Consider the following 56,931-nt stretch of genomic DNA (forward strand, 5'->3'; position numbering starts at 1 on the left):
GCAACGGCCGCTTTCTCAATCAAGACCGCCTTGGTGCGGTTCTGGGCGCGAAGGCTCAGAATCGTTTGTCGCGCAAGGAATAGAAAGATGAGTGCCAGTGCGATGCCGCCCGAAGCGGTGCCAACGCGGACATAGCGGGTGATCCGATCCTCAATGATTGATACGTAGGGCTGAAAGGCTTCGCTGTCTTCAATGATTACCTCTGCAGCATCAGCAAACCTGAGCCCCAAAGCAAAGGCGGAATCCGGTCCGACAGCGCTAATCGTTTCCGGGGCAATAATCTGATCAATCAGCGCTTGGGCAGCGGCCACATGTAAGATGTTGTCATCACAGATTTGCAGTGCGGGACCTGCACCAAGCCATGCGAACAGCCGCTTCTCAAAGGGAGAGAGCGTGTCCCGGCACCACACGGCCTCAGCCTGCGCAGTTTGCAGCAGGCTTTCCAGTTCCGCTGCCTGGCTGCTGCGCATGATCGGGTTTTTCCTCGCAACGTCGAGGATGTTTTGCGAGGCAACCAGATGGTTGAAGTTGCGTTCACGAAATTCGCTTGCCACATTCAAGTATCTGTAACCAATAAAGGAAATCGCCGTCGATACTGTCAGCATCAATGCAAATGCCATCAGTACCCATGGTATACGTGTAGATGTCAATGCACGGCCTCTCTTCCTTGGTTCAGAAGATGTAACACTGAAAGAGTTTAGATGTAGTTAGGCTCTGGGCTTGGGAAATTGAGGGAAGCCGGGCAAGCCAGTACCCAAAGTGCTCTCATCCACGAGACTGATGGGTTTGGGTCTGCCCTACTGCAGTGACGTTCAGACAGGAACTGTCCTTGGCACCGGGGCAAGACATTCAGCGCAGGGTTAGTGCGATTTCAGTGCGTCCATTTGCTGATGATGGCCTGCATGCGGCTCGACTTACACGGCTTATCTGCAAGGCCGCGGGGAGCCTGTCCGGCTGATCGACGGCACAGAGGTCGCCAACATCGTCGATTACCTGTTTGATGCGGGTAACCTATAGGGCGAAGATGACAGGTCTCTGGAGGCCACGCCCGGCATCGCTTTATGGTTCAAAACGGCAATCTGGCAGGGAAGGATAATGCGCGGTCACTGGCCCAAGGTCACAATCTGGTTTGCTTTCAAAGGCATCCAGGCGGTCTGCGTCCGGTCGGGCCAGATCATGCGCAACTCAGCTGCCGCAGCCTGCCCAAGGCCGAAATGCTCAAGCCCCGCGTGACCGCCCGCGTGGCCGCCGCCGCGCGTGATCTCGCGTGTTTGCACCCGGCCGTCCACGCGCAATTCCATAAAGCCGCCAATAGCATGCCTGTTCGACCCCGCCCTTTGCACATCAACGAGCAGCCAGTTTCCGCCATTTGTGATATTCTCGAAAACCTCCATCGGTCCGCGACGGTTGACAACCGCCAGATCAAGCCGCCCGTCATTGTTGAAATCAACCAGCGCCGCGCCGCGCGACCGGGCCATTGACGCGATCCCGGCCGCAACAGAACTTTCGACAAACCGGCCATCCGCCTGCTGCATCAAAAGCGTGTTGGGGTCCTGCATCGCCGCATCGGGCATCTGTTCGACATTACCCTTGGACACAAAAATATCATCCAGTCCGTCGGCATTCACGTCACCAAAGGCCGCATGCCAGCCGGTTGACGGGCGACCGTCGCCACCCGCATGGGGCCTGTGTGCGGTCGTGCCCCGATCATAGGTCGCATCCTGCCACGTGGGGCCACCCGGGCCGGGATCAAAAATCTGGAATTTCTGATCACCCATTGATGTCAGATAGACATCTGAAAACCCGTCCCCCGTGACATCGCGAGAGGCAATCCCCATGCCCCATAGCGCATAGGGTTTCCATCCTTCTTCGGCGGTGTAAAGCCGGGGCGTGGCCTCCATCGCCCACATCTGTTCCTGCCCGCCGCGCACATAATAGTGCCTGTCGTTGGACACGCGCAAATCGGCGCGGCCGGTGCGCGCCCAGTCCGAAAACAGCATCGACAGGGCGCAATAGCCGGGGCGCAGCGCGTCCGGTGGGCCATAGCGCCCGCCCTCGGGCCGATACAGCAGCGTGGCGTCACATGCCTCGAACGGGCCATCGGGGTTTGCGCGGTCAACGTATGTGCCAAATGCCAGCGTGGGCAGGGCATTGCCTGCCTCCCAAGTGGCGGAAAAGGCGGTGCTCCAGTGGTCGCCCGTCATAAAGCCGAAATCTGCGCCAAAAGGCTGAAAATTGCAGTCGCCCTGCCCTTGCAACAGGACATCGACGCCAACCCGAAGCACGGCAAGGTCCAAATGACCGTCGCTATCAATATCAAGCGGATATGCCCCCACGACGCCCCGCAGGGCAAGCACTTCGGGCGTTTGCGCGTCAAAAACAACGCCGTCCTTTGAACGGTTGCGAAAAAGCGTTGCGGGGTTCGCACCACCCGCCGCGAAAAGCTCGGGCAGTTGGTCCCCATCGCAGTCAAACGCCGCCACGCCGCCCCCCACGAAATGCTCCCACCCGCCGTCATAGACGTGCGGTGTGATATCCACGCGGGCAAAGACAGGTTGCGCAGGCTCCGCCTGTGCCGTGCAGGCAAGCGCTGACACCGCCAGCGTCAAGGCACCAATCCTATGCGGCATCGACAGCCCCCCGTTCACGGACTTTCAGGATCGACAGCATCTCGATCCCGTGCGCAGCCGCCCCCTTGGCCCACATGCTTTTGTCAAGATTGCGCACAGTCAAACCGGGCAGCGGCGCGTCCACCTGCACGGTGTTCCGGCGCAGCGCATCAAGCATGATATCGGGATACGGCGGGTCCAGTTCAGGGCGCGAGCGGGCCAGAACGATATGTTCGGGATCAAACAGATTGACCAGATTTGCCAGCGCGACGCCCAAAATCTCCGACGCCCGCTCCAGCACCTGATGAGCCAAGGCGTCGCCCGCCCGCGCCATGGCCAAAATCTCGGCGATTGACGTTGGTGCGTCTGTCTGGCGGCCAGTAGATGCGTCGCGCACCATGGCGTAATCACCGACATAGGCTTCCAGACAACCACGCTGCCCGCATTGGCACACGGCCCCGTCGATGTGCACCTTGGAATGACCTAATTCCGCGCCGCAACCGCGCTCACCGCGATAAAGCTTGCCATCCAGCACAATCCCCATGCCCACGCCATGCTCGACCGTGACGACAAGAAAGTTGCGCAGCCCGCGCCCGGCACCAAACAGATGCTCTGCCTTGGCCACCAGATTGGCATCGTTGTCAAGGAATGTGGGGCACGGCAGATGCACTTGAAACAAGGGGACAAAATCCACATTGCGCTCAATGACTGAGGACGACCAATGCATGAACCCCGTCTGTCCGTTGATAAAACCCGGCATCCCCAGCGCGATCCCGGCGATCTGTGCCACGTCGACACCAAGATGATCACAGGCGGCGTCCAGCGCGGTGCGGACCCTGCGCACCAATGCATCAGCTTGCATGCGCGATTCGGCCAGCGGCAGGGCATAGGTGCCGATCTCATCACCCTTGAAGTCAACGATCACGACCAGAAACGCGTGCCGCGCAATCTTGATTCCTGCCAGCAAAAAAGCCGCGCCATTGATTTGCAGCATGACGCGCGGTCGGCCACGTTGGACAGCACCGGACGGGGCGCGTTCCACCTCGCGGATAAGGCCCGCTTCCAGCAACGCACCACAGGCGGACGTCACCGTGGCCGGGCTGCTATCCAGCGCCTGCGCGATATCGGTGCGGGAAATTTCTTCCTGCGAACGGATGCATTGCAGCACGCGCAGACGCGTCGCATCACGTGCGTCCAACCCGCTCAAAGCCGCCAAATCCATCAACATGACGCGCTGATTCCTCCCTGATCTTGCGGAGTTCTAACATTTTTTTCAGCGACCGAAAAATATTATTTTGCTCAGTGAAATAAATATGCAAGATAAAGGGGTCAGCGCCGATTCGAGTGAAAATCCGTGGCGCCGAGACAAAAGATATAACGGGAGGTCTCTAATGAAACTATTCGCTACAACTGCGCTTGCCATGGTGCTTGGCACCGGCGCCTTTGCGCAAACTGTCGGCGTAAGCTGGTCCAATTTTCAGGAAGAGCGCTGGAAGACAGATGAAGCCGCGATCGTTGCTGCCATCGAAGCTGCGGGCGGGGAGTACATCTCTTCGGACGCGCAGTCATCATCGTCCAAGCAGCTTGCCGATGTCGAAAGCCTCGTGGCACAGGGCGCTGATGTGCTCGTGATCCTTGCACAGGACACACAGGCGATCATTCCGGCCGTGGACGCTGCCGCAAACGAGGGTATCGCTGTCATTGCCTATGACCGTCTGATCGAAGACGCACGTGCGTTCTACCTGACATTCGACAACGTCGAAGTCGGCCGGATGCAGGCCCGCGCCGTGCTTGCGGCTCAGCCATCGGGCAACTACGTCATGATCAAGGGCTCACCTACTGATCCGAACGCGGACTTCCTGCGTGGCGGCCAGCAGGAAGTGCTGCAAGCAGCCATTGACGCAGGCGATATCACCATCGTTGACGAAGCCTACACCGACGGCTGGTTGCCTGCGAACGCACAGCGCAACATGGAACAGATTCTGACTGCCAACGACAATAACGTCGATGCGGTTGTGGCCTCCAACGACGGCACCGCCGGTGGTGTTGTGGCCGCGCTGACAGCACAGGGCATGGATGGCATCCCTGTCTCTGGTCAGGATGGCGACCATGCCGCACTTAATCGCGTGGCCCGCGGCACCCAGACTGTTTCCGTCTGGAAAGATGCGCGTGACTTGGGCAAAGCGGCTGGTGAAATCGCCGTCGCACTTGCTGGCGGCACGGCAATGTCCGACATTGAAGGTGCACAGGAATGGACATCGCCGGCTGGCACGACCATGACAGCGCGTTTCCTTGAGCCGATCCCTGTGACAGCCGACAACCTGACAGTCGTCGTTGACGCTGGCTGGATCGAACAGGACGCGCTGTGCCAAGGTGTCACCGACGGCCCTGCCCCCTGTAACTGATCCAACCTCCCGGATCGTCGCGATCTCCGCCCGGCTTGGCGGAGATCGCTCCTTATCCTCCAGACACAGAGGTCATCATGGCAAACGCCAACGAGACTGGCCCGTCGGGCGCACGTAAGAACATTTTCAAGACTCTGGAATTTGACACGCGCCTTCTTGGCATGATCGGCGCGTTCGTTCTGGTCTGCATCGTGTTCAACGTGCTGACTGATGGCCGCTTCCTAACCCCGCGCAACATCTTCAATCTGACGATTCAAACCGTCAGTGTGGCCATCATGGCGACCGGCATGGTCTTTGTGATCGTGACCCGCCATATCGACTTGAGCGTCGGTGCGCTGCTTGCCACCTGTTCAGCCGTGATGGCGATGACCCAAACACAGATTTTGCCTTCACTCGGGCTGGACTACGGCAGCGCCCTTATGGCGCCGGTCGCGATCCTTGTGGGGCTTCTGACCGGCGGCCTGATCGGCGCATTTCACGGCTGGCTCGTCGGTTATCTGACGATCCCTGCCTTTATCGTCACGCTTGGCGGCTTTCTCGTCTGGCGTAACGTGGCATGGTATCTGACCAGCGGACAGACGATTGGCCCGCTTGATGACAACTTCCAGATGCTTGGCGGCATTGGCGGCACCATGGGCGAAACAGCCAGCTGGATCGTCGGGCTGCTGGCCGTCGCAGCCACCTGTCTTGCCATCATTCAGGCCCGCCGCGCCCGCATCGCACATGAGTTCCCGGTCAAACCGGTCTGGGCCGAGGGTATGCTGATGGCGATTGCCGGCGTGCTAATCCTTGGTTTCGTCGCGACGCTCAACGCCTATCAGGTCCCGACCCGCGTGCTTGCCCGCTCATTCGAAGAGCGTGGCGAAGTCATGCCTGAAGGCTTTACCCAAGGCTACGGTATTCCCTTGTCGGTCTTGCTGCTGATTGCAGTCGCTGTCGTGATGACACTGGTTGCGCAACGCACCCGGCTTGGCCGATATATCTTTGCCACCGGCGGCAACCCGGACGCGGCTGAACTTTCAGGCATCAATACACGGCTTTTGACCGTCAAGGTATTTACCATCATGGGTGTTCTTTGCGCACTGGCCGCACTGGTTGCTTCTGCGCGCCTGTCGTTTCACTCCAATGATATCGGCACGCTGGACGAACTGCGCGTGATCGCGGCGGCGGTGATTGGCGGCACGGCACTCGCGGGCGGCCTTGGCACAATATACGGCGCCATTCTTGGCGCGCTGATCATGCAGTCACTGCAATCAGGTATGGCGATGGTCGGTGTTGATGCACCATTCCAGAACATCGTCGTGGGCAGCGTCCTTGTGCTCGCTGTGTTGATCGACATCCTCTACCGTAGAAGAACAGGAGACACGTGATGGTTGACAGAACGGGAACACCACTTGTCGAGATGCGCGATGTCTCTGTCTCGTTCGGCGGGATCAAGGCGGTCGATCATGTCACCGTGGATCTTTACCCCGGTGAGGTCGTCGGCCTGCTTGGCCACAACGGCGCAGGCAAATCGACGCTGATCAAATGCCTGTCGGGGGCCTATTCGATGGACTCGGGCGAAATCCTTATCGACGGAAAACCCGTCGATATTCAAAACCCGCGGGACGCGCGCAAATATAACATCGAAACGATCTACCAGACGCTGGCGCTGGCCGATAATCTGGATTCCGCATCAAATCTGTTTTTGGGGCGCGAATTGGTCACACCGATGGGGTTCGTCGATGATGCCCAGATGGAGGCCGAGACCCGCAAGATCATGGGACGGCTTAACCCCAACTTCCGCAAGTTCGCGGACCCGGTAAAAGCACTCTCTGGTGGCCAGCGGCAATCTGTGGCCATTGCGCGAGCGGTCTATTTCAACGCACGCATCCTGATCATGGACGAACCAACAGCCGCACTTGGACCGCAAGAAACCCGCATGGTTGCCGAGTTGATTCAACAACTCAAAGCGCAGGGCATCGGCATTTTCCTCATCGAACATGACGTCCACAGCGTCATGGACCTGTGTGACAGGGCATCGGTCATGAAGAACGGTCAACTCGTGGGCACAGTCAACGTGGATGAGGTCACAGACGAGGACATCTTGTCGATGATCATTCTGGGCAAAAACCCCGCGCCCGCGACCGCCTGACCGGCGCGCCAAGGACCAAGACAATGAGCACAGGTTTTTTCGACGGTATCCCCGACATTGCCTATGAAGGGGCAGACAGCACGAACCCGCTGGCTTTCCACCATTACAACCCCGACGAAATGGTCATGGGTAAGCGGATGGAAGACCATCTGCGCTTTGCCGTTGCCTACTGGCATTCCTTTGCGTGGGAAGGGGGCGACCCCTTTGGCGGTCAGACGTTTATCCGCCCGTGGCACCCTCAGGATGACATGGGCCGCGCCAAGCTGAAGGCAGATGTGGCGTTCGAGATGTTTGATATCCTGAACGCCCCGTTCTTTTGCTGGCATGATGCCGATATCCGCCCCGAACAGGGCAGTTTCGCGGGTAACCTCGCAACACTGAATGAGATGACCGATTATATCGGCGAAAAGATGGAAAGCTCCGGAACCAAGCTGCTTTGGGGCACCGCCAACATGTTCAGTCACCGTCGCTGGATGTCCGGCGCGTCAACCAACCCTGACCCTGATGTCTTTGCCTTTGCCGCGGCAACGGTGAAATCCTGCATGGATGCCACCCACAAACTGGGCGGCGCAAACTACGTACTGTGGGGCGGGCGCGAAGGCTACGAAACCCTGCTCAACACCGATCTGACGCAGGAACTGGACCATATGGGCCGCTTTCTGAATATGGTGGTCGAATACAAACACAAGATCGGCTTCAAAGGGCAAATTCTGGTCGAGCCAAAACCGCAAGAGCCATCGAAGCACCAGTATGATTTCGACGTAGCCACCTGCATCGGGTTCCTGCGCAAGTATGGACTCGAGGATGAGGTGAAGCTCAACATCGAACAAGGCCACGCGATTCTTGCCGGGCATTCGTTCGAACATGAACTGGCATTGGCCGCGTCCGAAGGTATGCTGGGGTCGATCGACATGAACCGCAACGATTACCAGTCGGGCTGGGATACCGACCAGTTCCCCAACAACACGCCCGAGGTTGCACTGGCATACTACCATGTGCTCAAGTCCGGTGGATTCACGCAGGGCGGCACCAACTTTGACGCCAAGCTGCGCCGCCAATCGCTCGCCGCAGAAGACCTGATCGCTGCCCACATCGGCGGTATGGATATTTGCGCGCGCGGCCTGAAAGCCGCCGCCGCCATGATCGAAGATGGCGGACTGGAAACGGCCCTGACCAAGCGCTACGCCGGTTGGGACACGCCAGCAGCGCGGGCCATGCTGACCAGCAGCCTTGACGCTATCACCCAACGGGTCCTCGACGAAGGGATCAACCCAGAGCCGCGTTCAGGGCGTCAGGAAATTCTCGAAAACTACGTTAATCGCTTCGTCTGACCGACGCAGGAAGGGGCGGGCCATGTACTTCGCTCAGGCCAACAGCAGCCGTATCGCAGGGGTCCTGCTCTTTCTCGCGCTCGGCACGCCCGGCGCGGCGCAAGACCTCGGCCCACGCCCGGTCTATCCCGAGCCAGACATGGCGCGCGTCGAACTGGGCCAGCTTTTGTTCTACGACCCGATCCTGTCGGGCAATAAATCTGTCAGTTGCGCGACCTGTCACCATCCCGATTTCGGCACAAGTGATGGCGTTTCACTGGCCATCGGCGACGGCGGACTGGGCCTTGGCCCGGACCGTAGGATTGATCCCGACAACGCGCCCGAAGCGCGGATTCCGCGCAACGCGCCGGGCTTGTGGAATCTCGGTGCGACGGAATTTACCCGCTTTTTTCATGACGGCAGGCTAGAGCTTGACCCATCTGAACCAAACGGCATCCGCACCCCGCTTGGTGCGGATATGACAACGGGTTTTGACTCCCCGCTTGCCGCACAGGCGATGTTTCCCGTCCTTTCAGGCGACGAAATGGCCGGGCACTATTCCGAAAATGATATCAGCCGCGCCGTGCGTCAGGGCCTGCTGGCCCAACCCGGCGGGGCGTGGGAAAAGATCGCCGGGCGGGTGGCGTCAATACCGGAATATGAACAGCGGTTCGCAGCAGCACTGCCGGGCGACGACATCACTTTTGCGGCTATCGCCAACGTCATCGCAGATTTCATCGCCTTCGAGTGGCGTGCTGACAACGCGCTTTTTGACCGGGCCATGGCGGGAACCGCCAGCCTGCCACAGCAGGCAGCGCAGGGCATGGACCTGTTCTACGGCAGGGCGGGATGCGCGGACTGCCATGCGGGCTGGCTGCAAACCGACCACGGTTTTCACGCCATTGCCCTGCCGCAGTTTGGCCCCGGCAAAGCCGCGCGGTTTGAAAGCCATGCGCGGGATGAAGGCCGCCTGCGCGTCACCGGCGACCCGGCAGACGCCTTCGCCTTTCGCACGCCGTCCCTGCGCAACGTGACCCTCACCGCGCCCTACGGACACAACGGGGCATACCCCACGTTGGAGGGCATCGTGCGACATCACCTTGACCCGGTTGCGGCGCTGCGGGCCTATGATGTGCAACAGGCTATTCTGCCCGCCCTTCCCCATGTTAATGACACACGCATCCTCACTGATCCCGGCGAAATGAACGCCATCGCAGCCGCCAGCGACCTTGGCCCGCAATCCCTGCGCGATACGGAAATTGCGGCGCTGATTGCCTTCCTGCAAACACTCGAAGACCCGGCAGAGCAGCTCGGCATCCCCAAAACCGTGCCCAGCGGCCTGCCTGTCGTAGGACGCTGAACCAACAAAAGCGGGCCCACAAAAGGCTGAATAACAGCCGCGCATCTGGGTGCCCATTCGGACATCTCCAGCGGTGTGAGATCGACCTGAGCGGTGCCATTGGCGTATTCAATGACGAAAAACGCCCAGCGATTATGCAATTACCCAATGTCACGCAACGTCCTGTTCAGTATTGACTGAACAAACTTGATGTTTCCGCAACAGTCGCCATATCGGCAGCAGACGATAACAGGACTCTCCAATGACAGACGGTGCCCCTGTCAGCGACACGCGCGCAGAATTCATCGAGAAAATCGGCCTGATCACGCAGGCCGAAGGGATGCCGCGCATCGCCGGGCGGGTCTTTGGCATGCTGATCTTTGACGGGGAAGCTGCGTCATTCGGTGATCTGGCGACCCGGTTGCAGGTTAGTCGTGGCAGCATCAGTAGCAGTATCAGATTGTTGGAGGAACGCGGTCTGGTCAAGCGCATTGCCAAACCCGGAGATCGGCAGGACTATTTCCAATTGGCACCGAATCCCTACGTCTCCATGCTGGAGGGTGTACAAAAACGCGCGCGCTCCACACGGGATGAAATCACGCATACCATCAATGCGCTTCCCGCAGGAAGCGATGCCATCAACCGTTTGCAGGAATATGCGAACTTCTACGCAAAGACGGCCGCCGCCATTGGCACGGTGATCAATGCACTCCACACGTCAAAGGCGTGCGACACGGGGCAGGCCCCCGCAGCCCCGAAGGATGACGACCATGAAAACTGAAAACACACCGTCAGAGGCTGCGACACAGGACGACCCGCAGCAACCGCCTGATGCCGTGAATGCCGACGCGGCAGATGCGCCCGAACGGCTGACATTTTCATCCGATATGGGGGCGTCGCGCTCCACATGGATCGCCGCGGCTCTGGTACTTTTGATCGTTGGCTGGATGGGCAGCGGCTTTGTCTTCCCTTCGGAAGATAACGCACCCGCAACCACCCGCGAAGCGCCAAAGCCCGTCACCGTGGCCGTTACGACCTCTGGCGCGAAAACCGTGACACAGTTCTTTCAGGCCGAGGGACAGGCCCTGCCCGACCGCGACACAGCGTTGCGTGCCGAGACCTCGGGCGATGTAGCCGAAGTTCTGGTCGCCAAAGGTCAGGACGTGTCTGCGGGTGACCTTATCGCCCGTCTGGACCCGTCCAAAAACGATGCCGACGCCAACCGCGCCGCAGAAGAGTTGATCCGCGCGCAGCGCGAACTCGACAATGCGCAACAGCTTCTTGACCGTGGCGTCGCAACGCAGGACCGGGTGACCGAGGCACGGGCAGACCTCGCCTCTGCGCAGGCACAGGTCATCGCGTTCGAACAAGCGGCCCAGGCGCTGACCATTACTGCACCGTTCGACGGGCGGATTGAAACGCTCGACCTTGACGCGGGTGAATACGTCTCTGCGGGCAGCGAAGTCGGGCGGCTGGTCGATATCACGCCGCTGACCGTGGCCATTCAGGTGCCACAACAATCCCTGACGCGCCTGAAAGCGGGTCAGCCTGCCACCGTCCGTTTCATAACCGGCGAGGAACGGGAAGGCACTGTCACCTTTGTGGGCACTGCTGCAGCCTCTGAAACACGGACATTTCTAGCCGAAATAGAAGTCGCAAACGAAGACCGCGCCATCCCCGCTGGCATCTCTGCCGAAGTGATCATCCCCACGGGCGAGGTCACGGCGCACTTCCTGTCGCCATCCATCGTGTCATTGGACACCGAAGGGTCATTGGGGGTCAAAACCGTCAACGACGACGATGTGGTCGCCTTCTACCCGATCGAAATTGTAAAGGCGCAAATCGATGGCATCTGGGTGACCGGACTGCCGGAAACCGTCGATGTCATCACCGTCGGGCAGGGTTTCGTGAGCGCAGATGAAACCGTCACGCCCAGCGCGGGGGTGATGCCCGATGAATAGCATTATCAACGCCGCATTTTCGCGCGCGCGCGTTATGGTCATGGCCCTCGTCACGATCCTTGCCGTTGGCGCGTTCGCCTACACCGCCATCCCAAAGGAATCCAACCCAGAGGTGCCGCTACCGCTGTTCTATGTTTCAACCGGGCTTGACGGGATCAGCCCTGAAGATGCCGAACGCCTGCTGCTTGAACCGATGGAAACAGAGTTCGGCGCGATTGAAGGGCTCGACAGCATGAAATCGGATGCGTCCGAGGGGTTTGCCAGCATCCAGTTGGAATTCACCCCCGGCGGCGACAATGATGAAGCGCTCGACAAGGTCCGCGAAGCCGCTGACCGTGCGCAAGGCGACCTGCCCGAAGACGCCCGCGATATCACCATCACCGAAATCAACACCGCCCTGTTCCCGATCATTACGGCGATCCTGTCCGGCCCCGTGCCGGAGCGGACGCTGAACAATCTTGCTGAACAGATGCAGGAGGAAATCGAGGGCCTCGAAGGTGTGCTTGAGGCCGAAATCGGCGGGCAGCGGTTTGAATTCCTCGAGGTGCTGATCGACCCCACGGTATTCCAGACCTACAACCTGTCGTTCGACGAACTGATCGGACAAATCCAGCGCAACAACCGCCTGATAGCCGCAGGGGCCATCGAAACCGGGTCCGGGCGCATCGTGCTCAAGGTGCCCGGCCTGATCGAAGACCTTGACGACGTGATGGCGATGCCCGTGAAGGTGCGCGGCAATGCAGTTGTCACCTTTGGCGACGTCGCCACCATTCGCCGCACATTCGAGGACCCCAGTTCCTTTGCCCGGATCAACGGACAACCGGCGCTGGCGCTTGAGGTCACAAAACGCTCTGGCGCTAATATTATTGAAACTGTGGAGGAGGTGCGCGCACTGGTCGAGGAACTGCGCGTCGATTGGCCCGACAATATCGAAATCACGTACCTGCAAGACCAGTCAAAACAGGTCAAGGACATGCTCAGCGATCTTGAAGCCAACGTCATTGCCGCCGTCATTCTGGTGATGATCGTGATTGTCCTCGCACTCGGGTTCCGGTCGGCCATTCTGGTTGGGCTTGCGATCCCGGGGGCGTTTCTCGCAGGTGTTATCGCGCTGTGGTCGATGGGCTACACCATGAATATCGTCGTGCTGTTCTCACTGATCCTTGTTGTGGGGATGCTGGTCGACGGGGCCATCGTCACCACCGAACTGGCTGACCGCAAACTGCAGGACGGCGCACCCGCGAAAGAAGCCTACGCCTATGCGGCCAAACGCATGTCATGGCCAATCATTGCATCAACGGCCACAACGCTCAGCGTGTTCTTTCCGCTTCTGTTCTGGCAGGGGCTGGTGGGCGAATTCATGAAGTTCCTGCCGATCACCGTTATCCTGACTCTCTTTGCGTCACTGTTCATGGCACTGATATTTATTCCCGTCGTCGGCGGGCTGATCGGCAAACGACAACCACAGACCGCACGGCAAAAGGCCGCGCTGTACGCCGCCGAAGTCGGCGACCCGCGCGACATGGGTGGCTTTACGGGGGCTTACGTGCGCGTGCTGGAATGGGCAATCCTGCGCCCCGCTACGACCTTGTTCTTGGCCATCGCCCTGCTGCTGGGGTGCTTCAGCGCTTACGGCCAATTCGGCAAGGGCGTCACCTTCTTTCCGTCCGTTGAACCGGACTTCATGCAGGTGCAGGTCCGCGCCCGCGACAACTTTTCGATTTTTGAGCGGGACGCACTGGTGCGCGCCGTCGAAGACCGCCTGCTGGACTACGACGAGATCGCCAGCATCTACGCACGGTCAATGATGTCGGCTGGTCAGGGCGACGAAGAAACCATCGGCACGCTGCAGCTTGAACTCACCCCGTGGGATACCCGGCGCACGGCTGCCGAAATCGGTGAGGATCTGCGCGAAAGCGTATCCGACATCGCCGGAATCGACGTACAGGTGCAAACCGAAAGTGGCGGGCCCACGGCGGGCAAACCCGTCAACCTGCAGATCACGGCGCGCAATCCCGATGTGCAGACCACAGCTGTGGCGCAGGTCCGCGACATCATGGACCGGGTCGGCGGCTTTACCGATGTAACAGACACGCGGCCCGTACCGGGGGTTGAAGTGTCGATCCTTGTGAACCGGGCAGAGGCCGCGCGCTTTGGCGCTGATGTCAGCCTGCTGGGGCAAGCCGTACAACTGCTGACCCAAGGGATCACGGTTGCCGACTACCGGCCCGCCGATGTGGATGGCTCACTCGACATTCGGGTCAGGTTCCCCCGTGAAGAACGGTCACTGGCCGAACTGGGCAGCCTGCGCGTTCCCACGTCCTCTGGGCTTGTGCCGATCTCCAACTTTGTCACCTTCGCCCCGTCAGAACGCACCGGTGTCATTCGCCGCATCGACGAAAAGCGGGTCACAACAATCGAAGCGAACGTCGCACCGGGGTTCCTTGTCAACGATCAGGTCATCTCCCTGACACAAGCGCTGGAGGACGCCGACCTGCCCGAAGGTGTCGCATTCAGCTTCGCGGGCGAAGCTGAGGACCAGCAGGAAAGCATGATCTTTTTGTTGAGCGCCTTTGTCGCTGCGATCCTCTTGATGTTCGTGATCCTCGTCCTGCAATTCAACAGCTTCTTTCAGGCCTTTGTGGTGATGAGTGCTATCATCTTTTCCATCGCGGGCGTCCTGTTGGGGCTTATCGTGACGGGCCGCCCCTTTGGCATCGTTATGGGCGGCATCGGTGTCATTGCACTTGCGGGCATCGTGGTGAACAACAACATCGTTCTGATCGATACCTACAACGACTTGAAGAAATCCGGCCAATCGCCATTGGAAGCCGCCCTGCGCACAGGGGCGCAACGTCTGCGCCCTGTTGTTCTGACCTCCGTCACGACAGCCCTTGGCCTTATGCCGATGGTAATCGGGCTGAACCTCAACTTTTTCACCCGCGAAATCGTATATGGTGCGCCGTCAACGCAATGGTGGACAGAACTGTCCTCTGCCATTGCGGGCGGATTGGTTGTGGCCACCGTGCTGACCCTTGTGGTCACACCCGCCATGCTGATGCTGGGGGAACGCAAACGGCACGTGCCAGCAGGAAACCTGCACCCGGCAGAATAAGACCCCCCGGCCTGCGCTGGCACCGGAATGGGCTCAGCGGGCAGCCCATGACATGGATGTCATGATTCGATTCCGGGGGGGACCATAGCGACGATCTACGATGTGGCGAAATCTGTCGGCGTCTCGTTCATGACCGTCAGCCGCGTGCCGACTGATGGGCGGTCCTTTGGCAGCGGTAGCATCGCCACAATCTCCGAAGACAGGGTGATCCGGCCCGGCACCGAGATCGGCCTGACTTGCGATGCAGGCCTGACTCGTCTTTTCCCCCATCAGGACGCCACAGAGATTCCGCACAGAAAGCGACTGGGTCAGCTCAACTGCTGGGTGAACTGGGCTTTCAGCAAGGCCTCTTCATATTCGCTGCTGGCGGTACTGTCATAAACGATGCCGCCACCGACGTTCAGCGTGACCTTGTCCGATGCAGTGCAGATCAATGTGCGGATTGCCACGTTGAAGGCCATGGCCCCGTTCGGGGCGATCCAGCCAATAGCGCCACAGTAGGACCCCCGTGGTGTGTCCTCCAATTCTTCTATGATTTCCATGGCGCGGATTTTGGGGGCTCCGGTGATTGACCCGCAGGGGAATAATGCTGTGAAGATGTCGGTCAGATTGTACTCCGGCAGGATTTGCGCCGTCACATCCGATGTCATCTGGTGGACGGTCGCATAGCTTTCCACCGCAAACAGCTTTGGCACCCTGACGCTGCCGATCTTGGCAATGCGCCCAAAATCATTGCGCAACAGGTCGGTGATCATCAGGTTTTCAGCACGGTTTTTGACTGATCCTTCCAGTTGCACCTTAAGTGCGGTGTCTTCTGCGGGGTCATCACTGCGCTTGCTCGTGCCTTTCATCGGGCGCGCGCGCAGTGCGCCGGTTGAGGAGAGTGAAAAGAAAAGCTCTGGCGAGCGGGACAGAAGTGTTGTTTCGCCCAGATCGACAAGCGCGCCGTAGGGCACCGGCTGCCGCTGCCTGAGGATGTCGTAGAGTGCGTGCAGGCTGCCCTTGACGGGCAGGGAAATCGGGAATGTCAGATTGGCCTGATAGATGTCACCGTTTTGCAGATACTTCCGCACCGCGTCGAAGGCTTTTTCATAGGTATCAAGATCCCATGCGGGGTCCAATGGACCAAGGCTGGCTGGCCCATGTTGGCTGATTGGTTCGGGGGGGGCGACCTGCGTAAAGACCCCGAAACGCAACAGGGGTTCATGCCGCTCGCTGGGCAGGCGCGGGGTGAGTTTAGGGATCAGCACATACCCAAGTTCGTATGACATGCTGCCCGCCAGCCAAAGGCCATTAGCGCGTGCCTCCTCCATCGCCTCAAAGGCGCCGGGGACGTCCTGCGGTTGCCAGGCTTCGATGATCCGTTCGGGCTGTTGAAAGCAAGAGCCCGTGCCAAGTGGCCCTGTATCGAACAAGACGGACCCGCAGGGCGGCACCGTTGCCATTCAGAAATCAGCCGCGATGCGCATGTCGCGCAAGGGGCGGACGATCTTGATGCAGTCGTCGTAAATCGGGTGCGCCCGATAGGCGGCCAAGGCCGCATCATCCGCGAACTCGGCGTAGACGATCACATCCACATCATTGGCAAAGCGGTCCTGATTGCGATTGCGGGACACCTCGAAATGGCTGACTGACGGGATATCCTTGAGCATCGACAGGCTCTCGACGACATGGTCAATGTCTTCACTTTTCTTGCAACTGAAGAATACGACGTGACGAATAGGTCGCCTGTGGGAATTTTGGTCTGACACGCGAAGATCCTGCTAAAGAAGTCGGGTTGCGACAGTTGCTGACGCTACACTATGTGGCGTGTCTGGCCCCCGGTTCGCAAGGTACAATTGTAGCAGATGACGATGATGCGACAAAAGGTCGAAACGCCGCCCATCGCTTGTTGCAGTCACTCTACCGCGCTATCAGGGCCTTATCTTTAATCCCCCTCGCAGCGCTTGTCGCGCGCCATCCGCGCTGCAAAGGCCACCTGTTCAAAGGATGGAGCGCACCGCGTTCACCGCCCGGCATATATCGTGCGTTGAATCCCGACAAAGGCCACCAGGCCAAGTACATCATTGGGCGCGGGTTTGCAGCAACCGAAACTGGCCATTTTCGATGGTACACTCCGGATCCAACATGTCGCAGCTTTGCAGTCCCAAGTGATCGGAAATGGTGCACAGCTCCGGCCACAGGCCGGGCCAGCGGTTTTGCAGATTGGACAGGGGCATCGTCTGATGGGTGCCTGCGCAACAATGGCGAGGCTGTTAACGAGACGCTTATCCGGCGACTGATGCGCCCTACGGGGCTCAGGCCGATTTGCCACAAGCCCGACAACAGCAGGCCAGCAAAGGGGGACAAAACCTATCGCTATCAGCCCATGCGACGCGGGTTCTTGTATCTGGTCGCCATCATGGATTGGCATACCGGCAAGGTCCGGGCCTCGCGCATCTCGATGGATGGAAAGGGCCGCTTCCTTGACAACATCTTCTTCCAGCGGCTGTAGCGAACACTGAAAGACGAATGCATATACCTGCACGCCCGGGAGATCGGACCGGAGAGTAAGGCGGGCATCCGCAAGTGGATGACTTTCTACAATAACCAACGCCCACATTCAGCCCTCGGCGGTGGGTCACCAGCCGTGATCTATCGGCCGGGAAAAGACGCCCCCCCCGATCAGCAGGTGCAAAGAGCTGCTTGATTTACGCCAGATCCTGTCCAACAGATGGGAGGTAACTCAGAGGATAGCGCAAGTACCAGCGAACGGCACAAAGGATGGTGTCACGCGGAAAACAGTGGTGCTTGAATGGGAACTGACGCGGCATGCTGAACCTCAAAAGTCCAAAACTGGCCAAATCAAATCACTGATGCAACATTCCCTGTGATAGTCTAAAGCCTATCACAGGGAATGTTTGCGCTCATTGCAGTGTTATCTCTTGGCGGGACAGGATTGTATCGTTTGAAAGATAAACAAGATCAAAGTCACCCGGATCAGCCGGCAGCGTCAGGGAAACCGGATTACCGACCGAGACCGAGCCAGACGCCAAGACCTCTTCGGCGGTGCCATCGCGCGGAATGATCGCAATAGTGTCATCCTCACCGCCCGGTCCCTGCCAAGCCACTTGCAGCACTCCACCGGCATTTGACGTTGTAGGAGCCGCCAGTCTGGCGGTCGGCTGTGTGACTTCGAGAGAGACCCGCGCAATTACGCGTTTTGCACCGCCCATGACATAGCGCAGTTCGTATCGCCCCGGCTCCTGTGGGGCAGGTAGCTGAACCGATTGGCCGGCGCGGGTATAGATGTAGTCTTCGTATTTGGTATCTGCGGCGTCCGGTCTCGCCAGCGACAGATAATCCCCGGGTCCATTCGGCCCCGACCATTCAACGGTGATCTGCCTGCCACGCACAACCTCTTCCGGGGCGGTTAAGGTCGCTTCGGCGGGCAGCACTGTGATGGGCTGTGCGGCAAGGATATTACCGTCTCCTTCCGGCAGAACATAGCGTAGCTCATAAGTGCCGGGATCGTCGGGCATTTTCAGCGCGGAAGGCCCATCTCCAAGTTCAGCCCAATGTTCGTAGGACTTTGGCGGTGCGTCTGGGCCGGCGACGGTCAGGTAGTCATCGGGATAGCCCGGCCCGGCCCAACCAATCTCGGCGAGGCTGCCAGCCATCGCCGTATCGGGCCCGGTGACTGTTGCGGTCACCGCCAACACTGTAATCGGTCGTGTTGCCAACACACGTTTATCTTCGCCAAGGATATAGCGCAGTTCATAGAAACCCGGTGTTTCGGGCATCACCAGATCAAGCGGGCTACCCTTTTCCGGGTCGGCCCAATTCTCGTAAGCGCCAGGCGCCTGATCTTCGCGGGCGACCGAAATGAAATCACCGTCATAACCAGGACCGGTCCAGTTCACCGACAGTGTGCTGCCGATATCGGCAGTCTCGGGCGCATCAAGGGACGCGACCTGGTCTGTCACGGTAATTGTCTGCCCGGCCAGTATCGTGTTGTCCTGACTTGCGACATAACGAATCTCGTAAGTTCCAGGCACCCCTGGCATCACAAGGTCAAGCGGAGCACCCTCACGGGTGTATGTGTAGTTCTCATACTGTCCGCCCGGGGCATCCACGACCGCGACCGTGATGTAATCGCGCTCAAAATTAGGCCCGGTCCATGCGACCGGGATCGTGGCCCCGACCGCAGCACTCTCGGGGATGTCCAACGTCGCCGTGACGGGCGTGATCTCGATTGCTTGTGTCGCCAGCACCTGTCTGGCGCTCTCTGTCAGGTACCGCACTTCGTAGGTGCCGGGCGTAATCGGCATCAAAAGCGAGGTCGGCGATCCCCCGTCGACATAGGCGTAGTTGATATATCGTCCGGCCGGGGCGTCAAGTTCATGAATCCCCAGATAGCTTCCTTGCTTTCCCGGTCCGGTCCAGCCGATATCGATCGTTGTTCCGGCGACGGCTGTCGCGGGCACGTCAAGCGCAACAATGGGCGCGGGCGCGGGCAGCAAGAGCGTTACCGTGAACGGAGCGTCACCTGACACCACAACGACATCTGCTGTTGTTGTCGCTTCAGTCCCGGTCGAGAGGACAAGGGCCTCGTAACGGCCAGCGGCAAGCTCCAGCTCCGGCGCGGCGATATTGCTGTTCTCGATCAATGGGTCCTCGCCGCCCACAGGGCGCACCGTCCATACCAGACCACTCTCGATCCTTTCGCCTGTACCTTCTGTTTCGGCAAGGAAGGTCACGGTTGTCGGCGCAGGCGGGGCGGCGACTGTGACCTGTTCAAGTGCATCGGCCAGCCCCACTGCATCTGCGGCGGCAATGAATTGCCCTCCGGTTGCATCGGCCAGACATGCAAGCTGATCTGCCGCTGCATCGTCGACATCAAACCCGATCACATGTGCCGTAAAATCGATGCCTGTTTGCTCCAGTTGCTGACCAACAGCGCAAGGGTCGGCTTCACATGTTTCAATGCCATCAGAGATCAGGATGACCGTCGCCTTGTCCTCGGTGTAGCGCAGTCCTTCGGCTGCAAAGATTACAGCGTCAGAGAGCGGCGTCTTGCCCTTCGGCGAAATGCCGGCCAGCGCATCCAGCACGGCATCGGCGTTATCGGGTCCCGGTGCGACCAAGGTTTCGATATCGCCACACTGACCACGTTCGCGGTGCCCGTAGGCCACAAGCCCAAGCTGGGTGGTTCCTTCAAGTTCACCAATCAGCCCGGTCAGTGCGCGCTGCGCGATGGTAATCTTGGCCTCACCGTCGATCTGGCCCCACATCGAACCAGACCCATCCAGAACGATGGTGGTCCGTGACTCCTGCGCCAGAACCGGTGTGGCGAAGGCGGCAATCAATGTCGTTACTGCCGTCAGTCGGGTGAAAAAAGACAAAAGCATTTAGTCCTCCTTGCAGGCAAAAGTCAGATCGACGCTGTAACTGTTGCCGGTCTGCCGATTGGTAAGGTCAGCCTGCAACGACACTGTATCGTCACCCAGGTCAAAGGCCGTTCCCGCAATTGGCGCGGCAACGATCTGATATTCACCTTTGTCCGTGGTGACTTCGACCGTGCCATTGCCTGAGGACCGCATCACGAAAACAGAGGCTTGCGCATCGCCCACATTCTCTTCGGTGCGCGCTTCAATTGCGTCGGGCTGGTTCCAATTACCGCAGAACAGGGGTTCATCAACGGTTTGATCGTCAATCGTGCCGGTCACCCGACCTGTGAACCCTCTGGTCACTGCCGAACGGGGTGCGCAATCAACCGTAATATCGACCTGCGCGCTTTCCTGACCAAAACTGGGGCCGGAAAAGATCGCCTGTGTATCGCTCACCTCCCACCGGGGATCATCGGGACCGGGGCGGAAACCCGCGTTGATCGCAATAGTGCGTCCGTCAATCGTCAGTGTGCCATCGGTCATTGCAGCGGGCGCAAAATGGTTGAACGTGAACACGACACCGTCGCCGTTGGCATCCGTGCTACTGCGATTGTCTCCGGCGCTGTAGACCATGCGCTGTTCAGCATCCCAGGAACGGCAATCAAGCGCCACCGAAAACGGCAGGCCATCGATTGTCCCGCGCGCCTCGCCCGGTACAGGGCTGTCCTGGGCGCAAGCTACGCCCGAAACAAACGACAAAACGAGGCCAGACAAGAAAATCGAACTGCGGGACATTGGTAATCTCTCCATGCAAATGCCCAACCACTGCACGCGCTATCAAACCCAACCGCAATAGTGTAAATGCCCTATCCGGAGCCAGTCTTGCTCAGCATCGACCAGATTGCGGATCGTGACTGAATCCCAAGCCGTTTCATTATAGCCTCTCCATGACGCCGCGCCGTATGTGGTGAGATATTCAGCCGCTCCGCGATCTGCGGGGACGGGACCCCCTGCATCATCAATTCCATCACCTCAATCTGGCGCTCCGTGAGGCCATAGCTTTTTGCGGTCTGTTTGAGATCGTTCGCGTGCTCTGCAATCTGACCATTGGTCGCAATCCAGGTCTGGTCTTGGCCGGGGACCGCAGGACCGGGCCAAAGCATTGTTTCCTTCGCAGCTGGCTGTGCGGCCTGATGCAAAACCTGCGCATCAGGCATCTGCCCGAGAGCGTCCGTAAGCGCCTTTTGCGCCTCGGCCCGTCGATCCGCCTCCTTAAATCCTGCCGAAAATGCGGGCAGGACCAGACGCAATAGCCCGATCGTGCGCTCGCCAGTGAACCCGGGATCCTCATCGCCCTCGAATCCAAACGCAAAGATCGCTTCCCCAAGCCGCAAAGGAACGCTCATGCCGATCACGTGATGCATGCCAGCCGGTGCAAAAGCATTCTTGAAATAGTCTGTCTGTTCAATCAGCTGGCGCATTTGCAGGCGTGATTCATGGCGGATTCCTGCGCCCATCTCGCGGCGGCGACGGTTAATCTCTTCCAACTCGGGATCCGACAGGACCACATTGCCAACCGCATCAAAGCCCTTGAAAACCTGTGCGAGGTAAGTCTCGATTTCGGGCCCTACGCCTTCTTTGACAAAGGACAGCTGCCCACCAAGAGTGGTTGACGCAAATCCGCGGCTTGCACCGATGATTTTGGCAAGAGACAAAAGGATACCGCGCACCGGCTCTTCTTGATCCAAGCGCTCGGTCAGCAGGGCAGTCTGCTGTTCGTGCAGTACATTCAACTGATGATCAGACAGGGTTACGACGGTCGACATACCCAAAGCCTAGGGGACATGAGCCGTGAAGAAAAGGCGAAGCCCGGCGCGGAAGCCACGCTTGTGATCACTCTTGCTTTTCGTTGATCGTCGCTGTGCGAAAGAAATTGCCGGCGCGCATCAGGGTGGTTGACCGATCAGGAATCGCAACGGCAAACCGCCCGGTCGCCCGGACCGGGATTGCGGTCTCGGTGCCCTTGAATTCGAAGGTATCTTCGGTGCCTGCACGCAGCCAATGACGAATTTCGTGGTGCAGTCCCGTGCCGGCCAACAGGAAATGTCCCTTGATCAGACCATCCGCGATTTCCGTTACCGTGACAGTCCCCGCGACAGCCTGCGGGAACACCGTTTCGCTGTCCCCGGTGAAGGCTTCCTGCCAGGGGATGAAATTGTAAAAGGTACCGCTGTATGCCGAAAACAATGGGAAAAATCCCGCACGCTGTAAGCCGGCAAGCTGCACAGGATAGGTGCGCCCGGCCTCGAGGTCTTGCGGGGCGACAGGGACCTCAAGGTGAAGGGTTGCGGTGCCATTGGCAGGCCAGCCACCCCATCCCGTATGGGCCACGGCAAACCCGTCAAAACTGCCCGTCAGTGTCGGAATTGATGGCGTGTAGAGGGACAGGATCGTTGTATCACGGTCGTTTCCGGTGGTCAGAGGGTCAACACAGACTTCACCACGCATCGTACGCGGACCGGCCTGCAATGACATATAGCCCGTTGAATGGTCCGCAGGCAGTTCGCCTCCCATCAGCGAGGGTAGCAGGGCGGCCATGGTATCTGATGGCATGTCTTCCGTGCCAAAAGCCTGTCCGATCTGGTCCAGCGCGCCCCACATCCGTGGGTTGGCGATTGCCAATATGTCTTCTTGATTGCAGCTACATCCACCAGCGGGCGCGATGCGCGAGGGCGCAAGTTCCACCTCGCGGTCAGGCCAGAGATAGGGTTCCGGGCTTGGGGCGGTGTCAGGGGCACGGGTCCTGTGCGATTCGATGACAGCCGTGACCGTCAGCGGGCCGGGGGCCAGAGCGACGATCTTTTGCCCGTCGAGTTCGGCATTCGCAGAGGTCACGAAATAGAGATTGTCGGCTTCGGCTTCGGTAAATCCGACAAGGTCGATTTGGGCTTCTTCTCCGACCTCCAGACAGGCGGGCACTTCGATATCGACCGGTTCGAACCCGACACGCAGCGTATAGCTATAAGTGGCTGCCTCATCGGGCGAGGGTGGCACGTTGACGACCCTGACGTAACCGGCGTCGAATTCGCCGTCTGCAAGTGTCAGGTAGCTATGTTCAAGCCCGTCAATCACCTTATGTTCGAACACAAGTCGCAGTTTCTCTGGCTCAGGTGCCAGCTCGACTGAAATGCGCGCAAGCATCAAACGGTCGTGTTCCGGCAGTCTCTTGTCATAGTCCAGCGTGACATATTCCAGCAAAACGGGGTCGGCGGCAAATGTCGAAAGGCGCCGCAAAATGTCCTCATGGTCAGAGACGCTCGCCGATTGGCGAATGATCGGAGAGGCGATCTCCGTGTACAACAGGTCCTGCTCACTATCAAAGGCGCGCCAGGTTCCCGCTGGTCCAAAATCGCGCGGTGCGCGAAAATTCATTTGGGCGATAAATCGTGGGAATGCCTCTGGAAAGGACCAACCTTGGGGCATCCTTTCGTAGAGATAGTCGATGCCGTGCATTTTGGGGTCGTTCAGCTTGCCAAAATCTGCAAGATAACCGACACGATCAGGCGATCCCGTTTCACGTCCGACAAACCGCAGGAAGGCGCTTTTGCCATAGCCATAGGAAAAGCCGTCGAGGGTTTCGCTCTTGTCGTCAAAGGGTTTGTCAAGCCGCATGGCTGAAGGTCTACGCGGCGAAAAACCCCGCCTGATATTCCACGCATTGCCCACGGCACGGGCCACCGCCTCTTCCAGCCAGTGGACCTGATCCAATCCATTCAGTCGCGTGTGCAGAAGCTCATGCGCGACGACACCACCGGACAAAGAACCGTAGACATCCCTGTCGATCTGAAACGCGAGGTCGCCCAGTTGCGCAATTGTCCCGGGACTCAAACCAAGCGCGGCATTTTCTTGCGTCGGTTCTGGCCCGGACGCCGAAAAGACGTCGGTTGCATTTGACGTAGGCAGGGTCATTTCAGCGGTGCCGCCGAAGTATTCTACATATCCGGCTGCGCCGGGAACCGCGCTTTCATCCAGTCGGATCAGGCGGCGACCGTCCAGCCGCTCGAGGTCGGACGTCGGAAATCCCAGCGACGACAGCCAAGCATCCGCATCCTTTGCCATATCCGACACCAGTAGGGCATAGCCTTCCAATGCCCGTGCCTCGAACCCGCCAAGTTCGCCTGACACACAGCCGATCGTGGCCGAATTGCATTTCACGGCGAACGCATCGTTGGCCACTGTAAACCCAGTGTCGCGCAGCCCATCCTCGGTTGTATCCTGTGCAAGGGCCGCGCTGCCCACATGCAGGACGCCAGCGAGCAAGGCAATGTAGCAAGCTTTCATCTGATCCGCACCTTCATTTCCTGCAACACGGCCATCTCGGGAACCTGTACGTACTGGACTGTGTAGTCGCCCGGCGTCTGTGGGGCCGTGATGGCCATTTCATCAAGACTGCCCCGTTCGGATGACCAGATCCAACCATCCCCACCGTCGGACAGGGCAACCCTGTCATTCGCGGCGTCGGGCACCTGAGGCAGTGTAACGGCAAAAACCGTCCCCGGTCGCGCGGCCAGACCCAATGTCAAGGGCGCCAACGTGCCTTGGGTGTCAGGTTGCTGGTCATTCGATGCAACATCGGACTTTGCCTCAGGTTCTCGCGTGCGCGCCAGGACAGCAGCTATCAGGCTTTTGTTTGAAGGTGACAACGTCAATGCGGCTTGCGCCGTTCCCCCCTCGGGCAGTGTCAACCGCTGTTCCGCTGCTGCATTGCTGTCCAACTCCCAAACGGTCACGCGGTACTGTCCAGCAGGTAAATCAAAGCGCATTGACGACATCGCACCATGCTGCTCGGCCAACAGAAAATCGCCATCACCCTCTATCACCCAACGCGTATCACCTGCGGGTGGGCCAAGTTCAAAGCTTTCAGCGTCAAGAACCGAGATGCTCAACTCGAGAGGCGCCGCGGTGGCGGCGCTGGCGATAAGCGTTGCGAGTGAAACGAGGCCAAGGCAGCGAAAATGACGAAACATGAAAGAAGTATGCTTCACAGGAATGAATGTCGGTATGGGTCATACGCCCTAGGGTCAGGGCGTTGCACAGAAAAGCGGGTTTTTCGGAGTCGGAAAAACCGACACAAAAGATGCCATCCGTTGGCGTTGAGACTGGGCATCGCTGGGAGACCAAGTCTGGGGGCATCTCAGTTGGTGTCTGGTATGTTTCATAACGCCCGAAAAAATCTAACCATTCCGCTACCGGTATGCATTGAAATGTACCACAATTTCTCCGGGAAGCGTACCACCTACCACTTGCTTGATCGGGACGACTGGCCCGGCAGCCGGTAGATAGCTGGCAATTTTGCTCGCAGTTTCCAGATCAGAGGCAAACCCATAGCTAATGTAATAATTCTCTGCTTCTGGCCTTGCATCCCTTTCAACATGCACCCGGAAGCCGTCATCTCGAAGTTGTGAGGCAAATATGTTTGCCGCCGCTTCCATGCCACTGATGTCGGGGTCCACCACAAACGTAATCCTGCCCGCCTGCGGCACTTCGCCGGCAGATGACTGCCAATCGGTCGACATGTAGTCACTTCCATCTGCTGCAATGCTGCTGACCCGCCAAACAGCACCGTCACTTTGGAACATGTCGACTGTTAGAAGCCCTGAACCGTTCGCAACGGCAACGTACTCGTCATCTGTGTCGGTTTCACCAAGCTCTGGTAGATTCGCGACTTCGACCAAGACTTCGGGTGCCGAGGTATTCCAGATCAACTCAATTCCAGTTGATCCAACCTCGGCGAACGTAATCGCAGGCGCTGTAAGTAGATCCGGTGCCAACTCAATTGATATCGTCTTTTCGGCTGCGGCAGGCAGTTCTGGCGTGGCTTCGGCAAACCAATAAGCTGCTTGCCTCAAATTCTGAGGGATCCCATCGCCGGTCTCGAACAACAATCCCAGGTTATATTGCGCCCGTGTGTGCCCGCGGAGCGCAGCACGCGTGTACCAAAGCTGCGCTTGCTGCGCATCCCTTGGTCTCCCAAGTCCGGCGTCATACATGATCGCCACATTAAACTGCGCCTCGGCCAGCCCGAGTGTCGCCGCCTGAAGATACCAGTCAAGCGCCATATCTTGGTCGCGTCCTTGGCCGTACCCACGATCTGCGAGCAAACCCAAGCCCAACATCGCTTCAGCGGAGCCTTCGCGCGCCTCTTCAAGCCAGCGTTCCTGCGCCGTTATGAAGTCACGGTTTTCAAATGCATCTGCGCCGGTGCCTTGCGCCCGGGTCAAAAGCGGGCACAAGGCAACCAAAGCAGCCAATGGGAGCGTGAAATGTCTCATTAGCGCCAGCTAATCTCGACGACGCGGTTCTCTTCTTCGGCAACACCATCCGGCGTTGCGACCTGCAGTTCGCTGTTTCCGCGACCCAGAACCTGTAGCCGTTCAATTGGTATTCCACGATTGTTCAAAGCAGTCGCTACTGCTGTCGCGCGTTGCAATGACAGGTTCAGATTTTGACTTGGGTCGCCCACTTTGTCTGCGCCGCCTGCGACAATCATCACAAATGGATCACCCTCGCGGAACGTACGCACCGCACGATCAAGCGTTTCCGCCTGATCTGCACTGATTGCGGCGCTGCCAGATTCGAAATAGACCTTTAGCCATGGTGTTTCTTGCGTTTGCGCAACAGCTGGTGTTGCCTCAGTGGCGGTCTGCTGCGCCAAAACAAGTCCGGGGGTAGCGATAAGGCTGAGAGCAACCATCAGTGATTTAGCTTTCTGGATATTCATCGATTTTGTTCCTTCGATTGAGAGTTTGGGTGGAGGTAGTTAGGGGCTGCCTTGTGTTGCCGGGGTCATTGCTGCATCGGCAACCAACACGTCGATACGTGCGATTTCGTCTTTGGGTGCAAACCATGTAAGATCGACCAGGGAGGCGCCATAGCGGTCAGCAAGTTGACCGGCAGCAACAGCATCCCGGGCACGATAGAACCGCACTTGGTTTGACGTGATGGCAATTTCTGAGGGCCTAAGTTCAAAACTGTCGGGGCGCACGTTCCTCATCATATCTGCGACGACATATGATCCCTCACTGCTTGATTGAACGGCGAATGTAACTTGTCCAAAAGAAGGAAATGTCGGCCTACAGTCCTTGCAAATGAAGGGCATAGATGGTGCGGCTTGTTGCAGCATGCTTGGTCGCGTCATCGGAACATATGCGTCTGTCATCACCTGAGAGACGGCCAGAGAATTGCGGGGCGTTTTCGGTACAGTTAACGTCGGCGCGCGATCCATCATTGATGGTTCAATTCGCGCAGGCAACGTCATGAAAGGCTTTGACGGACCTGCCGGCAAAACCGGTCTGGGCGGTGCTACATTCGATAATCGGGTGACCGTTACACTTGCTTCGGCGTCTGGCACGCTTACCGAGATGGCGTTAATCGCAGCGGGAATTCGCAATTCTACCAATGGCTGGTCGACAACCGCAAATGTGGGGGTTGGTGCTGTGAATGAAGCATCCCATGTCATAAGGGACCCAAAAAGAAAAATGCCGATGGCAACACATGATCGAGCGACAAGCGCACGGTTCTGGCGACGTTGACACTGTTGCTCACGTGCAGTCAGTTGTATGCGCTCGATCCAGGTCGTTCTGGCAGCGTGCGCCGCAGTGCGATGCATTATTGGTGAAAGTGCCCTTCCGCGCGGGCGATACCTACGAACGGGACGAGAAGGATGACGTACGGACTGCAGACTTTTCTGTAATTGCCAGGTCGTTTTAACAGCCTGCGGCTTTTGAAAACCAAACCAAGGCAAAATTGCGGAACCCCAGCCCGCGTCGTCGGTTAATTGTGCAGCAAGTGCCGCATTCTTGCCGCGCACAAAAAACTAAAGGATGAACGAAATGCTGGGTTATGCTCTTATTTTTCTTGTTACGGCACTGATCGCCGCTTTGTTTGGATTTGGCGGGATCGCCTCGGCCTCCGCCGGGATCGCCCAAATCCTGTTTGTGATCTTCCTTGTGTTGTTCGTGGCAACCCTGATCATGCGAGCGCTGCGCAATTGATCACTGTCCCGCCCCCAGCAAGGAAAGGAACAATCATGACACATGCACTGAACATCGCGGCACGACCCAGAGACATCTCGACCGGTTTGTGCGCACTCGAAGAACACGAGCGCGTTGCACAACAGTTGCATGCATTGGTTTGGATTGACGCTAAACAGAACAACCCGGTGACAGAGGGTCTTGCCACCGCGCGGTCAGCATTTCACCAAAAGGCAGCCGGGATGCTCAAAGCTCTTGTGGCGTGATTGCAATGAGCCCCGCGCATATAGCTGCGCGGGGACATCTGTCATTTCAATGTGGCCGTTGACGCAAAAAACATGGCCTGACTGACAGCGGATTGCACCTGTGCCTCGTGAAAAGGCTTGGAGATCAGAAACGCAGGCTCTGGCTTGTCGCCCGTCAGCAGGCGTTCCGGGAAGGCCGTAATGAAAATGACCGGCACGTCCATAATGCCCAGCAGATCATGAACAGCATCAATCCCTGACGAATTGTCCGCCAATTGGATGTCCGACAAAATCAGGTCGGCATTGCCATCGCCGCCCATTTCGACAGCTTCCTTGTGGGTGCGTGCAACACCGATGACCTCGTGCCCCAGCCCTGCAACGATGGCCGTCAGGTCGGCTGCGATGATCGGCTCGTCTTCGATTATCAGAACGCGGCCCTGCACGCTGGTGGCCAGCTCTGCGTTGGCAACACTGATCAGGCGCCTGACCTCTTCCACATCGATTTGGATAATCTTCGAGATATGGTCGATGCTGAAGTCTTCTATTGTACGCAGCAACAACGCTTCGCGCGAGTTCGCTGTCAACTTTGCCAACAGGCCTTGGGCACGGCTCCGCAAAGCATCGTCCGAGTCTGCCAACTGTTGACCCGATGTAACCCAGATCGCATGGAAACACTTGAATAGGTTTACCTTTGTCGGGTCACCATTTTCAAAAGCCGTGCGATCCTTCAGAATGGCTTCCAGAGTGGCGATGGTATATTGATCACCGCGTGCCTGCGACCCCGTCAGGGCGCGGGTGTAGCGCCTGAGGTATGGCAATTCAGCCGCGATCAGATCGGACAGGTTCGCCTCCGCTTCAGTATCGTTCATCTTCTGTCCTTTTTTCAGTTATCCTTGGAACCGAACGCAAGGGATCGCAGTTGGTTCCCGTGATTGTGTAATATTTACGGTGAAAGATGAGGCTCAAGGCGACATGGCAAGCGACATAGATCCCAAACAGCAAAGAATTGCGCGTCTGATCGATGAAAATCTCAAGCAAGTCTTTTTAGAATTGGAACGCGACGAAATGCCTGATCAGATCGTTGATCTGCTGAACGTTCTGCGTGTGCAGGATGCTGAAATCAAGGGCAAAAAATGAGCGAACCTGACCCCAAAGACGAACTGGTCACGCATCTGCCAGCACTGCGCGCCTTTGCGCTCAGCCTGACGCGCAACCGTGCGACAGCCGATGATATGATGCAGGATACAGTCCTGAAAGCATGGTCCAACATGGATAAATTTACGCCCGGCACAAACATGCGAGCGTGGCTTTTCACCATCCTGCGCAACAATTTCTAAACAAGCCGCCGCAAATTCAAACGCGAAGTCGCCGATATCGACAATGCATTTTCTGACCAGATGTCCGTCAAGCCCGACCATGACGGGCGCTTACAGATGCAGGACTTCAAGGTGGCCTTTGACCAATTGCCCGATGAACAACGCGAAGCACTCATCCTCGTCGGCGCGTCAGGCTTTTCCTACGAAGACGCCGGAGAGATGTGCGGCGTCGCCACCGGAACAGTCAAGAGCCGCGTCAACAGGGCCCGCGCACGCCTGATTGAACTGCTGCACCTAGATGATGATGACGCGCTGGAATTGACCGACAATGCGACAATGGCGGTTGTCGGCACGCCCGGACTACCCTCTTGATACAAAATCACTGGTACAACAGCCTGCGTGTACAGATCGTGCTGCTTCTTACACTGGCGCTTTTGCCGTTGGGCGCGGTCGCGATCTATCAGACCGACAGGGTCGCGAAAGAATCCGAACATAATGCCGAACTTGCCCTGCTGGCACTGACAGAGCAGGCCGCCCAAGGCGAGGAAGCGACAATCGAACGGGCATTTGGTGTTGGACGGTTTCTTGCGACCATCGCCGGGCAACTAATTGCCAACCCCGCACTCTGCACCTCTTATCTTGAACAGTTTGCGGATGGCGTCGAGTCTTACAGCGTCATCGGGGTTCTGCCAAAGTCTGGCATATTGGCCTGTTCGTCATCCGGTGGGGCATATGACGTCACGCAGATACCAATTCTCATGGATGCTATTGCGGCCCAAAAGCGCAACATCGTGGTTGTTCAGGATGCACCGCTCAGCGGCACATCTGTTTTTGTGGTATTGGAGCCCTATCGGATCGCGGGTCGATTTGCGGGCTTTGTGACGATTTCAATCCCGCACAACGGTGTGCCGGACACGTCGCAGGATCTGACCGATTTGGGGCTTCAGGAACTATTTACTTTCAATGCCGATGGCAATCTTCTGACAGCGCGGGGCGACATGCAGGAAGCTGTTGCTGAACTGCCCGCCGATCGGTTATTACAGGACCTCGGATCGTCCGCCGGCTTTGCCTTCCGGGGCCAGAATGCGCTTGGGGAAAGGCGCACCTACACCGTTGTGCCTATTTCTGACAGCTCCGCCAACGTGCTTGCAGTTTGGCGCGGCAGCGACGGTGTGGCAAGCAATGCCACCGTCTTTGTGCGCCCTACGTTGTTTCCGGTATTGATGTGGGTCGCAAGTATGTCCGTTGCCTTGCTGTCAATCTACCAGCTGGTTCTGCGCCCGATTTCGCGATTGCGTAAAGACATGGACGCGTTCGCCGAAACCCGCGCCATCGCGCCCCCTGCCCGCGCGCACTCGGAACCAAGTGAGTTTCAATCCCTCAAAGCCAATTTTGCACGCATGTCGCATGATATTGTCCTGGACGAGGCAGAGCTTGAAAATTCGCTGCGCGAAAAGAACGTTCTGGTCAAAGAAGTGCATCATCGGGTCAAAAACAATTTGCAACTGATTTCCTCGATCATGAACATGAAAATCCGCACAGCACAGCATGATGAAACAAAGAACGTCCTTGGACGTCTGCAAGACCGAATCCTCAGCCTCGCCATGATTCACCGCGACCTTTATCAGTCGCAGCATGGCGGAATGGTGAATGTTGGCACGTTGGTTGCGGAAATCGTGCAAAAGTCACTTGAGGTCGCAGTCACCTCCGATGCCGATGTCGCACTTTCCACCGACATCGACCCCGTGCTGCTTTTTCCCGACCAGGCCTTGCCACTGTCGCTACTAACAGCTGAAGGCATGACCAACGCAATGAAATATCTGGGCGCGCAGAGCACCGAAAGGCCATGGCTGAAAGCAACCCTGAAGCAAAGTGGCGATACTTGTGTCTTGACGCTGGCAAACTCGGTCGGTGATGTGAAAACGGCTGAAAGCACCGGGCTTGGCGCGCAGTTGATCAGCGCGTTCGGTATCCAACTGGGGGGCAGGATCGACACCGATGAAACCGCAGAAAGCTATACACTGACGGTCACCTTCAAGGTTGCGGACTTTGAACCTGAAGCACGCGATTTCTGATCATGACAGCGCATGGCCCAGGATTCGACTTTCTACTGGCGGCAAGAGAAGTTTCCTTGAGTTCGAGCGCGCCTTCAAGAGGGCAACAGCTGAAATTCATACCGGTTTCAGTATCTTTGGCCCGACCGCAAGGACCTGCTGAAATAGCAGACCGATCTGCTTGTGCCGCATCTGTTTCCGCAGCCGCAACCTTGCCCGTCAGCTTGCCAAAGGGGCACGCGAAAATCTGCAATTGTCGCTTATCCTGATCCTGCCAGCCGCACCGGAAGAAATCGCTTTCGACGCAGACCTCGGCGGTGATGCCGCGCGAGACTGTACAGGATTAACGGTTCCTGAGCCTTCTGTATCTGTGGTTTGCTATGTTGCCCCCGTCAGCCGCCTTCGCCGAGGTTGCTGACGGGGCGGTGTATGGCATCCCCGGCGTGCCCGACGAAATGGTCTGGCCCGACAAGCCCTTATATATCGTCAGCCCCCAGATCAGGATCGGGATTGCAATAATCCCGCCTATCGGCCCCCAGAACCATAGCCAGAAAACAAGCGACAAAAAGATCAACAGTGGATTGACCGATAGTCTTTTGCCCACAAGCGTGGGCGTCACAATCTGCAATTCTGTGCCGTTCATGGCCAGATAGGTGGCCGCTGGCAAAAAGCTGACAGCACCATCAAACAAGACGATACCCGTCACGAGCAACATGGCGATCATCGCTATCGGCCCAACATAGAGCACAAAGTTCAAAGCAAGGGCCAGGACACCCCAAAGCACAGGTTGATAGCCGTGATCGTAAGCACATAGCGCGAGACTTGTTTGCCAGCATCGCGCAGTTCATCTTCGCCAAACCGTTTGAATGTCTTGCTTGTCCATTCGTAGATGGCGTTGCGCGACATCAAAAAGAAGTACAGCGTACCGGTGAAAATCAGGAACTGCGCTGCAAATTGCGGTGCCACGAACAGCGCATCCGTGACAGAGGGCATCGCCACGGCCCCCCGTTCACTGTCACTGCCCGCAGGCTCTATCGCTTGCGCCACATCATCGGTCATCTGTTCGACCCCGCGCAGCATACGTTTCAACTCGAAAATCGAGGATCGCAGCTCGTCCCGGATAACAGGTGCCTGACTAAACACCTGTGTCACGTAGGGCTCGATCGCGAGTACAAAAATCAGGATGGTCAGGATCGCCAGCGCAACAGAAATAAAGGCAGCCAAAGCGGGCGGCACACGCAGCCGGTCCCAGAAGTCGGACAATGGCGTCGGCACAATACCTAGTAACAACGACGCGACGATGGGCGCGAAAATATCCTTTGCCTGATGATGTACGGCAAAGACCACGAAAATCGTGAGAATGGTCAGGCAAATAGTCGGGACGGTCCGCTGCGGCATGAAATTTTCTTTCGCCAGTTAACGTGCCGCCCTCAAAAGCGTTCCACTATTTTTCGGAACGCTTTTCGATGCTGTGCGTTAGTCCACGAACCCAGGAAAAGGAGAATGACAATGTCAGCACCGCAAACAAATGTCGAAAAACAAGCCAAAAGGCACAGGTTTCCGCTGCTTGGGATGGGCGGCGTCGTGATTTTGGCGGGTTTGCTCTTTATCGCCCTGTTGACGTGGACCGCCTATAATGCGGACGATGCGCAGGCACCTGCGCCAGCGACGCAAGCCACTCAATAACGGATCGACCCGCGACGCGTGATTTCGCGTCGCGGGTCGCCATGCATTTAACCGGGCTCATCTTCAATTAAATAACGCCGCCTGACACTACTCTTCCAGTTCAAGCGGGGCTTTGATTTGAGCGTGGACCTGCCAGAAACCAGATAATAAAACCGATGATGGGCAGAACAAGAACAAGAAGAGTCCAGATAACCTTTGCTCCGACAGAAACCCTTGCGCTGATAATCGAAATGATCGCCCAAAGATTCAGGGCCAAGACAATAATTCCGCCTATGCCAGCATATTCCATCTTACAATCCTCCACATGGGTTGGTTTATTCAGTCCCAACCCATAGTCCGCGAAAAGGTTCCACAAGGATTTGAACAAGAACCGCGATGTCTCTTGTTGGGAGTGTGTGATCGACATGCAAACGCGTGACGGGGTTCACGACAGCGGGACACAGTGAAAGGACAACAAGATGCATACCGCGACGCGGCAAGTTCGGACGGACAACTGAATGGGCAAGGGCGCACTACTTTTGAAGCTGCTACAGGATGTCAGGGCAAGCTATTGGTTCTTGCCATCGATCCTTGTTCTGCTTGGGCTGGTTTTGGCAAGTGCGATGCAGTGGGTCGATCGTAACATCGCGATGTTGCCCGTCGGCCTGCCAGCCGACGTCATTGCGACACAAGCCGAAGGCGCACGATCCCTGCTTGCCGTGATCGCCCAGTCAATCATTGGTGTGACCGGGGTTATGTTCTCGATGACGATTGTCGCGGTTTCGTTTGCCTCCGGCAACTTCGGCCCGCGCCTGATCGAGAACTTCATGCGGGACCAAGGCAATCAATGGAGCCTTGGCATTCTGATTGCCACCTTTGTCTACGCTATCGTCGTGCTGAGTTCGGTTCTGGACGGGGTCACCGGCGGAGTCACAGAATTTGTGCCGCAATATTCGCTGTTGGTCGCGCTGGGGCTGACTTTGCTTTGCGTCTTTACCATGATCTATTTCGTCCACCATGTGCCCGAAACAATCAACGTCAGCAGGATTTCCGCCAGTTTGGGCACCCGGTTGGAGGCGCAACTGCGCGGCTTGATTGATGCACGATCCGACCCGCATGAACCGGTTGATTGGCCAACCCGCGCGGCATCCGTCCACGTCAATTCGGTGCGTTCGGGCTATATCCAGACCTGCAATTTCGAGCGGTTGCATGATTTGGCCGACACGCACAACTGGTACATAGAGATGGAGCCAGCCATCGGTGATTTCATCAACACTGAAACTCATGTCTTTGCGGTCTGGGCCGGCGATGCGTTGACAGATGCGCAAATCACTGACCTGCAAGACTGCTTTGCCGTCGGGATGGAGAGGACAGAAAACCAGAACCCATCATTTCTGGCACATCAACTGGTCGAGATGATTGCACGCGCGCTGTCGCCGGGGGTCAATGACCCTTACACAGCGCTGGACTGCCTGAACCGGCTTTCCGCAGCCCTGACAGTTGCATCGGTCTATGACGGGGGCCTTGACGGGATGAACACCGGACGTGTGCGCCATCAAGTACTTGATTTTGAAAGGTTATTCTCAGTCACATTTCCCCAGTGTGCGCAATATATAAAACCCGATGATCTGACGCGAAAACACGCGCTTGGACTGCTCGAGCAGCTTGCTGCTGTCGCCCGCACTTCGGACAAATCGGTCATATCTGCCGAAATAGAGCAGCTTTCCAGTTATGATGGAGCGACGGAGCGATGAAACGGTTCATCTAGCTCCACATCAAAAGCTAAACCCGATCAGCAGCGCCCAAAACCTGACACCAAGTCCCGCCCAGCTCAATCTGATGCGGCTGGCTGATAGGTTCTATGTCGGTCAACTTGGCGCGTAGGAACTCACCGCGCTGTCTTTCACATTTCCGGTTAGCTCTCTGTCTCTCGTCTTGCCATCCGGCTTGGTGCGGGGGCCTCATCGATAGTGTCCCGCAACGCCGACCGCAGCGGAAACCGAGAAAATTTTGGAACCATCTGGTGATCTGTGTGTTGGGTCTGTGTCACGGGTCGCAACAGCGGCACGTCAAATGAAAACAGGCTGGCGCACTGCGAAATTCTCGATGGGCGCGGCCAACGACCGAAAGGATATGCAGATGAATTGGGACCAGATCGAAGGCAAATGGAAACAACTTTCAGGCAACATCAAATCCAAATGGGGCGACCTGACGGACGATGAAATCGCCGAGATTGACGGCGACCGTGATGCCCTGGAAGGCAAGATTCAGGCCAAATACGGCAAGTCAAAAGAAGAAGCCAAGCAAGAGGTCAGTGCGTTTATCGACGCGCTATGACGGCAGGCTCCATAAGTGCGGCTTTTCTTTTGCTTCAAAAGGCCAAGGTAAGAAAGCTATAGTATCTAATTGGAAACGCCGGGCGATGTTTATCTGCCCGGCGTTTCGTTTTTGTTTTTCCGGTCGGGCCTGGCAACAGTCGCTTCAAATGATCGGCGTTCATGGCTGACATTTGACGTCAAGACATGGAAATATGCATAACGCTCGCGCACTCTCTGCGGATCAACTCTGGCCAACGCGTAAACCATGGTTCATGCTCGATCAGCGTCCAGAGGGTAATAAGATGATGCGCAGTTTGCGGGCACGGCTGGCAGTCGGGGCAGCGATGATTGGATTGATTGCCGTGCTGGCCAGTGGTCTGACCGTTCGGGGCATGACCCAGATGTCGGCGCAGGTGCAGGTTGCCGTGACCACTGAAAAACGGATCGCGCGATTTTCAGGTTTGGCCAGCCAGATCAGTTCTCTGATTGTCGTTCTTTATGAAGTCGCGCAGCGCGGTGTCACGGCCGATTTGCGCGAAGCAAGACTGGAGGGGTTGAAAGACAACATCCGCCGCAACTTTGCAGAGATCAGAAAGGAGCTGGATGCCGATGTTGGCGCGGCCGATCAATCTGATCTGGATGAACAGTCACGCCGCGCCACCCAAAGCATCGGCATAGCCCGTATGGAAGCGCTGTTCGAAACCACTTTGGAACAGTTTGAAACCGCCGTCGAAGAAACGCCGCCCAACCAGCGTGCCGCCCGGCTGCAAGGCCAGATCAATGCCTTTTCGATGGGGTTTGACCCGCTCCTGAACAGTGCAATCACCTACGAACGCCGCACCCGCGAGGCGGCGATTGCACGCGTTGCGGAATTGCGCGACAGCCTGACGCAAGCTGCCTTTGCGGTGGCGTTATTGGCGATTTTTCTTGTCTCGGGGTTCTACTTTTTTCTGGTACGGCCCCAACTGTCGCGGCTGGATCAATTGCGCAATGCCTCTGCTGAGATCGGTCGTGAAAACTTTGCGGTTGCCCTGCCGGACGCACAACGCGACGAAATCGGGCAGCTTTTTGCGGCGACCAACCAGATGGCCGCCTCTCTGGCTGACCGGCGCGCCGCTGTGAACCGCGAATGGGACCGCCTGAATCAGACAATTGCCGAGAGAACCGAAGCATTGCGCACCGCAAACCAAGCCTTGTCCCAAAGAGATGAGGACCGTCGCCGGTTCTTCGCTGATGTCAGCCATGAATTGCGCACGCCCCTGACGGTGATTCTTATGGAAAGCGAGTTGGCGCTCAAGTCCGGAGCCGCTGCCGACAGCCCGCTGGGCATTATTCACGAACGCGCACGCCGTCTGAACCAACGCATCGACGACTTGCTTCGGATCGCACGGTCAGAGGCAGGCAAGCTGACGTTGGAAGACACTGCCTTTGCATTGGACGCTGCCGCGCTAGCTGCCGTGTCTGACATGCGCAGTCTTGGGCAAAATGCCGGCGTTGCAATTGAAACCGCCTTTGCCGCCGATACCATGGTTCAGGGCGACCCCAACTGGACCCGGCAAGTGATCACCGGGTTGATCGAAAACGCGCTCCGCCACGCGGCCAAGGGCGGCCTGATCCGCCTGACGGTCGACACGACAGACGATACCGCCCGCGTTCACGTCGTTGACAATGGCCCGGGCATAGCGGCCAGTGAACTGCCGCGGATGACAGAGCGTTTTGCCCAGGCCGCGAACGGGGCCACAAAATCGGAAGGGTTCGGTATTGGGCTGTCGCTGGCCAACTGGGTGATGACGCAGCAAGGGGGGCAACTCAACATCGAAAGCCCCACGCCTGAACCGTTCCGTCTGGGCGCTGCAACCGGAACTAAGGTGACGCTTTCACTGCCTTTGGCGCAGGTCTAGCATGGCTATATGACCCAGACTGCAATCTTGATCGTCGATGACGACCCCGAAATCACAAGTGCCCTGGCCCGTGGTTTGCAGATGCACGGCTATGACACAGCAACGGAAAGCACCGCGGAAGGTGCCGAACGCCGCTTTGCGGACCCTATGATTGCTGCCGCGATCATTGACGTGATGATAGGGCAGGACAGCGGCATTGATCTGGTCAAACGGTTGCGCGGTGCGGGGCATCATAAACCAATTCTGATGCTATCCGCCTTGTCCGAAGTTGACGACCGCACTGCCGGGCTACAGGCCGGGGCCGATGACTATGTGGTCAAACCCTTTGCATTTGACGAATTGGTTGCCCGTCTGAAGGTCCAGCTTCAGCGTGCCGCCAAATCCATTTCACAGCCCTGCCAGCTTGACCCGGTGTCACGCACTGTGCAGGGCCCAACGCAAACTGCGCAACTGACCGAACGGGAGTTCGACCTGTTGGCGATGCTGCATGAGAAAGCAGGCACACCCATTTCGCGCGGCGAGATTTTTGACCAGCTTTGGGCGAACGAAGGGACATCATCGGAAAATGTGGTTGATGTCTACATTGGCTATCTGCGCAAAAAACTCGATCCGGCCGAAGATTTTCGCATGACAATCAAGACGATACGCAATCGTGGCTTTGTGCTTGAATACCTGCCCTGACGGGCTGTTTCTTATTTTTTCTTAGAACATAAAGTTTGACTGAATCACGCATTAATATGCATCTTCAGAGCGTCAGATGGAGGAGAATATCATGGCTTGGACAAAACCAGTGATCCGCGAAATCGAATGCGGCATGGAAATCAACATGTACGGTCCCGAGAACGACGACCGCACAAACGAAGACCTGTTTTAAGAACGACTGCGCGGGGGACCCTGATGGTATTCCGCGCATCTATTCTTGGGGCTGCTGCCGGAGGTGGCCTGCCGCAATGGAATTGCGGCTGCCAGAATTGCAATCTGGCAAGACGCGGCGAAATCCCTGCTCAAAGTCAATCTTCGGTCGCCGTCAGCGCAAATGGTGCGGACTGGGCCATTTTGAATGCGTCCCCCGACATTCGCGACCAGATGGCAAGAACTCCCCCCTTGCATCCAACTGACCTGCGGGTCAGCCCCTTGAAGTCCGTGCTGCTGACCAATGGTGATATTGACCATGTGGCAGGTTTATTGACCCTGCGCGAACAGCAACCTTTCAACCTGTTCGCCACGCACGACATCCACGAGGTTATTGCCGCCAATCCGATTTTTTCGGCGCTCAAGCCCGATATCGTGATCCGCCGCACCATCGCCCTGAATCAACCATTTGAACTTGTCACCGGGGTTGAGGCCACGCTGTTTGCCGTGCCGGGGAAAGTGCCGCTGTATCTGGAAGGCGACGAGGTACAGACCGACCTTGAAGGCGAACAGACCGTCGGCGTGCATCTGAAAACGGACGCGCATGATGTGTTCTACATCCCCGGATGTTCTGCGCTGAAACCCGACCTGCGGGGCAGGCTTGATGGCGCTGATATGGTGATGTTTGACGGCACACTCTGGCAGGATGACGAAATGCTCGCCGCCGGTCTGAGCCAGAAAACCGGCAATCGCATGGGCCATATGTCCATGTCGGGGCCTGATGGATCAATGGCCGCCTTTGACGGACTGAACATTGGCCGTAAGGTATATGTGCATATGAACAACTCTAACCCGGTGTTGCGCCCTGCCTCTGATGAACGCGCACAGGCCGAGGCCACCGGATGGACAATCGCGCAAGACGGGATGGAGATCGCCCTATGACACAAACCAAAGCAGAATTCGAAGCCCGGCTGCGCCAGATCGGAGCTGAACGCTATCATGACAAACATCCGTTTCATCATCTGCTCCACTCAGGGGGCTGCACCCCTGATCAGGTCCGCGCATGGGTCATCAATCGCTATTATTATCAGTCACGTATTCCCATGAAGGACGCGGCTTTCATGAGCAGGGTCGAGGACCCCGCCCTGCGCCGCGCGTGGCGATCCCGCATCGAAGATCATGACGGCACGACTGAAAACGAAGGTGGCATAGCGCGCTGGCTGCGTCTGGCCGATGCGGTTGGACTGGACCGAGACTATGTGGCCAGCGCCGAAGGCGTGCTACCCGCCACCCGCTTTGCGGTTGATGCCTACGTGCGCTTTGTGCGCGATGAAACATTGCTGGAAGCCGTCGCCGCATCCCTGACTGAACTTTTCGCCCCCAAGATCCACGCGCAAAGGATCGAAGGACTGTTGGCGAATTACGCCTTTGCCGACGACAGCAGCCTGTCTTATTTCAAAAAGCGGCTGACGGAGGCCCCCAAGGATGTGGCATTCGGCCTGTCTTCGGTCTTGGACCGCGCTGACACGCTTGAAAAGCAAGATGCAGCGGCCAAGGCCCTGATTTTCAAAACCGATGTGTTGTGGTCACAACTGGATGCATTGCATTCCGCCTATGTTGATCCTGCACGGATTCCCCCCGGTGCGTGGCAGCCCGGCACCTATCTGGCGCCCGGCATGGCGCACGCCTCATGACCCGAATGCTCACCTCTGACGCGGTTCCCACGTTGCCCCGCGGGGTGCGTTTGCACTGGGACCGCGTCCGCGAAAAATGGGTACTTCTCGCCCCCGAACGGGCAGTCGCACTTGACCAGATCGGCCATGCGATCCTGTCCGAAGTTGACGGTGCGGCAAGTTTCGAGGCAATCACATTTGCCTTGGCCGAAAAATATGGCGCGCCGCGCGAACAGATCGCCGAGGACGCGGGCGAATTTTTGCGCGGCCTGATGAACCGCCGCTTTCTGGAGGTCTGCTGATGGATGGTGCCACCCCTCAGGATTGGCGGGCAGAAGGCAAGGCGCGGGGCATTCCGGCCCCGATTGCAATGCTGGCCGAACTGACCCACCGCTGCCCGCTGTCGTGCCCCTATTGTTCCAACCCTGTTGAGCTGGCCCGCAAATCGTTAGAGCTGGACACCACCGACTGGGTTCGCGCTTTTCAACAAGCCGCTGATCTGGGTGTGCTGCAATTGCACATGTCAGGGGGTGAACCTGCGTCGCGCCGCGACTTGATCGCGCTGGTTACGGCGGCGCGTGATGCGGGGCTCTACACCAACCTGATCACCTCTGGCATAGGCTTAACCGAAAAGCGGCTGCACGAACTTGACGCGGCGGGTCTGGATCATATCCAACTGTCCCTGCAAGGCACGGACGCGGCGATGGCCGACAGAATTGGCGGCTACAAAGGCGGTTTTGATCGCAAGATGAAGGTCGCCAGCTGGATCAAGGATATCGGCTTTCCGCTGACCCTGAACACAGTCTTGCATCGGCAGAACCTGCACCAATTGCCCGATGCGATTGATATGGCCGTCGAGATGGACGCGCGACGGATCGAAGTGGCGATTGTCCAGTTTCATGGCTGGGCCTTAGGCAACCGCAGCAGCCTGATGCCAACAAAGGAACAGGCCGCAGAGGCCAGCCGCATCGTGGCAGACGCCCGCACAAGACTGAAGGGCACATTGGTGTTGGATTATGTGCCGGCAGACTATCATTCAGACTACCCCAAACCCTGCATGGGTGGCTGGGGGACAACTGGGCTGAACATTGCACCCGACGGCGAAGTGTTGCCCTGCCACGCGGCACAGACAATCAAATCGCTGACTTTCGACAACGTGCGCGACAAGGACCTGGCCGATATCTGGTACCGCGGGGCGGCATTCAACGCCTACCGCGGCGACAGCTGGATGCAAGAACCCTGTCGGTCCTGCGACCGCAAGAAAAAGGATTTTGGCGGCTGCCGCTGTCAGGCCATGGCCCTTGCAGGTGATCCGGCGGCAACAGACCCGGTTTGCGTCAAATCCCCGTTCCATGCGGAAATGCAGACCCGTGCAAATCAGTTTGCAGCAGATGACGGGGCCGAACTGCACTATCGTAGCCAGCCACTTGCCTAGCGAGCAGTTGCTAGGCCCCTGTCACCCGCCAGATGATATCGCCCACGTCATCCGCCATCAGCAGTGATTTCTTGTCTGCCCCAAGCGTCACGCCGACGGGACGCCCGTAGGCCAGCTTTTCATCCACCGACAGGAACCCGCTCAGAATATCGCGGGATGGGCCACTGGGCGCGCCATTTTCGAATGGCACAAAGATCAGTTTGTAGCCGCTCAGCTTTGAGCGGTTCCACGACCCGTGCTGCCCGATGACCATTCCGTCGCCGAAACCGGGCAAGGTGCCTGCGGGCATCCAGCATAAGCCAAGCGATGCGGTGTGCCCGCCCAGCGCGTAATCAGGCTTGATGGAATTGGCCACTTTTTCAGCATCCTGCGGCACACGATCATCAACCACACGGTCCCAATAGGAATAGGGCCAGCCGTAAAAGCCGCCGTCTTGCACGGATGTCAGGTAATCGGGCGGCGTTTCATCACCCAGGCCGTCGCGTTCATTCACAACGGTCCAGAGCTTACCGGTCACAGGTTCCCACGCCATGCCAACCGCATTGCGCAAACCAGACGCAAAGATGCGCCCTTCGCCAGTGGCCACATCCAACTCCCAGATTGCGGCGCGGCCTTCTTCGACCTCCATCCCCTGATCCGCGATGTTGGTCAGCGACCCGACACCCACATAGATTTTGCTCTGATCCGGCGACACGATCAGGCTGCGAGTCCAATGGCCGTGGCCCTGAAACTCCAACAGCCGTTCGCCATCGCCCGACAGGGAGGTGGCCCCGGCTTCGTAGCCAAACCGCACGACTCCGTCGGTATTACCAAGGTAAAAATCGTCTCCGATCAGGGCCATCCCAAAAGGCTGGTTCTGGTTTTCGACGAACACCTCACGGGTTTCGGCTACGCCATCGCCGTCGGCATCCCGCCAAAGGGTCACACGGTTGGCACTTTCCCCAATCGCCTTGACCCGGCGCATGGTGGCCTGCGCGGCCTGATCCATTAAAGTCTTGGGCGGGCCTGCCTGTTCTTTCGATTCAGCGACCAGCACATCGCCATTCGGCAGCACCTCGATCCAGCGTGGATGGTCCAAACCCGAGGCAAAGGCATTAACCTTAAGCCCCGGTGCGCAGGTCGGCACATGACCGTCTTCCCACCCTTTCGCAATCGGCATTTTCAGGGTCATAATGCCTTGCTTTTTGGCCTCGGGGATTTGCGGTGTTGCACCCACAGCCTCGTGTGCTGGTGATCCCACCCGCCGCGCAAGCGCCACTGTTCCACCGACAATTGATGCCACCTTCGCAAGAAATTCCATGTCCAGCCTCCGATTTGCTCAGGGGACAGGTTAGCGGGAGTTTCGCAAAGACAACAGCAGCTTTTGCTATTCGGTCGGGCGGACCTCATCAAGGCGCGTTGCGCCAATCTGCGCCATGGCGATGCTGGCCTCGTCGCACAGGATTCTCCAGAGTCGATGCAGCCCTTCTTCGCCACCCGCCGCAATGGCAAATTGCAGGACGCGGCCGAAAAAGGTGAACTGCGCGCCCAAAGCATAGGCTTTCAACACGTCTTCGCCGCTGCGCAATCCGGTGTCGAAAAACAGGGGCATATCAGGCCCGACGGCCGCACGTATCGCGGGCAGGACGCTGATCGGTGCCGGCGCGCTTTCCAACTGGCGCGCACCATGGCTCGAGACCTGTATGGCATCCACCCCCGCATCGCGCAGCAAGACAGCGTCTTCAGCATCAAGCACACCCTTGACGACAAGGTTGCCCGGCCACATATCACGCAGCCGCGCCAAGGTGTCCCAATCGGCGCGCGCGCGGCTTTCTGTCCGGTCAAATTCGTAGCCGGGCATCTGGAAATTCGCCATCTCCGGCCGCCCTTTGAACAGGGCTGAGAGGGACCATTGCGGATGCAAGGCAAAGTCGATGAATTGCTTGGGGCCGATGCGGAATGGCATGGTAAATCCATGACGCAACTCGCGCGGACGGCGGCCCACTTCGGGGACGTCAACTGTCAGCACGATGGTCTTGTAACCTGCCGCCTTGGCCCGTTCGACCAGTTTGAACGTGCCTGTCCCGTCGCCGCTGAAATAGAGCTGGAACCAGGCGTTGCCTTCGGCGGCCTCGATCAATGGCTCCATCGCGGTGGATGCCACGGTTGATACGCCCAGCGGCACATTTTCGCGCGCAGCCAGCCGTGCCAGCATCAGGTCGGCCCCCGGCCCGGACAGGTTGCACATGCCCATCGGGCTTATGCCAAAGGGGGATTTGGTTTTCTGCCCGAACACGGACGATGAAAGGTCCCGCGCGCTGACGTCGCGCAGGATACGGGGCCGCAGGGTGAGCGCGTCAAAGGCGGCACGATTGCGTGCCGCGCCTGTTTCGCGCCCTGCGGCCCCGTCGATATAGTCAAACACCATCCAAGGCAGACGGCGCCGCGCAATGCGGCGGGCATCATCGCTGGAATGGATATTCGACGCCATCCTAGCTTGCGACGGCTGTCATGAAGCGGTCGCGGATGACCACAGGGTCTTTGGTGATGACGGGCAATTTGATGTTGCCGCTTTCACACTTCGACACGATGATCGTCATCTTTTTGCTGTCGATGGCTGCTTGCACCACCTTGCCGGTTTCTTCGGCCTGACAGGTCACAACATTTTCGCAACCGCAGGCGGCAGCAACGGCTTCCAGCCGGGTTTTCTTGCCTGCATATGTGGGCTGGTCGCCGGTTGATCCATAAGAGCCATTGTCGATGATCAACAGGATGTAGTTGTCGGCCACATTGTTTGCGATTGTGGGCAAAGTACCAAGGTTCGTCAGAACCGAGCCATCACCGTCAATAGCAATGACTGTCTTGGGTTGCGCAAGTGCCAGCCCCAAGCCGATCGAGGATGACAGGCCCATGGTGCCCAGCATGTAGAAATTGGTGGGCTGATCGTCGATCATATGCAGCTCTTGGCTGGGCAGACCGATGTTACAAACGACCAGTTGGTCACGCAGGATTGGCGCGATCTCGCGCAGGATTTCAGAACGGATCATTGGTCGCCGTAGCCTCCCCAGAAGGACGCATCCGTCAGGATCGCCACAGGTTTGTTGCACATGAATGTATATTTCAGGATCGCGTCGAGTTCATCTGCGTCGCTTTCCTTGTGGAAGTGGTAGGTTGGTATGTTGAGCTGGTTCAGCAGCGCCTTGGTATGCACCGCCATTTCCACCTGACAGGCCACAGGTTCACGCAATTCGCCGCGATATGAAATCAGCATCGGCAGGGGCATGCGGTAGAACTGCGTCAGGGTGGCCAGTGTGTTGATGGTCACACCAATGGCGGTGTTTTGCATGATGATGGCAGGGCGTTTGCCCCCCATAAAGGCACCGGCACACAGCCCCATGCCTTCATCTTCCTTGTTGGCGGGAATGTGAAAAATCTCTTCGCGGGCTTCGACTTCGTCAATCACACCGGCCAGCTGTTTGCATGGCACGGTCGTGATGAAGGACACGTCATTGGCGACGAAATCATCGACGATTTTCTTGGATATACTCACGGCTTTGAAAGCTCCTGTTTTGCGCATCTGGTGATGTTTGCGGGTTTATGCGTGCGGGTTGAGGATAATTTTAGGGGCGGCGGTTAAACCGGCCCTGATGTCGGCAAAGGCGGTGGCCCCTTCAGCAAGGGGGCGTTGTTCAGTCCAGTCAAGAGGCCCAAGGCGCCCGTCGAAAATCGCGGCTGCGGTATCGCGGAAATCCTGTGCGGTGTAGGTATAGGTGCCGATGAAAGTGATTTCCTGCAAGGTCATGCGCCTCACATCCAGCCCGCCGGTCCCTTCACCAAGCCCGATATGGCCAATAACTCCACCCGGGCGGGCATGGGCCGATGCTGTGGCGCGCGTTGCCGCATAGCCCACACCGTCGATCACTAGATCAAACAGCGCATCATTGGGCAGGTCATCAGGCGCAACGGCGTTTTGACCGCATTGCCCGTTCAGCACCTCACGGCGCAAGGCGTTGGGTTCAACGATTGTCACATTCGGGACGCCCTGCGCCGTCAGCGACAAGGCCGCACCCAACCCGATGGCGCCGCCACCAATGACCAGGGCATTTGCCGCCGCGCCATCCAGCGCCCTTTTGGCAAGTTTGACCGCATGCCAACCGCAGGCGATTGGTTCTGCAAGGGCGGCAGCGTTCAACGACGTGCCTTGCGGGACCGTGACCAGATTTTCGTCACGCATTGCAACATATTGCGCAAAGGCCCCTTCGCGCGGCGGCATCGAAATGATCTTGCGTTCGGGGCAAAGGTTGTCATGCCCTGTCTGGCAGGCCTTGCATGTGCCGCAGCCCACTAGCGGGTTGATCGTGACGCGCTCGCCCGCGCGCGGGCCGCCAACAATTTCGCCCGCAGCCTCGTGCCCCAGAATAAGCGGGGCGGGTCTGCGGTCATCATGCCCCAGATAGGCATGCATGTCAGAGCCGCAGATGCCCACCGAAAGGACTTTGATCAGTTGCTGGCCCGCCTCGGGCACCGGATCAGCTGCATCGCGGTAGCCCAGCTTTTCGGGACCGTCGTAAATAAGTGCTTTCATTTTGCAGTAAAACCTCCATCTACCATGAGGATTTGCCCAGTCACATAAGCAGACGCATCCGAACAAAGGAAAAGCAAAGGCCCGTCGATGTCTTCCAGCGCGCCATTACGCCCGATGCAGGTTTGGGCGGCATTACGGGCTGCGCGTTCGGGGTCGGCGAACACCGGCCCGGTCAGTTCGGTCGGGAAAAAACCCGGCCCGATGGCGTTGGCGTTAATACCACTGGTGGACCATGCTTCGGCCATGGCGCGGGTCAACTGGCCAATGCCGGCCTTTGATGCACCATAGCTGACCCCGCCCGGAAAGGCGCGTGTGGTTTGCAGCGATGCGAAGTTCACCACCCTGCCCCAGCCTTTGGCCTTCATCGCGGGCACAAAGGCCTGCGTCAGAAAAAACGGGGCCGCAAGGTTCAGGTTCAGCGTGACATCCCATCCTTCCGGGGTCACATCATCGGCCGCTTCACGGGTGTTGATACCAGCGGCATGTACGATGATGTCAGGTGCGCCAAAGGGGGTGGCGATCCGGTCGGCGATATCCGTGATCTGGTCGCGCTGCGACAGATCAGCGGCCACCGTTGCAGCACTTTCTCCGGTCTGTTCGGCCCAGTCGGCCAAGGCTTCCGCACGGCGGGCGACGCCCACCACTTTTGCGCCTGCCGCGGCAAGCGCAATTGCGGCCCGTTGACCAAGGCCAGCACTGGCCCCGGTCACACAGGCGACACGGCCAGTGAGGTCAAACATGGCGGGAAGATCAGCCATCGGCGCTCAGATCGAAGTTTTCGCCGGGGAAATATTTGGCAAGGCGCACATCTGCCGCGCGGGCGTGTCCTTCCATCCCTTCCAGCCGCGAAATACGCGCGGTGGCTTCGGCCACGCGCTTTGATCCTTCACGAGTGGCCTGCTGCCATGTGACGATCTTCATATATTTATGCACCGAAAGGCCGCCGGTGTAGGACGCCGCGCGCGATGTTGGCAGCACATGGTTGGTGCCCGATGCCTTGTCACCGTAGGACACGGTTGTTTCTTCGCCCAGGAACAGCGAGCCGTAGCAGCTGAGCCTGTTCAGCCACCAATCAAGGTCCTCTGCCTGCACGGTCAAATGCTCGGGAGCGTAATCATCGGATGTGGCGGCCATTTCTTCACGGTCTGCGCAGACGATGACTTCTGCATAGTCGCGCCATGCAGCGGCGGCGTTGTCGCGGTTGGTTTCCGGCAGATCGTCAATCAGGGCCGGGATGCGATTCATCACGTCCTGCGCCAGATCTTCATTGTCCGTAACCAGCCAAACAGGAGAGTTATACCCATGCTCCGCCTGCGACACGAGGTCAGTCGCCACGATATGCGGGTCCGCGGTCTTGTCAGCCAGAATAAGGCTGTCGGTTGGTCCTGCAATCATATCAATACCCACGCGGCCGAACAGGATGCGCTTGGCTTCGGCCACAAACTGGTTGCCGGGGCCGACAAGGATGTTGGCCTTGGGCAAGCCAAACAGACCAAAGGTCATTGCCGCCACACCCTGCACGCCGCCAAGTGCCATTATCGTGTCAGCACCGCTGATGTGGGCCGCATAGATAATCGCAGGCGCAACACCAACACCGGGACGCGGTGGCGAAGTCGCCACGATATGATTGCAGCCAGCCACCTTGGCCGTCGTTACGGTCATGATCGCGCTGGCGATGTGGCTATAGCGTCCGCCGGGCACATAACAGCCCGCCGCATCCACGGGGATCGCTTTTTGACCTGCCGTGAAACCGGGCGCAATTTCATAGGTGATATCGCTCACCGTCGCTTTCTGCGCTTCGGCAAAGCGGCGCACATTGTCATGGGCGAACTGGATATCGTCCTTGAGCTTCTGCGGCACCAAATCGGCGGCTGCGGCAATTTCTTCGGGCGTAAGAATGATATTGCCGTCGTATTTGTCGAACTTCGCCGCATATTCGCGCGCAGCGGCATCACCGCCCTGCTCGATATCGTCCAGAATCTTGCGCACTGTGTCGTGCACATCCGATGCGCCCGATTGCGCGGTCAGCGTTGCTTTCTTGAGGTAGTGTCGTGCCATTTGAGGATCACCTTATTTATAGATGTCAGGAAGCATGGTTGTCGAAATTGCCGGTACGAAAGCAATGAGCAAGACGACAATCAGCATGAAGAAAACGAAAGGAACGGCGCGCCATGCAATGCGCAGAATGGACTCGCCGGTAATGCCGGAAACAACAAACAGGTTCAGCCCCAGCGGCGGCGTGATGAATCCAACGCCCAGCGCCGTGATCATCATGATGCAGAACTGAATTTCGTTCATGCCGATATCATCCGCCAGCGGCTTGAGGATCGGGGCGAGGATTACGATATTGGGCGTGGTCTCCATGACGCAGCCCGCCGCGATCAGAATGCCGATCATCATCAGGATCAGATAGGTCGGGTTATCGGTCAGCGCAGTGACGGAATAGACGAACCCCTGCGGGACCCCCATGATCGCCAACGCCTGCGCCAGTGGCAGCGAAAAGGCGATAATCGGCAGGATGATCCCGTTCACCTTAGCTGATGAAATCAGCATTGCCGGAAAGTCTGCAAGCTTGAGCGTGCCCAGAATGAACCCGATAATGATCGTGACGATCACCGCGGTCGCGCCCGCCTCTGTCGGGGTCAGCCGCCCCGAAAAGATACCGTAAAAGATGATGCCCGGCACGATGAACGCATACCAGCCAGAGGCAAGCGAGCGGCCAAGGTTGCCGAAATACTCGGATGCCGACAGGTTGCCGCCGCCTTCATAGCCATAAATCCGGTTCACAACGATATTTGTGATCAGGATCGAGGTCAGGATCAGAATGCCGGGGATCAACGCGGCAAGAAACAGGGTCGAGGCCGATATCCCCAACACCAGACCGATAATGATATAGGCAATGGACGGCGGGATCAGGATGCCGGTACAGGCCCCCGCTGCCACAAGCGCGCAGGCATAGGGGCGCGGATAGCCGCTTTCGACCAGACGGTCGATTGTCATCCGGCCCACAGCCGCAGCCCCCGCCGCGTCAGAGCCCGAGATCGCGGCGAACATCCCGCAGACCAGCACTGTTGCGGACCCGAACCCGCCCTTGGCGAACTGGGTCAGCGCCTCTGCCACATCAAGAAATTTGCGGGAAAGACCCGTGCGCACCAGAACGTCACCAGTCAGAATGAACAGGGGCACAGCCGTCAGGGCAAAAGCGTCAATTCCGTGAAACAGGCTTTCACCCACCAGCCCCAAAGGTAGATCACCTGACATCAGCAGCATCGTGATGGCGGCGACACCGATTGAGGCCCAGACGGGCACGGCCAGCGCGCACAGGACGACAAAGATGATGACGGGCAGATAAAAGTCCCAGCCCAGCTCGACCGCTTGATTAAGGGTATTCCAAAGCATGACCTATCCCCTCAATCGAACAGTTTGTCGCCCTCGTAGACGGGGGTGCCGTCGCGGAGGCTGCGCAGGTCGCGCATGAATGACTGGACAAGGCGCAGGATCATCAAAGCAAAGCCGATGGGCACCGCAAGAAGGAACCAGACCATGGATATGCGCAACCCATGGCTAACCGATCCGAACTTCCACGACACGTGGACCGCTTCCCATGAATAATAAAGCGCAATCAGGGCGACGCCGAACATCACCAGATCGCCAAAAATATAAAGCAGCGCTTTCATGCGCGGTCCAAGGTAGTGCATGACCACATCAATTCGGATGTGGGCGCGGTCCTTGACAGCCGCTGCGGCCCCTATCCATGCCAGATAGATAAAGGAATAGCGCACGATTTCCTCGCCCCAAATCGACGAATAGGCGAAAATCTCGCGGCGCAGCACCTCGACCGCCATCGTCATGACAAGCATGACGTAAAATACCAGAAGCGCCCATTTTTCGGCGTCCCTGTTCAAGCGTTGCATTGTATTCATGACGGACCCCTCGTGTTGTCGCGCCGGCGATGACGGCGCGACAAACCTTGGTGTGTGCGCGGTGAGTATCAGTAGTTCGGGGCACCCGGTTGGGTGCCCGCGCCCCTTTTTAAGCGTCGTGGACGTAGTAGCGGCCCATCGTGCCAGCCGCTTCTTCCAGCTTGGCGAATGTGTCCATGGACCCGGCCAGCTCGACCTTGAAGCTGTCCCACTCAGAAAGCTGATAACCGCCTGTTGCCTGCCATTCGGCCAACTGATCGTCGGACAGCGAGTGGAATTCAACGCCAGCCTTGCGCAGTTCGGCCATGGCGTAGTTACGCGCCGATGGCACTTTGGCAAGGTTCTGGTGACGGGTGATTTCAGCGGCTTCCATGATCCCGTCCTGCACGTCGGCAGGCATGGAGTTGAACCATTCAAGGTTGCACGAATAGACTTGGCTGTCAGGCACGGCCTGCGTAAAGGTCACATGAGACAGGATATCCTTGAAGCCGAAGACGTACAAAGCACCCACGGACGGATCAAGCGCGTCAGCCACACCCTGTTTGATCGCAGATGGTGTTTCGCCCCATGCCACAGGAGTCGGGTTCGCCCCGACCATGCGGTAATACTGCTGCAACATTGCCGACCCGGGCACGCGGAATTTGACGCCAGACAGATCGCCAGGTGTCAGCACAGGGCCTGAGCCGCCAGCGCGCACAGCAACGACGCGCGGATCGATATTGACGTAGAACAGTGCCTTGAAACCTGCGGCTTCGACCTTGGGGTTCACTTCCTGCGCCCAGACATCGGAATGCACAAGGTTGGTAAATCGCTGATTGGAGCCGCACAGATACGGCATGTTGATCAGGTCAACGACCGACGCGAAAGGTGCGAAGTTTGACAGCGAGTGTTGCGCGGCCTGAATGGTGCCACCCTGTACGGATTGTGCCAGCGCACCACCTGCGCCCAACTGGCCACCGGGGGCCAGCTTGACATAGACTTTGCCATTTGTGGCGTTCTGGATGTTTTCCTTCAGGTCGAGCTGCATGATCGGATAGCTGCGCGTCGCACCCAGCACATAGGCCGTGGCGATGGTCATCGTATGTTCGGCGGCAGCTTCGCGGTCGCGCTCTTCATTGGCGGTCTGCGCAGTCGCTTCGGTCGACCAGAGCGTACCCGCCGCACCGGCAACCATGGCCGCAGTGAAACTGCCCATGCCAGCCAGTTTCAAGAAATTGCGGCGTTCCGCCGACTTGATCCTTGCAGTTTCTTTTTCCAAGATTTGTCCTCCCCAGACAAGCTGAGCCGCGCTATTGGTTCGCGTCGGCCTCTTTCTTCAGAATTGCTATGACAAAGAATATGGCGACGCCGCTCAGGACCAGCATCTCGCCTACGTCACTGAGGAATGCTGCATTTGATGCCGCCCCCAACCCAACGTTCACGACAAACACGATGAAAAGTATGATCGCTGCGATCAATGGCATTTCATCTCTCCTCCCCGTCGCTCACCTGATTCTCACCCAAATGTAAACGCTTACATAAGCCAAATGCAAGCGTTTACATTTCTGACTGTTTTTTTTATTGGGTGCGCCTCGCCTTGATGCGTATGTTGGCTCAAGAAATGCAGGTCCGGGAATGAATGTGAAACGTCCAACGCCAACACTTCACGATGTTGCAACACGCAGCGGTGTCTCAACCGCGACAGTGTCACGTTGCCTGAATTTCCCCGATCAGGTCGCAGAGCGGACCCGCAAAAAGGTCATGAAAGCAATTGATGATCTTGGCTATTCGCCCAACTTCGGAGCCAAGGTGATGGCCGCACGCCGCACCAATACGATCGGGGCCATCATTCCGACGATGGAAAACGCGGTCTTCGCACGCGGATTGCAGGCCTTTCAGGAGGAACTGCGAGACCATGGCTTTACGATGCTGGTGGCAAGCACATCTTACCGCCCCGATGTCGAGGAAGAACAGGTTCGTGCCCTCGTCGCACGCGGCGCGGACGCCCTGCTGTTGATCGGTCATGACCGTGACCCTGCTGTCTATGAGTTTCTTGAGGCCCAAGGCGTGCCTGCCCTTGTGACATGGGCCTTTGATGCCGGGTCGCAGCGTCCGTCTGTGGGTTTTGACAACAAGGCGGCAATGCATGAGATGGCCTCAGAGGTCATCGCTCTTGGGCATCGCAATCTGGCTTTCATCTCGGCAAAGACACGGATGAATGACCGCGCAACAGCCCGCTATCACGGGATAAAAAGCGCTATGACCGAAGCCGGGTTGAATCCTGATGACCTTTTGTTTGCCGAGACGACCTATAGTATCGAACACGGCGCGGAAGAGTTCGAGAAAGTCATGCAAGCGCCGGTCCGCCCAACAGCAGTGTTTTGCGGCAACGATGTTCTGGCCGTGGGTGCCCTGCGTCGCGCAAGAGAATTGGGGATCAAGGTCCCGCAGGAGGTATCTATTCTTGGGTTCGACGATATCGAGCTTGCCCAGATTGCATACCCGGCACTGACGACCGTCCATGTCCCGCACCGCGAAATGGGGCGGCGCGCGGCAATGGCTCTGGTGGGGCTGCTCAAGGACGGAACGCCCATTAAACCAGTCAAACTCCACGCGGCACCAATCTTTCGGGATACGCTGGCCGCTGCCGCGGGTTCCTGACAGGGCACACCGGTCTAGCTCTCATAGCGCGTTGATCCACGCCGATTGGCATCGACGGACAGGTTCAAGTGCATCGGCTCGTGCGCACGTTGCGAACAAGCCTGACGCGGGCAGATATGGCAATTGATCCCGATCTTGGCGACATTCGCATCATCGGTCACGCGCAGGTCGCGGGCATATCCGATCTGCTCTGCATGGGCCCTTTCGCAGCCCAATGTCACCACAAGGCGACGGCCTTGGGTATGTCGGCTGACGACCGGCCTGTCAGTTGTGCGGCTGATCGTAAAAAACTGTCCCGCATCAGGCAACTCGACAAATTGCGGGATGATATTTCCGGGCGCCGCAAATGCGCTATGGATGTTCCAGACAGGACAGGACCCGCCCTTGTCGGCCAGTGAAAACGTGGTGGCGTTGAACCGTTTTGTCACATTTCCCGCCCGATCAATGCGCAGGAAAAAGAATGGCACCCCAAGGGCACCCTTGCGTTGCAGGGTCGTCAGCCGGTGGCACACCATTTCAAACGACACGCCAAACGTCGCCGCAATCCGGTCAATGTCATAGCCTGACGTTTCCGCCAGTGACAGAAACGGGGTATAGGGCATCAGGAAAGCGGCCGCAAAATAGTTACTCAACTCGACCCGGCACCGGGCGCGCGCGGCTTCCGGCAATGCTTCGGCCGCATCGATCAGTGTTTCGATCAAGTGGCTGCAAGTGACCATCGCCAGCACATAGGCCAGCTGGAAGTTGCGATTGACCTGATCCAAGGCTTCCGAGAGCAGCACGCGTCCGCGAGCCTCATCAAATACTCTGAGAGTGTCGGATTCGCTAGTGATGGTGACAAGCTCGACCTCGATGCCGTAGGCGTTGACCAAATGCCTTTTAAGGTTGGCATAGATATCATCGGGCTGCCCCCCTACTGCATCACGCGCCTGATCTGCAGCCTGCTCAAGCTGCGCAAAATGATTGGAATGCTGACGGAAAAATTCGTAGATCGCGGCCTCGGCCGAGGTCGCCAGCATGTCGGGCACCGCGGCTTGCGTGTCAAGATGCGTCAACCGGCCCAGCATGGCCCGGTAATTCTGGTGCAGTTGCATGAACTGCGCCACCAGTCGCGGCGCATGATCGAGGGCCGCGCGCAATTCTTGCAGATCAGGGCGATCTCCGGTGAAAATCGGATCGCGGAAAGTTGCCCGCAAGTCCGCCAGTTGGGTCACATCATTGTCGTTGATCAGCTCCTGCCACGCGACACCATACGAATCGGTCAACGCCAACAGAATCTTGACCGACAGGCTGCGCTGGTTGTTTTCCAACAGGTTTACATAAGAGGCGCTGACGCCCAGTCGCCGCGCCATATCTGCCTGTGTTTGATTGTGTGCACGGCGCAATTGCCGCAATTGTGGGCCAACTAGTGTCTTCGTCATGATTACAACTTTACAGATTCGAGATTTGTCTACGCAACAAATAACACATCAACCACAATTTTCGTGAAATTTTATTTCACACGTCTAGCTAATAGGGTACCACAGCGAGGACGATGGGAAACCTGAGGTTGTACATCGCACAAATCGCTCACTGTTAGACCCTTGGGAGGACATTACATGAGTTACACATTCCTACGCCGCTTTACATCGGCCACCGCGGCGCTGGTTTTTGCCGCGACAACAACCGTCGCGCAGGACTGGCAGCCTGAGAAGCCCGTCGAGATGGTCATCATGGCAGGTCAGGGTGGCGGCGCTGATCGTCTGGCCCGTCTGTTCCAGTCCATCATCCAGAAAGAAAAGCTGTCGAACATGCCGATCCTGCCAGTGAACAAGGGTGGCGGCTCCGGCGCTGAGGCGCTGCGCTATCTGTCTGACAAGCCGGGTGACAACCATGTGATCATGGCGACTTTGAACAGCTATTACACTACGCCCTTGCGCACCGATATTGGCGTCAACATCGAAGAATTCACGCCTATCGCTCGGATGGCTTTGGATACATTCGTATTGTGGGTCAACGCTGACAGCGACATCCAGACACTTGACGATTATGTTGCTGCCGTCAAAGCATCAGGTGGCTCATGGAAGATGGGGGGCACTGGTACAGGGCAGGAGGACAGCCTGGTGACTGCGATGCTGGAAAAGGAATTCGGCATTGACGTCACTTACGTGCCCTTCTCGGGTGGCGGTGATGTCGCGCGCAACCTTGTCGGCGGACATATTGATTCGTCTGTGAACAACCCGTCCGAAGCGCTGGGTTTCTATGAAGCCGGCAAATTGCGCCCAATCGCAGCCTTCACACCTGACCGGATCTCTGTCTTCCCCGACACACCAACAATGGGCGAGTTGGGCCATGACCTTGTTTACTGGATGCAGCGGTCGTTCGTAGCGCCAAAAGACATGGCACCAGAGGCTGTCGCCTATTACACCGACATGTTCCAAAAGCTGAGCGAGTCAGAGGAATGGCAGACCTACACGGCCGAAAAGGCGCTGATGTCCGAATTCCTGACCGGTGATGATCTGCAAGCCTACTTCCTTGAAGAGCGTGGCAAGCATGCTGATTTGCTCAGCAGCATGGAAGAAGGCTCCTGAACAGCACGTTGACCTATCATCAGGTGGGGCAGTACGTTGCCCCGCCTGACCAATCCGCAAATATGAGAATACCCAATGCTGATAGCTGACAGGCTTATCGCGGCAGCCATCATGGCGATGTCCGCGTATTTTATGTGGCACGCGATGGTGCTGCCGATTGGATGGAACGGCATGACCGGGGGACCTGGCGGCGGTGCCTTTCCTTTCTGGCTGTCAGCGATCATGTTTGTCTGTGCCGGCGCAATTCTGGTCAGGTCGCTGCGCGGAAAATCGGACTATGCCGGCGACTTTTTTGATCCTGACACGCTGCGCGCTGTCGTCACGGTGGTCATCGCACTGGTTGTGACAATCGCCCTGATCCCGTGGGTCGGCTCTTACATCGCCTTGCCGCTTTTCTTGTTCTGGTACCTCAAGATCTTTGGCAAGCACAGTTGGGCGCTGACCCTTTCGATCATCATCGGAACCCCGCTTTTCCTGTTCTTTTTCTTCGAGGTCACGCTGAAAATTCTGCTGCCCAAAGGGCTGACCGAACCTTTCTTCGTCCCGCTTTACGCGATGTTTTTCTAGGAAGTCTGACTGATGGAACTAATCGGACACATGATGGACGGGTTTGCGACGTCGCTGTCGCCGCTCAACCTGATGATTGTTGTGCTTGGGGTCACAGCGGGCCTGTTTATCGGCGCGATGCCCGGATTGGGGTCAGTCAATGGCGTGGCGATTGTGCTGCCCCTGACCTTTATCGTGCCCCCCTCGTCGGCCATCATCCTGCTTGCGGCCATCTACTATGGCGCGATGTATGGCGGGGCGGTCAGTTCGATCCTGTTGGGGATTCCGGGCGCGTCAACGGCGGTGGCGACCACCTTTGACGGGCGACCGATGGCCCAACAGGGCAAGGCGGGGCTTGCGCTGATTGCCGCGGCCGTCGCGTCCTTTGTTGGCGGCACGATTTCGGTCATACTGTTCACGCTTTTCGCGGCACCATTGGCCGATATTGCGTTGCAGTTCGGCCCGCCGGAAGAATTCGCACTTGTGCTGCTGGCCTTCACGACGTTTGTCGGCCTTGGCGGTGATGACGTGCTGAAGACAATCATCATGATTTGTCTGGGTCTGGCGCTGTCCACCGTCGGGCTTGACCTGATTTCCGGCCAGCCGCGCCTGATCTTTTTTGACCAACCGGGTTTCTATTCCGGCATCAGTTTTCTGGTGCTCGCCATCGGGGCCTACGGTGTGGGCGAAATCCTGTACACCATCGAGACCTCGAAATCGGCACCGCAAGTCACGCCCGCGCGGCTGACATTCCGTGAACTCGGGCATGGCCTGAAAGAAATGAACCGGCTTTGGAAAACCATGAGCTTTGGATCACTCATCGGCTTTTTCGTGGGGATGCTACCCGCCGCAGGCGCCACACCCGCCGCCCTCATGGCTTACGGTTTGGCAAAAGTCACATCAAAGAACTCTGACCAATTCGGCAAAGGTGCGATCGAAGGGGTCGCCGCACCC

Annotated in this window: 55 protein-coding genes and 3 pseudogenes (2 of these 58 running past the window's edge); 29 read left to right on the forward strand and 29 right to left on the reverse strand. The window is 57.8% G+C overall.

Going from position 1 to position 56,931, the window contains the following annotated elements:
- From C8N45_RS11880 to C8N45_RS11890, 3 genes are all read right to left on the reverse strand, one after another.
- On the reverse strand, positions 1-620 hold the beginning of the coding sequence (locus C8N45_RS11880; protein WP_108386476.1) for a putative bifunctional diguanylate cyclase/phosphodiesterase. Its footprint begins 1,675 nt before the window's first position; the window shows 620 of its 2,295 coding nt (coding positions 1-620); its start codon is at positions 618-620; its stop codon lies beyond the left edge, outside the window.
- 483 nt (positions 621-1,103) lie between these two features.
- Complete coding sequence (locus tag C8N45_RS11885) at positions 1,104-2,630, reverse strand: CRTAC1 family protein (protein ID WP_108386477.1); 1,527 nt, start codon at positions 2,628-2,630, stop codon at positions 1,104-1,106.
- Positions 2,620-3,837, reverse strand: a complete 1,218-nt coding sequence (locus tag C8N45_RS11890) for an ROK family transcriptional regulator (protein ID WP_108386478.1) — start codon at positions 3,835-3,837, stop codon at positions 2,620-2,622. The genes C8N45_RS11885 and C8N45_RS11890 overlap by 11 nt, the downstream gene beginning before the upstream one ends.
- Positions 3,838-4,000: 163 nt before the next feature.
- On the opposite strand from C8N45_RS11890, the gene xylF reads away from it, so the two are divergent.
- The 9 genes from xylF (at position 4,001) to C8N45_RS24090 (ending at position 15,254) form a co-directional block, all read left to right on the forward strand.
- On the forward strand, positions 4,001-5,014 hold the full coding sequence (gene xylF / locus C8N45_RS11895; protein WP_108386479.1) for a D-xylose ABC transporter substrate-binding protein: 1,014 nt from the start codon (positions 4,001-4,003) through the stop codon (positions 5,012-5,014).
- Positions 5,015-5,091: 77 nt separating this feature from the next.
- Positions 5,092-6,384: a sugar ABC transporter permease gene (locus tag C8N45_RS11900; protein WP_108386480.1), complete on the forward strand. Its 1,293-nt coding sequence runs from the start codon at positions 5,092-5,094 to the stop codon at positions 6,382-6,384.
- On the forward strand, positions 6,384-7,148 hold the full coding sequence (locus C8N45_RS11905) for an ATP-binding cassette domain-containing protein (protein ID WP_108386481.1): 765 nt from the start codon (positions 6,384-6,386) through the stop codon (positions 7,146-7,148). The genes C8N45_RS11900 and C8N45_RS11905 overlap by 1 nt, the downstream gene beginning before the upstream one ends.
- Before the next feature lie 23 nt (positions 7,149-7,171).
- Positions 7,172-8,479, forward strand: coding sequence for a xylose isomerase (gene xylA, locus C8N45_RS11910; RefSeq protein ID WP_108386482.1), 1,308 nt, complete (start codon positions 7,172-7,174; stop codon positions 8,477-8,479).
- Positions 8,480-8,501: 22 nt separating this feature from the next.
- On the forward strand, positions 8,502-9,818 hold the full coding sequence (locus C8N45_RS11915; protein ID WP_108386483.1) for a cytochrome-c peroxidase: 1,317 nt from the start codon (positions 8,502-8,504) through the stop codon (positions 9,816-9,818).
- 241 nt (positions 9,819-10,059) lie between these two features.
- On the forward strand, positions 10,060-10,578 hold the full coding sequence (locus C8N45_RS11920; protein ID WP_108386484.1) for a GbsR/MarR family transcriptional regulator: 519 nt from the start codon (positions 10,060-10,062) through the stop codon (positions 10,576-10,578).
- Entirely contained in the window at positions 10,568-11,758 is a 1,191-nt protein-coding gene (locus C8N45_RS11925) for an efflux RND transporter periplasmic adaptor subunit (protein WP_108386485.1), read from the forward strand. Before C8N45_RS11920 ends, C8N45_RS11925 begins: the two co-directional genes overlap by 11 nt.
- Positions 11,751-14,873 (forward strand): efflux RND transporter permease subunit, encoded by a 3,123-nt coding sequence (locus C8N45_RS11930; protein WP_108386486.1) that lies wholly within the window; start codon positions 11,751-11,753, stop codon positions 14,871-14,873. Before C8N45_RS11925 ends, C8N45_RS11930 begins: the two co-directional genes overlap by 8 nt.
- A gap of 84 nt (positions 14,874-14,957) precedes the next feature.
- Positions 14,958-15,254 carry a LacI family DNA-binding transcriptional regulator gene (locus tag C8N45_RS24090; protein WP_375342468.1) on the forward strand — a complete coding sequence of 99 codons (297 nt, stop codon included), beginning with the start codon at positions 14,958-14,960 and terminating at the stop codon, positions 15,252-15,254.
- Here the strand turns inward: C8N45_RS24090 and C8N45_RS11940 are convergent.
- Together C8N45_RS11940 and C8N45_RS11945 are read right to left on the reverse strand one after the other, a co-directional pair.
- Positions 15,182-16,318, reverse strand: coding sequence for an aminodeoxychorismate synthase component I (locus tag C8N45_RS11940; RefSeq protein ID WP_108386488.1), 1,137 nt, complete (start codon positions 16,316-16,318; stop codon positions 15,182-15,184). The genes C8N45_RS24090 and C8N45_RS11940 overlap by 73 nt on opposite strands.
- A complete protein-coding gene (locus tag C8N45_RS11945) occupies positions 16,319-16,624 on the reverse strand; it encodes a Dabb family protein (protein ID WP_245882645.1) in 306 nt (101 codons plus the stop codon).
- A gap of 749 nt (positions 16,625-17,373) precedes the next feature.
- Between C8N45_RS11945 and C8N45_RS24095 the strand changes: the two genes are divergently transcribed.
- Positions 17,374-17,562, forward strand: coding sequence for an integrase core domain-containing protein (locus C8N45_RS24095; RefSeq protein ID WP_108386490.1), 189 nt, complete (start codon positions 17,374-17,376; stop codon positions 17,560-17,562).
- A 31-nt stretch (positions 17,563-17,593) separates the two neighbouring features.
- Here the strand turns inward: C8N45_RS24095 and C8N45_RS24225 are convergent.
- The 9 genes and pseudogenes from C8N45_RS24225 to C8N45_RS23430 form a co-directional block, all read right to left on the reverse strand.
- Positions 17,594-17,686 (reverse strand): annotated as a pseudogene (locus C8N45_RS24225) (IS6 family transposase); the annotation flags it as partial.
- A 93-nt stretch (positions 17,687-17,779) separates the two neighbouring features.
- Complete coding sequence (locus C8N45_RS11965; RefSeq protein ID WP_108386491.1) at positions 17,780-20,263, reverse strand: VWA domain-containing protein; 2,484 nt, start codon at positions 20,261-20,263, stop codon at positions 17,780-17,782.
- Positions 20,264-21,037, reverse strand: coding sequence for a hypothetical protein (locus C8N45_RS11970; RefSeq protein ID WP_108386492.1), 774 nt, complete (start codon positions 21,035-21,037; stop codon positions 20,264-20,266).
- A 71-nt stretch (positions 21,038-21,108) separates the two neighbouring features.
- Positions 21,109-22,068 carry a helix-turn-helix transcriptional regulator gene (locus C8N45_RS11975; protein ID WP_108386493.1) on the reverse strand — a complete coding sequence of 320 codons (960 nt, stop codon included), beginning with the start codon at positions 22,066-22,068 and terminating at the stop codon, positions 21,109-21,111.
- A gap of 67 nt (positions 22,069-22,135) precedes the next feature.
- Positions 22,136-24,583 (reverse strand): hypothetical protein, encoded by a 2,448-nt coding sequence (locus C8N45_RS11980; protein WP_108386494.1) that lies wholly within the window; start codon positions 24,581-24,583, stop codon positions 22,136-22,138.
- Positions 24,580-25,269 carry a hypothetical protein gene (locus tag C8N45_RS11985; protein WP_108386495.1) on the reverse strand — a complete coding sequence of 230 codons (690 nt, stop codon included), beginning with the start codon at positions 25,267-25,269 and terminating at the stop codon, positions 24,580-24,582. The genes C8N45_RS11980 and C8N45_RS11985 overlap by 4 nt, the downstream gene beginning before the upstream one ends.
- Before the next feature lie 219 nt (positions 25,270-25,488).
- Positions 25,489-26,574, reverse strand: coding sequence for a tetratricopeptide repeat protein (locus C8N45_RS11990; RefSeq protein WP_108386496.1), 1,086 nt, complete (start codon positions 26,572-26,574; stop codon positions 25,489-25,491).
- Entirely contained in the window at positions 26,574-27,023 is a 450-nt protein-coding gene (locus C8N45_RS11995) for an OmpA family protein (RefSeq protein ID WP_245882646.1), read from the reverse strand. Before C8N45_RS11995 ends, C8N45_RS11990 begins: the two co-directional genes overlap by 1 nt.
- A gap of 39 nt (positions 27,024-27,062) precedes the next feature.
- The gene (locus C8N45_RS23430; protein ID WP_211095467.1) at positions 27,063-27,530 is read right to left on the reverse strand and encodes a hypothetical protein; all 468 of its coding nucleotides are present in this window, start codon (positions 27,528-27,530) and stop codon (positions 27,063-27,065) included.
- A 604-nt stretch (positions 27,531-28,134) separates the two neighbouring features.
- On the opposite strand from C8N45_RS23430, the gene C8N45_RS12010 reads away from it, so the two are divergent.
- A complete protein-coding gene (locus C8N45_RS12010; protein WP_108386566.1) occupies positions 28,135-28,296 on the forward strand; it encodes a DUF1328 domain-containing protein in 162 nt (53 codons plus the stop codon).
- 35 nt (positions 28,297-28,331) lie between these two features.
- A complete protein-coding gene (locus tag C8N45_RS12015; RefSeq protein WP_108386499.1) occupies positions 28,332-28,541 on the forward strand; it encodes a hypothetical protein in 210 nt (69 codons plus the stop codon).
- A 41-nt stretch (positions 28,542-28,582) separates the two neighbouring features.
- Here the strand turns inward: C8N45_RS12015 and C8N45_RS12020 are convergent, their stop codons facing one another.
- Positions 28,583-29,389, reverse strand: coding sequence for a response regulator (locus tag C8N45_RS12020; RefSeq protein ID WP_108386500.1), 807 nt, complete (start codon positions 29,387-29,389; stop codon positions 28,583-28,585).
- 103 nt (positions 29,390-29,492) lie between these two features.
- On the opposite strand from C8N45_RS12020, the gene C8N45_RS12025 reads away from it, so the two are divergent.
- From C8N45_RS12025 to C8N45_RS12035, 3 genes and pseudogenes are all read left to right on the forward strand, one after another.
- A complete protein-coding gene (locus tag C8N45_RS12025) occupies positions 29,493-29,657 on the forward strand; it encodes a regulator (protein ID WP_108386501.1) in 165 nt (54 codons plus the stop codon).
- Positions 29,654-30,208, forward strand: a pseudogene (locus C8N45_RS12030) (RNA polymerase sigma factor). The gene C8N45_RS12025 and the pseudogene C8N45_RS12030 overlap by 4 nt, the downstream one beginning before the upstream one ends.
- Positions 30,205-31,911 carry a sensor histidine kinase gene (locus tag C8N45_RS12035; protein ID WP_108386502.1) on the forward strand — a complete coding sequence of 569 codons (1,707 nt, stop codon included), beginning with the start codon at positions 30,205-30,207 and terminating at the stop codon, positions 31,909-31,911. Before C8N45_RS12030 ends, C8N45_RS12035 begins: the two are co-directional and overlap by 4 nt.
- Positions 31,912-32,233: 322 nt before the next feature.
- Here C8N45_RS12035 and C8N45_RS23635 read toward each other — a convergent pair.
- Positions 32,234-33,288, reverse strand: a pseudogene (locus C8N45_RS23635) (AI-2E family transporter).
- Positions 33,289-33,399: 111 nt separating this feature from the next.
- On the opposite strand from C8N45_RS23635, the gene C8N45_RS23235 reads away from it, so the two are divergent.
- Positions 33,400-33,576 (forward strand): hypothetical protein, encoded by a 177-nt coding sequence (locus C8N45_RS23235; protein WP_168769468.1) that lies wholly within the window; start codon positions 33,400-33,402, stop codon positions 33,574-33,576.
- Between the two features lie 100 nt (positions 33,577-33,676).
- Here the strand turns inward: C8N45_RS23235 and C8N45_RS12055 are convergent, their stop codons facing one another.
- Positions 33,677-33,865, reverse strand: coding sequence for a PLD nuclease N-terminal domain-containing protein (locus C8N45_RS12055; RefSeq protein ID WP_108386567.1), 189 nt, complete (start codon positions 33,863-33,865; stop codon positions 33,677-33,679).
- A 208-nt stretch (positions 33,866-34,073) separates the two neighbouring features.
- Here C8N45_RS12055 and C8N45_RS12060 point away from each other — a divergent pair, with 208 nt between their 5' ends.
- The 9 genes from C8N45_RS12060 (at position 34,074) to pqqE (ending at position 41,734) form a co-directional block, all read left to right on the forward strand.
- The gene (locus C8N45_RS12060; protein ID WP_108386506.1) at positions 34,074-35,309 is read left to right on the forward strand and encodes a DUF2254 domain-containing protein; all 1,236 of its coding nucleotides are present in this window, start codon (positions 34,074-34,076) and stop codon (positions 35,307-35,309) included.
- 319 nt (positions 35,310-35,628) lie between these two features.
- Positions 35,629-35,892 (forward strand): CsbD family protein, encoded by a 264-nt coding sequence (locus C8N45_RS12065; protein ID WP_309498882.1) that lies wholly within the window; start codon positions 35,629-35,631, stop codon positions 35,890-35,892.
- Between the two features lie 283 nt (positions 35,893-36,175).
- On the forward strand, positions 36,176-37,774 hold the full coding sequence (locus tag C8N45_RS12070; protein WP_168769469.1) for a sensor histidine kinase: 1,599 nt from the start codon (positions 36,176-36,178) through the stop codon (positions 37,772-37,774).
- A gap of 9 nt (positions 37,775-37,783) precedes the next feature.
- Entirely contained in the window at positions 37,784-38,455 is a 672-nt protein-coding gene (locus C8N45_RS12075; RefSeq protein WP_108386508.1) for a response regulator transcription factor, read from the forward strand.
- A gap of 91 nt (positions 38,456-38,546) precedes the next feature.
- A complete protein-coding gene (gene pqqA, locus C8N45_RS12080; RefSeq protein ID WP_108386569.1) occupies positions 38,547-38,648 on the forward strand; it encodes a pyrroloquinoline quinone precursor peptide PqqA in 102 nt (33 codons plus the stop codon).
- A 23-nt stretch (positions 38,649-38,671) separates the two neighbouring features.
- Positions 38,672-39,568 (forward strand): pyrroloquinoline quinone biosynthesis protein PqqB, encoded by an 897-nt coding sequence (pqqB, locus tag C8N45_RS12085; protein WP_108386509.1) that lies wholly within the window; start codon positions 38,672-38,674, stop codon positions 39,566-39,568.
- Positions 39,565-40,320 (forward strand): pyrroloquinoline-quinone synthase PqqC, encoded by a 756-nt coding sequence (gene pqqC / locus C8N45_RS12090; protein ID WP_108386510.1) that lies wholly within the window; start codon positions 39,565-39,567, stop codon positions 40,318-40,320. Before pqqB ends, pqqC begins: the two co-directional genes overlap by 4 nt.
- A gap of 5 nt (positions 40,321-40,325) precedes the next feature.
- Positions 40,326-40,601 (forward strand): pyrroloquinoline quinone biosynthesis peptide chaperone PqqD, encoded by a 276-nt coding sequence (pqqD, locus tag C8N45_RS12095; RefSeq protein ID WP_108386511.1) that lies wholly within the window; start codon positions 40,326-40,328, stop codon positions 40,599-40,601.
- Entirely contained in the window at positions 40,601-41,734 is a 1,134-nt protein-coding gene (pqqE, locus tag C8N45_RS12100) for a pyrroloquinoline quinone biosynthesis protein PqqE (RefSeq protein WP_108386512.1), read from the forward strand. Before pqqD ends, pqqE begins: the two co-directional genes overlap by 1 nt.
- A 10-nt stretch (positions 41,735-41,744) precedes the next feature.
- Here the strand turns inward: pqqE and C8N45_RS12105 are convergent, their stop codons facing one another.
- From C8N45_RS12105 to C8N45_RS23240, 11 genes are all read right to left on the reverse strand, one after another.
- A complete protein-coding gene (locus C8N45_RS12105) occupies positions 41,745-43,034 on the reverse strand; it encodes a PQQ-dependent sugar dehydrogenase (RefSeq protein WP_108386513.1) in 1,290 nt (429 codons plus the stop codon).
- 66 nt (positions 43,035-43,100) lie between these two features.
- Positions 43,101-44,204 (reverse strand): alpha-hydroxy acid oxidase, encoded by a 1,104-nt coding sequence (locus C8N45_RS12110; protein WP_108386514.1) that lies wholly within the window; start codon positions 44,202-44,204, stop codon positions 43,101-43,103.
- A 1-nt stretch (position 44,205) separates the two neighbouring features.
- Complete coding sequence (gene comE, locus C8N45_RS12115; protein WP_108386515.1) at positions 44,206-44,760, reverse strand: sulfopyruvate decarboxylase subunit beta; 555 nt, start codon at positions 44,758-44,760, stop codon at positions 44,206-44,208.
- Entirely contained in the window at positions 44,757-45,263 is a 507-nt protein-coding gene (comD, locus tag C8N45_RS12120) for a sulfopyruvate decarboxylase subunit alpha (protein WP_108386570.1), read from the reverse strand. Before comD ends, comE begins: the two co-directional genes overlap by 4 nt.
- Before the next feature lie 45 nt (positions 45,264-45,308).
- Positions 45,309-46,298, reverse strand: coding sequence for a zinc-dependent alcohol dehydrogenase (locus C8N45_RS12125; RefSeq protein WP_108386516.1), 990 nt, complete (start codon positions 46,296-46,298; stop codon positions 45,309-45,311).
- Positions 46,295-47,056, reverse strand: coding sequence for an SDR family NAD(P)-dependent oxidoreductase (locus C8N45_RS12130; protein WP_108386517.1), 762 nt, complete (start codon positions 47,054-47,056; stop codon positions 46,295-46,297). The genes C8N45_RS12125 and C8N45_RS12130 overlap by 4 nt, the downstream gene beginning before the upstream one ends.
- Positions 47,049-48,356 (reverse strand): histidinol dehydrogenase, encoded by a 1,308-nt coding sequence (gene hisD / locus C8N45_RS12135; protein WP_108386518.1) that lies wholly within the window; start codon positions 48,354-48,356, stop codon positions 47,049-47,051. Before hisD ends, C8N45_RS12130 begins: the two co-directional genes overlap by 8 nt.
- A gap of 12 nt (positions 48,357-48,368) precedes the next feature.
- The gene (locus C8N45_RS12140) at positions 48,369-49,697 is read right to left on the reverse strand and encodes a TRAP transporter large permease (RefSeq protein WP_108386519.1); all 1,329 of its coding nucleotides are present in this window, start codon (positions 49,695-49,697) and stop codon (positions 48,369-48,371) included.
- An 11-nt stretch (positions 49,698-49,708) separates the two neighbouring features.
- Positions 49,709-50,221: a TRAP transporter small permease gene (locus tag C8N45_RS12145; RefSeq protein WP_108386520.1), complete on the reverse strand. Its 513-nt coding sequence runs from the start codon at positions 50,219-50,221 to the stop codon at positions 49,709-49,711.
- Between the two features lie 109 nt (positions 50,222-50,330).
- Positions 50,331-51,416 carry a TRAP transporter substrate-binding protein gene (locus C8N45_RS12150; RefSeq protein ID WP_245882652.1) on the reverse strand — a complete coding sequence of 362 codons (1,086 nt, stop codon included), beginning with the start codon at positions 51,414-51,416 and terminating at the stop codon, positions 50,331-50,333.
- Positions 51,417-51,510: 94 nt separating this feature from the next.
- Positions 51,511-51,684 carry a hypothetical protein gene (locus C8N45_RS23240; RefSeq protein ID WP_168769470.1) on the reverse strand — a complete coding sequence of 58 codons (174 nt, stop codon included), beginning with the start codon at positions 51,682-51,684 and terminating at the stop codon, positions 51,511-51,513.
- Positions 51,685-51,835: 151 nt separating this feature from the next.
- On the opposite strand from C8N45_RS23240, the gene C8N45_RS12155 reads away from it, so the two are divergent.
- Positions 51,836-52,861: a LacI family DNA-binding transcriptional regulator gene (locus C8N45_RS12155; protein ID WP_108386522.1), complete on the forward strand. Its 1,026-nt coding sequence runs from the start codon at positions 51,836-51,838 to the stop codon at positions 52,859-52,861.
- A gap of 14 nt (positions 52,862-52,875) precedes the next feature.
- On the opposite strand, the gene C8N45_RS12160 is transcribed toward C8N45_RS12155, so the two are convergent.
- Positions 52,876-54,282 (reverse strand): helix-turn-helix domain-containing protein, encoded by a 1,407-nt coding sequence (locus tag C8N45_RS12160; protein WP_108386523.1) that lies wholly within the window; start codon positions 54,280-54,282, stop codon positions 52,876-52,878.
- A gap of 177 nt (positions 54,283-54,459) precedes the next feature.
- On the opposite strand from C8N45_RS12160, the gene C8N45_RS12165 reads away from it, so the two are divergent.
- From C8N45_RS12165 to C8N45_RS12175, 3 genes are all read left to right on the forward strand, one after another.
- Positions 54,460-55,431 carry a Bug family tripartite tricarboxylate transporter substrate binding protein gene (locus tag C8N45_RS12165; protein ID WP_108386524.1) on the forward strand — a complete coding sequence of 324 codons (972 nt, stop codon included), beginning with the start codon at positions 54,460-54,462 and terminating at the stop codon, positions 55,429-55,431.
- Positions 55,432-55,506: 75 nt separating this feature from the next.
- On the forward strand, positions 55,507-55,998 hold the full coding sequence (locus tag C8N45_RS12170; RefSeq protein WP_108386525.1) for a tripartite tricarboxylate transporter TctB family protein: 492 nt from the start codon (positions 55,507-55,509) through the stop codon (positions 55,996-55,998).
- A 12-nt stretch (positions 55,999-56,010) separates the two neighbouring features.
- Positions 56,011-56,931: the 5' portion of a tripartite tricarboxylate transporter permease gene (locus tag C8N45_RS12175; RefSeq protein ID WP_108386526.1), read on the forward strand. The gene runs 591 nt beyond the window's last position; 921 of the gene's 1,512 nt are visible here — the first part of the coding sequence; it begins with the start codon at positions 56,011-56,013; the stop codon falls past the right edge of the window.

It is taken from the genome of Yoonia sediminilitoris, assembly GCF_003058085.1.
Classification (GTDB): domain Bacteria; phylum Pseudomonadota; class Alphaproteobacteria; order Rhodobacterales; family Rhodobacteraceae; genus Yoonia; species Yoonia sediminilitoris.

What these genes read in the sequence shown, in the direction of transcription:
- C8N45_RS11920 (WP_108386484.1), top strand. Translation starts at nt 10,060, where the DNA reads ATGACAGACGGTGCCCCTGTCAGCGACACGCGCGCAGAATTCATCGAG.
- comE (WP_108386515.1), bottom strand. Translation starts at nt 44,760, where the DNA reads ATGATCCGTTCTGAAATCCTGCGCGAGATCGCGCCAATCCTGCGTGAC.
- C8N45_RS12070 (WP_168769469.1), top strand. Translation starts at nt 36,176, where the DNA reads ATGATGCGCAGTTTGCGGGCACGGCTGGCAGTCGGGGCAGCGATGATT.
- pqqD (WP_108386511.1), top strand. Translation starts at nt 40,326, where the DNA reads ATGCTCACCTCTGACGCGGTTCCCACGTTGCCCCGCGGGGTGCGTTTG.
- C8N45_RS11940 (WP_108386488.1), bottom strand. Translation starts at nt 16,318, where the DNA reads ATGGCAACGGTGCCGCCCTGCGGGTCCGTCTTGTTCGATACAGGGCCA.
- C8N45_RS12105 (WP_108386513.1), bottom strand. Translation starts at nt 43,034, where the DNA reads ATGGAATTTCTTGCGAAGGTGGCATCAATTGTCGGTGGAACAGTGGCG.
- hisD (WP_108386518.1), bottom strand. Translation starts at nt 48,356, where the DNA reads ATGGCACGACACTACCTCAAGAAAGCAACGCTGACCGCGCAATCGGGC.
- C8N45_RS12020 (WP_108386500.1), bottom strand. Translation starts at nt 29,389, where the DNA reads ATGAACGATACTGAAGCGGAGGCGAACCTGTCCGATCTGATCGCGGCT.
- C8N45_RS11890 (WP_108386478.1), bottom strand. Translation starts at nt 3,837, where the DNA reads ATGTTGATGGATTTGGCGGCTTTGAGCGGGTTGGACGCACGTGATGCG.
- C8N45_RS12060 (WP_108386506.1), top strand. Translation starts at nt 34,074, where the DNA reads ATGGGCAAGGGCGCACTACTTTTGAAGCTGCTACAGGATGTCAGGGCA.
- C8N45_RS23240 (WP_168769470.1), bottom strand. Translation starts at nt 51,684, where the DNA reads ATGCCATTGATCGCAGCGATCATACTTTTCATCGTGTTTGTCGTGAAC.
- pqqC (WP_108386510.1), top strand. Translation starts at nt 39,565, where the DNA reads ATGACACAAACCAAAGCAGAATTCGAAGCCCGGCTGCGCCAGATCGGA.
- C8N45_RS11930 (WP_108386486.1), top strand. Translation starts at nt 11,751, where the DNA reads ATGAATAGCATTATCAACGCCGCATTTTCGCGCGCGCGCGTTATGGTC.
- C8N45_RS12075 (WP_108386508.1), top strand. Translation starts at nt 37,784, where the DNA reads ATGACCCAGACTGCAATCTTGATCGTCGATGACGACCCCGAAATCACA.
- C8N45_RS23235 (WP_168769468.1), top strand. Translation starts at nt 33,400, where the DNA reads ATGTCAGCACCGCAAACAAATGTCGAAAAACAAGCCAAAAGGCACAGG.
- C8N45_RS11970 (WP_108386492.1), bottom strand. Translation starts at nt 21,037, where the DNA reads ATGTCCCGCAGTTCGATTTTCTTGTCTGGCCTCGTTTTGTCGTTTGTT.
- C8N45_RS11975 (WP_108386493.1), bottom strand. Translation starts at nt 22,068, where the DNA reads ATGTCGACCGTCGTAACCCTGTCTGATCATCAGTTGAATGTACTGCAC.
- C8N45_RS11995 (WP_245882646.1), bottom strand. Translation starts at nt 27,023, where the DNA reads ATGAATATCCAGAAAGCTAAATCACTGATGGTTGCTCTCAGCCTTATC.
- C8N45_RS12025 (WP_108386501.1), top strand. Translation starts at nt 29,493, where the DNA reads ATGGCAAGCGACATAGATCCCAAACAGCAAAGAATTGCGCGTCTGATC.
- C8N45_RS12140 (WP_108386519.1), bottom strand. Translation starts at nt 49,697, where the DNA reads ATGCTTTGGAATACCCTTAATCAAGCGGTCGAGCTGGGCTGGGACTTT.
- C8N45_RS12170 (WP_108386525.1), top strand. Translation starts at nt 55,507, where the DNA reads ATGCTGATAGCTGACAGGCTTATCGCGGCAGCCATCATGGCGATGTCC.
- pqqB (WP_108386509.1), top strand. Translation starts at nt 38,672, where the DNA reads ATGGTATTCCGCGCATCTATTCTTGGGGCTGCTGCCGGAGGTGGCCTG.
- C8N45_RS12125 (WP_108386516.1), bottom strand. Translation starts at nt 46,298, where the DNA reads ATGAAAGCACTTATTTACGACGGTCCCGAAAAGCTGGGCTACCGCGAT.
- C8N45_RS11885 (WP_108386477.1), bottom strand. Translation starts at nt 2,630, where the DNA reads ATGCCGCATAGGATTGGTGCCTTGACGCTGGCGGTGTCAGCGCTTGCC.
- C8N45_RS11990 (WP_108386496.1), bottom strand. Translation starts at nt 26,574, where the DNA reads ATGAGACATTTCACGCTCCCATTGGCTGCTTTGGTTGCCTTGTGCCCG.
- C8N45_RS11965 (WP_108386491.1), bottom strand. Translation starts at nt 20,263, where the DNA reads ATGCTTTTGTCTTTTTTCACCCGACTGACGGCAGTAACGACATTGATT.
- C8N45_RS12010 (WP_108386566.1), top strand. Translation starts at nt 28,135, where the DNA reads ATGCTGGGTTATGCTCTTATTTTTCTTGTTACGGCACTGATCGCCGCT.
- C8N45_RS12065 (WP_309498882.1), top strand. Translation starts at nt 35,629, where the DNA reads ATGAAAACAGGCTGGCGCACTGCGAAATTCTCGATGGGCGCGGCCAAC.
- C8N45_RS11905 (WP_108386481.1), top strand. Translation starts at nt 6,384, where the DNA reads ATGGTTGACAGAACGGGAACACCACTTGTCGAGATGCGCGATGTCTCT.
- C8N45_RS23430 (WP_211095467.1), bottom strand. Translation starts at nt 27,530, where the DNA reads ATGATGGATCGCGCGCCGACGTTAACTGTACCGAAAACGCCCCGCAAT.
- pqqA (WP_108386569.1), top strand. Translation starts at nt 38,547, where the DNA reads ATGGCTTGGACAAAACCAGTGATCCGCGAAATCGAATGCGGCATGGAA.
- C8N45_RS11915 (WP_108386483.1), top strand. Translation starts at nt 8,502, where the DNA reads ATGTACTTCGCTCAGGCCAACAGCAGCCGTATCGCAGGGGTCCTGCTC.
- C8N45_RS12155 (WP_108386522.1), top strand. Translation starts at nt 51,836, where the DNA reads ATGAATGTGAAACGTCCAACGCCAACACTTCACGATGTTGCAACACGC.
- C8N45_RS12130 (WP_108386517.1), bottom strand. Translation starts at nt 47,056, where the DNA reads ATGGCTGATCTTCCCGCCATGTTTGACCTCACTGGCCGTGTCGCCTGT.
- C8N45_RS12055 (WP_108386567.1), bottom strand. Translation starts at nt 33,865, where the DNA reads ATGGAATATGCTGGCATAGGCGGAATTATTGTCTTGGCCCTGAATCTT.
- xylF (WP_108386479.1), top strand. Translation starts at nt 4,001, where the DNA reads ATGAAACTATTCGCTACAACTGCGCTTGCCATGGTGCTTGGCACCGGC.
- C8N45_RS11900 (WP_108386480.1), top strand. Translation starts at nt 5,092, where the DNA reads ATGGCAAACGCCAACGAGACTGGCCCGTCGGGCGCACGTAAGAACATT.
- C8N45_RS12110 (WP_108386514.1), bottom strand. Translation starts at nt 44,204, where the DNA reads ATGGCGTCGAATATCCATTCCAGCGATGATGCCCGCCGCATTGCGCGG.
- C8N45_RS12145 (WP_108386520.1), bottom strand. Translation starts at nt 50,221, where the DNA reads ATGAATACAATGCAACGCTTGAACAGGGACGCCGAAAAATGGGCGCTT.
- C8N45_RS11980 (WP_108386494.1), bottom strand. Translation starts at nt 24,583, where the DNA reads ATGAAAGCTTGCTACATTGCCTTGCTCGCTGGCGTCCTGCATGTGGGC.
- C8N45_RS12160 (WP_108386523.1), bottom strand. Translation starts at nt 54,282, where the DNA reads ATGACGAAGACACTAGTTGGCCCACAATTGCGGCAATTGCGCCGTGCA.
- xylA (WP_108386482.1), top strand. Translation starts at nt 7,172, where the DNA reads ATGAGCACAGGTTTTTTCGACGGTATCCCCGACATTGCCTATGAAGGG.
- C8N45_RS12150 (WP_245882652.1), bottom strand. Translation starts at nt 51,416, where the DNA reads ATGGGCAGTTTCACTGCGGCCATGGTTGCCGGTGCGGCGGGTACGCTC.
- C8N45_RS12165 (WP_108386524.1), top strand. Translation starts at nt 54,460, where the DNA reads ATGAGTTACACATTCCTACGCCGCTTTACATCGGCCACCGCGGCGCTG.
- C8N45_RS11985 (WP_108386495.1), bottom strand. Translation starts at nt 25,269, where the DNA reads ATGTTTCGTCATTTTCGCTGCCTTGGCCTCGTTTCACTCGCAACGCTT.
- pqqE (WP_108386512.1), top strand. Translation starts at nt 40,601, where the DNA reads ATGGATGGTGCCACCCCTCAGGATTGGCGGGCAGAAGGCAAGGCGCGG.
- C8N45_RS12015 (WP_108386499.1), top strand. Translation starts at nt 28,332, where the DNA reads ATGACACATGCACTGAACATCGCGGCACGACCCAGAGACATCTCGACC.
- C8N45_RS11925 (WP_108386485.1), top strand. Translation starts at nt 10,568, where the DNA reads ATGAAAACTGAAAACACACCGTCAGAGGCTGCGACACAGGACGACCCG.